Below are 49640 nucleotides of genomic sequence, written 5' to 3' on the forward strand. Positions count from 1 at the left end.
CAACAAATAAATCATCCTTGCTTTGATGCGATCGCACCTAACAAGGCTCTTTTAGCCCGCGCAGGCACCGCTTTGTCCGTGTAGCCCCAGGCTTGAGCCTGCGGGTTTTTTGAAGGTTTTATTTTTTGGAGTTCCCTAAATAGGTCATCTGAATTTCATTGCTAAAATACCTAAGTTTTCCTGAAAATGAGTCGCTTTTTGTCCGGCAATTTCTTCATCCGGTGGGTGGTTGTTTTTCTATCGGGAATTAGTTTGAGTGTGGCGATCGCCGCTTGCACAGGTAATCTGGGTAATGGCAATCCCCTGGAACTGACCCTCGTCTCCTACATGGTCACCCCTTCCGCTTATCAAGAAATCATTCCCCAATTCTTAGACACCTGGAATCAGCAGCACGATCGCAAGGCAGTGATTCGCCAAAGTTATGGCCCTTCCGGGACCCAAACCCGCACAGTTCTGCATGGACTGGATGCGGATGTCGTGGCCCTAGCTTTAGCCTTGGATATCCAACAACTGCAAAAAGAGGGACTGATTGAACCCGGTTGGGAACAAGAAGCTCCCAATAATTCCATTGTGACCCGTTCAGTCGCTACAATTGCTACTAGATCCAATAATCCCAAAGGCATTCAAACCTGGGCGGATTTAGCCAAGGATGATGTTCAGATTGTCCTAGCGAATCCGAAAACCTCTGGGGGTGCAAGGTGGAGTTTTCTCGCCCTTTGGGGTTCCGTCATCCAAACTGGAGGAACGCCAGAAGCGGCGCGGGCTTTTACCCAGAAAGTCTATGAGAATGCAGTGGTTTTGTCGAAAGACTCGCGGGAAGCAACCGATGCTTTTGTAGAGCAACGTCAGGGCGATGTGTTGGTGAACTATGAAAATGAAATGATTTTAGCGGGACTGAACGATCGCCCCTTGTCGTACTTTGTCCCAGAGGTGAATATTGCGATCGAAAATGCAGTGGCGGTGATTGATGAAAATGTGGATAAACATGGGAATCGGGAACTGGCTGAAGCATTTGTCCAATATTTATTTACCCCAGAAGCCCAAACTGTATTTGCGCGCTACGGGTTCCGCCCGGTAGATTCCACAGTGGAGAGTAATCTAGGCGATCGCTTTCCCATCGTTAACACCCCCTTTACCATCGAGGATTTAGGCGGATGGGATGCCGTACAACAACAATTTTTTGCCGAAGGGGCAGTTTTTGATGAGATTCAAGCGAGTCTCTACCGTCCCTAACATCGCCTCAATGGGAACTTATCCGTTGAATCCGATGAGGCTTTCCAAGAGAGCCTTTTATTGACTTCACCCCGCCAGTTGTAATCATGGGAATCTTAATTCAGGACGTTTGTAAAAATTTTGGTTCATTTTTAGCCCTTGATCGGGTCAACCTCGACATTAAGAGTGGCTCTCTAGTTGCCCTTTTAGGACCTTCCGGTTCGGGTAAATCGACCTTGCTGCGACTGATTGCTGGCCTAGAAGCACCGGATCAAGGTGAAATCTATTTAACTGGAGAAAATGCCACAAAAGTTCGGGTTCAGGAGCGAAATATTGGCTTTGTGTTTCAGCATTATGCGCTGTTTAAACACATGACCATTCGGAAAAATATTGCCTTTCCCTTAGAAATTAGGAAAGTTCCTAAGCCCCAAGTTCGTGAACGGGTGGAACAGTTGTTGGAGTTGGTTCAACTGCAAGGATTAGGCGATCGCTATCCGGCGCAACTCTCTGGGGGTCAACGCCAGCGGATTGCCTTAGCCAGAGCTTTAGCCGTCCAACCGAAAGTGTTGTTACTCGATGAACCCTTTGGTGCATTAGATGCCAAAGTCCGTAAAGAACTGCGGGCTTGGTTGCGACATTTGCATGATGAAGTTCATGTCACCACGGTTTTTGTCACCCACGATCAAGAAGAAGCAATGGAAGTTGCCGATGAAATTGTGGTGATGAACAATGGTCGAGTGGAACAAGTGGGGAGCGCCAGCGAAATCTATGATCAACCCGCCAGTTCGTTTGTCATGAGTTTTATTGGTCCGGTGAATGTTCTTCCTATTAATTCAGGACTTTGTACAACTCAGCCTCATGTTTCTACATCGGACCAAATATTTTTGCGTCCTCATGATTTATTAATTAGAACCAATCCAGAACCTGAATTTGTTTCTGCAAAAGTAACGAGATTAGTTCATTTAGGATGGGAAATTCAACTAGAGTTATTGTTGAATTCTGGGGCAATATTGACAGCTCAATTAAGTCGGGAGCGGTATGATGAACTGCAACTCAAAGCCAATCAAGAGGTTTACGTCAAGCCCAAAGAAACCAGAATATTTTCTGCTCTTTGTTAGCTAAATCGCAAGAGTTGGTTAATCTAATGGTTTGGTATTTTCAATTATTAAAACAGGCCAAAACAATTGATTATCCAAAGATTTAGTTTTTGTCTTGTTTAAGCTCGTCAATAAGTAGTAGCAATAATTCTAAGTTTTATGGCAACTTCCTTCAATTATCCTCGAAAAAGATTCCTAAATTCCCTCAGTGGCCTCCTTCATCTATCTTGGCCTTGGCGGATTACGATTGGCTATCTGAGCATCATGCTGTTACTGCCGATGGCCGCTTTGTTGTGGATGTCGGCGACCAAAGACCCTAGTGAATTTTGGCGAATTGCCACCAGTCCGGTGGCGATGTCTGCTTATGATGTCACCTTTGTTACTGCTTTTGTTACTGCACTGATTAATGGTGTATTTGGGACTTTAATTGCTTGGGTTTTAGTGCGCTATGACTTTCCTTTTAAGCGAATTGTTGATGCAGCAATTGATTTGCCCTTTGCCTTGCCAACAGCGGTGGCGGGGTTGACGATCGCCACAGTTTATAGTCGAACGGGTTGGATCGGTTCCCTGCTGGCACCGTTTGGGATTCAAATTGCTTTTACCCGGTTTGGAGTCGGCATTGCCATGCTCTTTATCTCCCTTCCCTTTGTGGTGCGAACGGTGCAACCTGTGTTAAGGGAAATAGAGCCAGAAGTGGAAGAGGTTGCCTGGAGTTTGGGCGCTTCTAATTCTCAAACCTTTTGGCGAATTATTATTCCCCAGTTGATTTCACCGATTTTAATTGGCGTGGCTTTGGGGTTTTCCCGGGCGGTGGGAGAGTATGGGTCAATTGTGATTGTGGCGTCCAATATTCCGTTTAAGGATTTAATCGCCCCGGTCTTAATTTTTCAACGTTTGGAACAATATGACTACTATGGCGCAACGGTGATTGGGGTTGTCCTATTAGCAGTTTCTTTGGGTATTTTATTCGCAATTAATCTCGTACAAGCGTGGGGAAGACGGTATGCTTAAACGAATCCGTGAACAATCGGGACAGAAGAGTAGCAATTCCAAGCAGCAAGACAAATGGGTGCAGCGGATTGCCATTGGGGTGGCGATCGCCTACTTAGCATTGGTCCTGTTCATTCCAGCATTGAATGTCTTTTATCAAGCCTTTAGAACCGGCTTCGGCCCCTTTTTCACCAACTTTCGGGACCCGCACTTTTTATCCGCGATTCAGCTAACCCTTATTGTTGCTGCAATTGTCCTGCCAATTAATACCCTATTTGGACTCTGCGCGGCATGGGCGATCGCCCGCCATAAAATTCCTGGTCGAGCATTTATTGTCAGCATCATTGACTTGCCATTTTCCATCTCCCCCGTTGTCGCTGGATTGATGATTGTTCTACTTTATGGCAGAAATGGCTGGTTTGGTCCCCTAATTCAATCGGCGAATATTCAGATTATTTTTGCCTTACCGGGAATCATCATTGCCAGTTTATTTGTAACCCTCCCCTTTGTCGCGCGTTCCGTGATTCCCGTCTTAGAGGAAACCGGACCGGAACAGGAAGAAGCAGCAAAAACCCTGGGAGCAAATGATTGGCAAATCTTCTGGCGGATTACTTTACCGAATATCCGCTGGGGACTGATGTATGGCGTTATTTTAACCAATGCCCGAGCAATGGGTGAGTTTGGTGCCGTTGCCGTCGTCTCTGGCAACTTGATTGGAAAAACCCAAACGTTACCCTTATTTGTGGAGGAAGCGTATAAGCAGTATCAAACCCAGTCGGCATTTTCCGCAGCGGCATTGTTAGCCTGTTTGGGATTGATTAGTTTAGTGGCGAAAGAAATTTTAGAGCGACAACAGGGAAGTACGAGGCGAATTGGGACTGGCAAAGGTTGAGTTTGTGAAAACCCGCACCCTGTTCGCGAAGCGTTCCGTTAGGAAAGGGTGGGGCGTTTGCGGACAAAGCCCGCCTGCGCGGGTTCAAACAAAAACCCGCACCCGTCAACGGTGGGGCTATACGGACTAGCCCTGTCAAGGTGGTAAATTTAATGACGAAAAATCGTTATTTCTTGTAGGGGCGCTTCGAGAAGCGCCTGTCCAAGAGGTAAATTTGATCACGAAAAATCATTGTTTCTTGTCGGAGTAAATGCTTGCGCCCCTACAAATCAATACACCTTGACAGGGCTAGGCTATACGGACAAAGCCCGTGGTTCGACCCCCCCTTCGACTGGCTCAGGACAGGCTTCGACTAGCTCAGGGCAGGCTTCGACTAGCTCAAGGCAGGCTTTGCTCACCAGAGCCCTGCACGGGCTCAAGAGTAAAAATGATTTTTTATTACCGGATTTGGTATCAATTTCAACGCTCAAATCTTTACCTTTGAAACTGGCTTACAGGAGTTTACTTTGGCTTGTCATCCGGGAGCATCTCAATTTGGCCTCAAAGGGGAATTTATACGTCTTGCTCCCCCTGACCTCTGAGGTCAGGGGGCACCGGCGGTTAGGTCTATGAGCCAAATTGAGATGCTCCCTTTCATCCCTTCTAAACTGTTAAAAAAACCAGGTTTGGGAATGGTTTTATTTGCGGTTAAATGCTCAAGTTTTATCAGTAACTCCCCAATATTTCGCCCCTATAAAGGGGCGTTAGAGGAGATTTATAGATTTTAGACTAGATTGATGGGAAACACACTGATTGACGCTGGAAGCAGAGGGCATTCCTTCCCCATTCAGTAAGGATTGAATGAGGGGATGCCCGATGCCATTCTAGGACTCTTCTTGAGGACCGAATACCATCTGGAGCAACATGGGTTCACCCCCCTCCTCGTGATAGCGATCGGCCCATTGGCGGATGACTTCATCCAACTCTTCCATCGCTTGGTCCATGCGATGAGAGGGGATATCCAATTCCTCCAACAGCCGCATCGTTTTCGGTTGCCGTTCCGCCCAATCCTTCATTAGTCGGAAGTATCGCGCGGTATCCTCCACCATGACGTAGGTGCGCTCTTGGTCATCTACGGGAGAATAAGAGGCCCGAGTCAGGGCGTAAAAGGGCATTCCCCAAGGCGAATTAATCCGGGTTACCGTTCCCGAGTAAACCAACCGCCGCTTGATATGTTCTGCTAAGGCTTCAGAAAGAGGCATCCGTCTGTCTGCGGAAAAATCCTCCTGCGATCGCGCGTGCAGAAACTCAATCAATTCCATAAACTGGAAGGAGTTGATTAGTTGAGCATCGGGAATATTATTCGGTAGCTGGCGTTCAAGTTGACGTTTTTCTTCACTCGTCAGATTGTTGCCTGGAATGCGGGGCCGTCCAGGTCTCCACGGATACTGTTCCAGCCACACATAAGGAAACTGGATCAGATAGCGAGGCTCCTGGGAACCCAGCATCTTTAAAAGCTTGCCTTTGGTTAAGGCTTCTTTAACTTCCTCAACAATGGCTTTAACGCGCTTCGGCTCAATATGGTGCAGATGACCTGTCATGCGCAGGTTCTCATCCTGCTCCAAATAGGTCATGTAAATGGCACATTTGGCTGCTGTTGCCGCTGCATCCAGAAATGCTCCGTGCCGGTGCCCACTGGTTCTCATGGCACTGAAGGCCAGATATATCATGATCTGATCCATTGCGCTGGGGCTAAGGCTTTTGATCAGATCTAAGTCGTTGCTCATCACATTCCTCAATTACGGATAGGTCAAGGTAGTTGCACCCTTCTCCGTTTATTGTTGTCCATGATGGTTGCAACTCACCGGACAATTGTTTTTGCCGGTTAGGGCTGACTGGACTGCAGCCAGACTCGCAACCTCCGACTCCTTCTGCTGAAGGATTGGGCTGTCGATGAATAACAGTAGCTTACCCCAATCACAGGGGTAAAAGCATCACCGGACTTTTAACTGGCGATCGCCCCCAGAAACTAGCGCTCTTGAGCAATGGAGTCACGGATCAATCCAATGGCTGACAAAGGGTGCGACAGAAACCGCGATAATCTCCCACACCACGGGCATTGTTGTCAAGACCAGGGGATCTTTCCACTCCTGCCACTTCTGTGCTTTAGGATAAAGACCTCTTTTCTAGCCATCAAACTCCACGGTCTAAATTGGTCGGCGATCGCTTCTGGATTGATTAACTTGCTAAAATTATATCTTGCCCTCAATCCTCATGACAACAGAGACTTGTTGCTCATTACCCTTCTGCGCTCAGGTTTGAGCGATCGCCTACTAACAGTCGCGCTTCTGTGTCTCTTCCTCCTCCTCCCAAAACATTCGCTTCAATCTTGTCCCCCATGCTGGAGCAAGAGCCTAAAAATTTAAGGCGTTAGTTCTTCCACGATGATCCAATTTCCCGAGGAATTCTGACGCCCCCAAATTGTTAAGACTTGCTCATCTGGGCAGGTTTTGAGTTGACCGTCTATTTCTGCACGCCAGGTGACCAGACTCCAACTTTGACCCGCCATTTCTACCGGATGGGTCAGGGCGATCGCATAGTCCTGGAATCCCTTCTTCTGAAACACCCCGATAAATTGTTGGCAATGATTAATGGCGTGATTGGGAATGGAGGATGGGATAGCGGTTGAAGATGTCTGGTGAATTTTAGAAAATTCTCCCGGGTTTGGCCGATCGCCACTGAGGGGATACTCCTCTGGATTTTCTAAATAAAATATCTGACAATCCAACCAGTCGCCATGTTCAGGAGTCCGATTAAACAGAGGGACCAAAGCTGCTGGGGCGATCGCATCCTGGAGTAACGCTTCTTGCAACATCCGCACCGGCAAATCCCTCGGTTGACAATGTTGTTCCACACAAAGGGCCGCTGCCATTCCTGCCGCTTGTCCAATTCCCATCACCACAGGTTGTAGACGAGTCGCCCCATTGGCAATATGGGATACAGAAATATTTTTTTCACACACTAACAGTCCATCGGTTTCCCCAGGCACCAAACAACCATAAGGAATCGTAAAAGGCGTCCCCGTCCAACGCCCACCCCAGGGAATAGATTTCGGGGCCAGCTTAAAAGCGGGGTCGAGATGTTCTAAATCGGGGTAATGATGATCGTTGGCATAATTCCCCAAGGCGATCGCGTCGCAAACTCCTGACTCATCCACAGATAATTTAGCGACTCGCCCCCCAAGTGCAGGCAAAATATCCGTTTCTGTCACAGTTTTCACCCCCACCAACCGCCTGCTTTCTCGATAGTACGGATGCAAAGCGTAGGCCCCACCCCCTAAAACCGAGGTTTTAGAAAAATTGCTGTTCCCTTCGACTCCTTTTATAGAGGAGGGAAAAATATCCTCGGCTAAACCATAGCGAGGCCCCAATTCAGATTGGATAAAACGGGCAAAACTTTGGGAATGCGATCGCGCCTCTTGGAGAAACCCTAAACGTGATGCGTCCGTTTCCACCAGTCGCCCTACCCCTTCCCCATAATCATTGCCCTGAATTGGCCAATTAATCATGAAGCGATTTCCAGGCAATCTACCGTAATTGAGAAAAGACTCAGGGCCATAGTTGTCCCAAGCGCCCAAAAAGCGACTGCAATCCTCAATAGGAGGTGCAGGAATTTCCGGAGCCCTCGCCCCTTCCCCATAATCCTGCATCACCACCACCCAGGTAGGCGCTTGTACTGGATATCGTTCCGTTAACAGATTAGAGGCAACAGGGGCGCTGGGTTCCTGCCACTCCCCTTGAAATTCCCACCCCCAACGATAGGGAATTTCTGCCAATGCCAGTAAATCGCCCAATTCCGTCCCATCCAGGGTAATTTGCGCTTTGACAATAAAATCTTGAAAACAAACCCCTGCGATCGCATTGCCATCGCGCAGCACTTCCACAGGAACTTGCCCAGAAATCCAGTGCAGATTCGGCAGTTCTTTCACCCAATCTGCAAAAATTTGAGCCGCAGTGCGTGGATCAAAGGTAAAAAAACTGACCCACCCTTGATCTAATCCTGCCCCTTCACGACATTGCAGAGATTGCAGAAACTCACCCCATAAGCCTGTTTGAAAAGCAGCCAACTCATTCCCATCGGGGGCCGAAACCCCTGCCGTGGTCAGCATTCCTCCCAACCAGGGAAATTCACTCACCAGAAGGGTTTTAGCACCGCGACGTGCGGATTGAATTGCTGCGGCAGTCCCTCCTGTACTGCCACCGACTACTAAAACATCAGCTTGGAGTTCGTTCATAGAGATAAAGATCAAGATAGAAAGAGATTTTAGAGGGCGATCGCGTCCCAGTTATAGCATTCTGATAGGGATGCGATCGGCCAGAGAAGATCCAAATATTGCTGTCGGGGACCTTCAGGGCGATCATCGTACCTGCGGGAGTCTGAAGCCTCGTGTTAGGCTAAATTCATCTCAACTGCCCACCCCACAACCTTTCCGGAGGTCAAAATGTCCACTTCAACCACCCAGAATTTAATTGAATCTGCGATCGCCCAACTGCAACAGCTACCCCCTCAACAGCAGCAACAAGTCCTAGACTACATTGAATTTCTGGCTCAAAAATACATCGAACCTCAAACTCCGCAACCTCGCATCCCTGGGTTACATCGAGGTAAAGTTTGGATGAGTGAAGATTTCAACGATCCGATTCCCCCCGAATATTGGAGTGAGTAATCATGAAATTGCTGCTGGATACCCACACCTTCCTGTGGTGGACAGGTGACAGTGAAAGGCTTTCAGAACGGGTTGACAGTTTATTGGCCGACCCTAGCAACGAATTGATTCTCAGTGTCGCCAGCGTTTGGGAGATGCAAATCAAATTGCAATTGGGGAAATTAAACGTAGAGTTGCCCTTACGGGAGTTAATCGAAACCCAACAACAAACAAATAATCTGCAACTTCTCCCTATCCAAGTCACCCACGTTTGGGCACTGGAGAATTTGCCGATCGCCCACAAAGACCCTTTTGATAGGATTTTAATCGCTCAAGCCACGGTAGAACAGCACCCACTTCTCAGTATTGATGCTATCTTTGATGCTTATCCTGTCAATCGAGTCTGGTAGGGCGGCAGTAGTCCCTCACAACCTTTCCAGAGGTCAACATGTCTACTTCAACCACCCAAAATTTAATTGAATCGGCTATCGCCCAACTTGAAAAGCTACCCCCTCAACAGCAGCAACAAGTCTTAGATTACATTGAATTTCTGGCTCACAAATACGTCCAACCTCAACCCCCTCAACCTCGCATCCCTGGGTTACATCGAGGGATGGGGTGGATTAGCGATGATTTTAACGACCCCATTCCCCCTGAATATTGGAGTGATACCAAATCCAGGTAAAAGTTTTTATAGAGTAGCCTGCGTAGGCAGGCTTTGTCCGCAAGTGCCCCACCCTTTAGGGTGCGGGTTTTTATTGCAAGTAGGCGTGAATCGAGTCTGGTAGGGTAAGTTAGAGTTTTTTAACAATCACCAACGATGAAAGCACAGGTTTTTAGAGGCGTCAATCAACTCAGTTATGAAGACATCCCCCTGCCAGAACTCGCTTCTGATGAGGTTTTGGTACAAGTACGGGTGGTGGGGCTATGTCAATCGGATATTAAAAAAATTCGGTATCCACTCTATGAACCCCCGCGAATTTTTGGACATGAAACGGCGGGGGTCATTTCTGCGGTGGGAGAGGCGGTAACAGGATGGCAAGTTGGACAGCGGGTGGTGGTGATGCATCATATCCCCTGTATGCACTGCACTTATTGCTTGAATGAAAACTTTTCTATGTGTGAGGTTTATAAAAATATCACCACTACGGCGGGATTTGCCCCTAGTGGCGGTGGATTTGCCGAATATGTGAAGGTCCCTGGACACATTGTCCGGAATGGGGGGCTGATTCCCATTCCTGATTCTGTTACCTTTGAGCAAGCGAGTTTTGTGGAACCGACAAACTGCTGCTTAAAAGCGGTGAAAAAGGCCCGAGTGGAGCCAGGACAGACCGTGTTAATTACGGGTGCGGGTCCCATCGGACTGATGTTTGTGATGCTGGTAAAATATTTTGGTGCGAGGGCGATCGCCACGGATTTGCTCCCCTCTCGCTTAGAAAAAGCCTTGGAATTAGGGGCAGAAGCAGCGTTTGATGCTCGTAACCCAGACTTAGCCAGTCAGGTGAAAGAACAAACGGGGGGAATGGGAGTGGATACGAGTATCTTGGCAGTTCCAAGCGAAAAAGCCTTTTTCCAAGCCCTAGACTGTACCCGCAAAGGGGGGAAAATTCTATTTTTTGCCGAATTTCCCGATGAGGTGGAAATTCCAATTAATCCCAATATTTTATATCGCCGTGAAATTGACTTGATGGGAAGCTACAGTTCCAGCTATCGAGTTCAAGGGTTAGCGACAGATATTGTCTTTAATAAAAGGATTGATGTGGATAAATTGGTGAGTGATAAATATCCACTCAAGGAATTAGCCTCTGCGGTGGAAAGAGCAGTTCAGCCGACATCGGAGACTTACAAAATTTTGCTCTATCCGTAAGGGTTATCTGAAGGAAATCAGTCTCTCAATGTAGGGGCGATTCGCGAATCGCCCCTACATTTTTATGGCGATATTTCCCGGGGGATATGAAGCGGCCAATTATCATAGGAATTAAAACTGTAGTCGCGATCGGTGAGGTATCATGTCTGCTTCTCAAATTGCATTGACAGAACCGACGGAGATTCCCCTTCCACCCACCCAAGATGAACTGCCCTGTGATGACGGTGTACCAATGGAAACCCTGCGGCATAAACTGCAAATGGATTTATTGGTTGACCCCCTGTGGACTTGGTTGAAAGACCGGGATGCCTTTGTGGGGGGCAATATGTTTGTTTACTATAGTCTCGCCCAAGTGCGCGATCGCGATTTCAAAGGTCCTGATGTTTTCGCAGTCCTAGACGTACCTCGCGGCGAACGTAAAAGCTGGGTCCTTTGGGAAGAAGGAAAAGGGCCCGATGTGGTCATTGAGCTATTGTCCACCAGTACCGCCAAACAGGACAAAACCCAGAAAAAGCAGATTTACCAAAATCAGATGCGGGTCACCGAGTATTTTTGGTACGACCCCTACAATCCCGAAGATTGGGCCGGGTTTGTCTTAACAAAAGGAGTCTATGAACCCTTGGCAGCAGACGAACAAGGACGGTTACTCAGCCAAAAACTTGGATTGGCCCTTGTCCGGTGGTCCGGACAGTACCGGGATGTAGAGACTGTTTGGCTACGCTGGGCCACTTTAGACGGAGAATTACTGCCTTCTAAAGATGAACTGGCTGAAACCGAACACCAACGGGCCGAAACCGAGCGCCAACGGGCTGAAACTGAGCGTGAACGGGCTGAAACTGAGCGTGAACGGGCTGAAACTGAGCGTGAACGGGCTGAACGAGCCGAACAACGAGCGCAGGAGTTAGCAGAACAGTTACGGGCGATCGGTATAGAACCGAATCCATAACCCCGTCATCCAAAGAAGCCCGCTTAGGCGGGCTTTAGCATTCAAAAGTTCTGGGATTTTTTTGTGGCCCATTACCGCCGACAATTGCTCAGATTTGTGTAGAATTACCAGAGCATTACCGCGATCCACAAGTTCGACTGATAATTGCCACGGCGATCGCATATCATGCCTCTTTGATGTGCTCAGACAGCAAGTTCAAACAATCTGCAGAACTCGACGGTAAGTTATTTTGACGGGACATTTGTTTGGACGTCGATTCTTAATCTTTTTTATGATAGGCTTTGAAAAATTGCCCCTGAGTGCCAAAAAAATCTGAGCGATCGCCTAGAGTGAACAAAGGCGATCGCCTGCGAAGCCCTCTGTGTCCTTCTAGCAACTAGCGGAGGGGGTTTTAACCCCCGTCAGGTGTTGCATTCACCCCAGGCGATCGCCCCAGGATCGAGACAATCTCGGCCCGATCGCCTGCTCCAGAAGAGGAACCTTTCCAAGTAACCTCTGTCTGGAACAACGCAACGTAAATTTACTCCTTTAAGAAAATCATTATCACTGCAAATCCCATGAGTCAAACGCCTCCAGTCTTACTGACCCTGCAAGAAAAAATTAAGGATCGCACTGCTATGGTGGGGGTGGTGGGTCTGGGATATGTGGGCTTGCCTTTTGCCGTGGAAAAAGCCAAAGTGGGCTTTCGAGTGCTGGGCATTGAGCAGAACCCCAGGCGCGCTCAACAAGTCAATCAAGGGGATAATTATATTGGCGATGTCCAAGATGAAGAATTAAAACAGGTGGTCTCTAGCGGTCATTTGCAAGCCGTCTCAAGTTTTGACCGCGTGGCAGAAATGGATGTGATTGTCATCTGCGTCCCCACCCCCCTGACTAAGAATCTCACCCCGAATTTAAGTTATATCGAAAGCGTTACGGAACAAATTTCTGAGCGGCTCAGACCAGGGCAGCTTGTGACGTTGGAATCAACCACTTATCCAGGAACCACTGATGAGGTGATGCGACCTCTGCTGGAGAAAACCAGCGGTTTGCAACAGGGACAAGATTTCTTTTTGGCCCATTCTCCGGAACGGGTGGACCCTGGGAATCAGCGCTATACCACGAAGAATACGAATAAAGTGGTTGGGGCTTCTGACCCCCATTCTTTGGCGGTGGCAACCCTGTTTTATGAACAGACCATAGAAACCGTCGTGCCCGTGAGTAGTGCTAAGGCAGCAGAACTGGTGAAGGTGTTTGAGAATACCTTTCGGGCGGTGAATATTGCCTTGGTGAATGAGTTGGCGCTGTTGTGCGATCGCCTGGAGTTAAATGTTTGGGAAGTCTTAGATGCGGCGAATACTAAACCTTTTGGGATTATGCCGTTTTATCCGGGGCCTGGGGTAGGGGGACACTGTCTCGTGGGAACAGAACAGGTCCGCTATCGCTGGTATCAAGATAATGGGGTGATTGCACTAGAAGCCCTCTATCAACGAGTACAAGAACGCAGCGAGCGCGTATTTTATCATCTCGGAGGCGCTTTTCTGCGACCCGAAGGACTCGAAGTGCTCTCCATTGATTTAGAAACGGGGGAACAAGGATGGAAACCCGTTAGCTATTTATTTGCTAGAGAATATGAGGGGACATTGGTTAAAGTCGAAACGAGCGATCGCCGTCAACTGACGGTAACCGATCGCCACCCAATGCTTGTTCATGAAGCGGATCGCTTGCAAGTTCGAGAGGCGATCGCGTTAACCCCGGGAGACATGGTTCCCCTGGTGCATCAAGCGACAGCAGATGATTTAGAGGAACCAGAGTCCATTGAAGTCATTCCCCTCTTACCCGAACAATTGGCTCAAAAAGTACGAGTCAAACATCCCCAAGGGTGGGAGGAACTCAAGGATTATCTCAAACCACTGCTTCATGAAAAAACCCGTGATGTTCTGCGCGACAACAGTCTCCCTTCAAGTACATGGAAAAAACTGCCTGACCATCTGCGCGGAAACCCTGAGCAATTCAGTCTTGTCACTGGCCGGGGTCCTTCTTTTTCTAGTTTTCCTGCGGTGATTCCAGTCAACGAAAGTCTGGCTCGATTGCTGGGGTATTATTTGAGTGAAGGCTGTATTACTGAAGAGAAAACCGGGAATTTACGGATGCGCTTTACCTTCAATCGGGATGAGCGAGAATACTTGCAAGATGTCCGCGATTTGCTGTCCGAACTGGGTTTAAGTTGTAGCGAGTACAACGACCCTCAGTGGCATTCTACAACCCTGAAAGTTAAAGGTTGGCTTCTGGCTTGGTTTTTCCGGGATATTCTCCGAACAGGAACTGATGCTTACACCATGAGAATTCCCGATCCAATTATGGCGGGGGGTGAAGCGATTCGCACGGAAGTCTTAAAAGGATTATTTCGCGGAGATGGTGATGTTCATGTCCGGTGTGGCCAGCAGACTTATCGGACAAATGGCGTAGTTCAGACCTATGAAAACAATAGCGGCACAGTAGGTTTCTTTAGTAGCAGTCCCGAATTATTTGAACAAGTTATTTTGCTCCTGCAAGAATTAGGACTCACGCCCTATCGAAAAAAAGATAAACCTCAATTACGGTTTAAATCCCACAGGGATTTAGACCGTTTAGAAAGCTGGTTTTTAGGAGAGAAGGCGCAGAAATTGGCTCGTTTACGATTAAGTCGAAAACGTCACCTTGCGAGTAAACGGCCACAGGTGAATCAACTGTATGCTGTCGCTCAAATTCACTCCGTGACGCCTTTTGCTGCCAAAACTCCTGTTTATAGTGTGGAAGTCGCAGAAACACATACTTTTGCCGCGACTACTGGGGTGTATGTCCATAACTGCATCCCCTTGGACCCTCATTACCTGGAATGGAAGGCCAAAGAGCATAATTTTGAGACCCATTTTATTGCTCTGGCAGGGGAAGTGAACCGGAAAATGCCGGAGTTTGTGCGCGAGAAGGTGGGGCGGGTGTTGAATCGGATTGGAAAAGCACCCTCGCGATCGCAGGTTTTGGTGATTGGGGCTGCCTATAAAAAGGATATCAGCGATTGGCGTGAGTCTCCCGCCATTGCCATTATGGAGTTGCTGTTAAAAGATGGCGTCAATCTGACTTATCATGACCCCTACGTTCCTGAGATTCAAGTCAGTGGGCATCATTTAGAATCGGTGGAACTGACTCAAGGGGCGATCGGTGATGTGGATTTAGTGATTATTGCCACCGACCATAGCAAAATAGATTATCTTGATGTGGTGGAAAAGGCTCAGGCGGTACTCGATACCAGAGGAGTGACGCGCCATTTACGTTGCAATCAAGAAAAGGTGACATTACTGTGAGTGCAGGGAAAACAACTATTCAATTGGCGGTGGTGGGTTGCGGTTATTGGGGCAAAAATTTGGTTCGCAATTTTGCTCAGTTAAAAGCGTTACGTTGGCTTTGCGATAAGAATGAGATGGCACTTCAGGCTCAGGCTCAGTTATATCCAGAAATTAGCGTAACTCAGGATTTTGACGAAATCTTGAAAAATCCGGAGATTCAAGCGGTAGTTCTGGCGACTCCCGCCGCGATGCATTATGCCCAAGTGAAGCAGGCGATTTTGTCAGGGAAGGATGTATTTGTGGAAAAGCCCTTGGCCCTCCGCTACAAAGAGGGACAGGAGTTGGTAGAACTGGCTCAGAGTCGCGGTTCTATTCTGATGGTGGGGCATATTCTGGAATATCACCCTGCTGTGACTTTGTTGAAGGATTTGGTGCAGCGGCAGGAGTTGGGCAAGCTGTTGTACATTTATTCCAATCGTCTCAATTTGGGAAAAGTTCGCCAGGAAGAAAATATTCTCTGGAGTTTTGCTCCCCATGATATTGCGGTTATTTCTAGTTTAATTGGAGCCGAACCCACGGTGGTGACGGCATCGGGGGGGACGTATCTGCAATCGGGTATTGCTGATGTGACGGTGACGAATTTGGTGTTTGAGCAGGAAGTGAGGGCCCATATTTTTGTGAGTTGGCTGCATCCTTATAAGGAGCAAAAACTGGTGGTGATTGGCGATCGCAAAATGGCGGTTTTTGATGATACGGCCAAGGAAGGTAAGCTAAAAATTTATGATAAGGGTATTGAGTGGGAAGGGGGGTTGCCTATTCCGCGTCAAACCGCAGAAACTACTTTATTTTTGGCAGAGAAAGAACCCTTGCGTCTGGAATGTCAGCATTTTCTGGATTGTGTTGCTACTCGTCAACAACCCCTGACTGATGGTCATAGTGCTTTGAAAGTGCTGAAAATTCTGGAGGCCAGCGAGCGATCGTTGCAGAACGGGGGTGTGCCAGTGTCTTTAGATGAAGTAGAGAAGAGTGTGCTGGTATGAGCAATTATTTTGTTCATCAATCTGCTTATGTGGATGAAGGGGCTGAGATTGGTGAAGGCAGCAAAATTTGGCATTTTTCCCATGTCATGGGCAAGTCTAAGATTGGAGAACATTGCATTTTGGGGCAGAATGTCTTTGTCGCCAATCAGGTAACCGTTGGGAATTATTGCAAAATTCAGAATAATGTTTCCCTTTATGAGGGGGTGATTCTGGAGGATTATGTGTTTTGTGGTCCCAGCATGGTCTTTACCAATGTTAAAACCCCCCGTTGCGAGTTCCCTCGGAATACCAGCAGCGATTATGCTACGACTTGGGTGAAGCGGGGGGCCAGTATTGGTGCAAATGCCACGATTGTTTGTGGGGTGACCCTCCATGAATGTGCTTTTGTGGCGGCGGGTGCAGTGGTGACTAAGGATGTCCCTGCTTATGCGATGGTGGCTGGGGTTCCCGCGAAAATTATGGGCTGGATGAGTGCCTATGGGGATGTGTTGGAATTTGATGCAGAGGGTTTGGCTGTTGATTCCCAAGGGGTGAAGTATCAGAGAATTTCTGGACTCGAAGTGAAAAGGATAGATTAGAAACATTTAGCCAGAGAGCAATGATTTAGTCGGAGATTTGCTGGACATCTTAGGACAATAAAGCATAATACTCAAGAAGATTTGCCACTCAATAATGGATATATAGAGGTTCGGTGGACTCATGAGGTACGTTGCAAAGCCCTCGGATGTTCTGGGCCGCCGACGGTTTGGGGCTGCCATCGCGGTACCATAGAAAGATGAGAAACGCTATACAATTAAACCCCAAACCATGCCAAATTTCGTACTCCCACAAACTCAAGAAAGTCGGATTTATGGTATGATGAAATCATGCCTTACAAAGCCTTCCGTACCAAACTAAAACTCAATGACCGTCAAGCTACCTTGATGGCCAAACACGCGGGATATGCTCGGTTCGTGTTTAATTGGGGATTACACTTATGGAGGTCAGCCTATGAAGAGGGACTCAAGCCTAACGTTAACTCTATCAAAAAGGTTTTTACGAATTATGTAAAACCTCAATATCCTTGGATGTCTGAATTGTCTTCTAGAGTTTATCAATATGCCTTTATTAATCTAGGCGATGCCTTTAAGCGCTTCTTTAAGGGAATAAGCAGTTATCCTAAATTTAAGAAAAAAGGCCACCATGATAGCTTTACGCTGGACAATTGCGGCAAACCATTTAAGCTGTCAGGAACTCGCCATAAGCTGCCTTTTGTGGGCTGGGTTTCTACATTTGAGGCTCTACCCGAAAGTTGGGTTAAGAAAGTTACTATAACGCGCCACGCTGGGGACTGGTATATTAGCTTTTTCGTAGAAATTCCCCAAGAAATTACACCTAAATGTCGAGAAAGAATCGGAGTTGACCTAGGAATTAATACTTTAGCGACGGCTAGCGATGGGACAAAATTCTCTAATCCCAAGGCATATAAAGCAGCCCGCAAAAAACTAGCTCGATTACAACGTCATTTAAGTCGCAAGGTCAAAGGGTCGAAAAATCGGGCAAAATGCCTCTTAAAAGTCCAAAAGCTACATCAAAGGGTAGCAAATATTCGGCGGGACACCATTCATAAAATCACTACTTTTTTGGCTAAGAACCACAGCCAAGTAGTCATTGAAGATTTGAATGTGTCAGGGATGTTGAAAAATCATTGTTTGGCCGGTTCTATCGCTGATGCCTCATTTTATGAGTTCCGTCGGCAACTAGCTTACAAGGTAGAACGCTATGGTTCAAATTTGATTATTGCCGATAGATTTTATCCATCAAGTCAACTCTGTTCTAATTGCCACCATCGACAAAAAATGCCCGTAGTCCGTCGGACTTTTGAATGTCAGAACTGTGGTCTGAAGATTGATAGAGATTTGAATGCGAGCATAACGTTAGAAAAATCGCCGGGTTCCGACGATTACACTTGTGGACGGGGTGCTGCCGACAGTCCCGGACGAAGCAAGAAATCAACATCAATATCCGGCTATGTCCGGGTTTGTGTAAGTTTTATAGAGCAGACATAAGATGAGCAATAGCTGACTAGATGATTAATATAGCCACCCTAAATTATTTTTCAGTGGGCCCTCACCCGTCATCCCTCTCCCAGAAGGGAAAAGGGGAGCCGAGCTTTATGTAAAATTGATTTAGACTGGCTATATATGGGAGGAATACAAATGAATCAGCGAACTTTACAATTAAGTTTTCCCAACACAATTGAACAAAGTGATGAAGAGTTACGATTATTGATTGCCGCAAAATTATATGAAAATGGGACATTAACATCAGGTCAAGCAGCGGAGTTAGCAGGGTTAAGTAAAAGAGCATTTATTGAAGCGATCGGCAATTACAATGTCTCAATTTTTAGTGGATTAGTTGCCGATTTAGAAGCGGACATTCAAAATGCCTAAAGTTGTTATTGCTGATTCAAGTTGTTTGATTATTTTAAGTAAAATTGGAGAGCTAGAACTATTACATTTGCTTTATAGTCGCATTTATATTACTTCTGAAATTGAAATAGAATTTGGAGAAAGTTTGCCTGAATGGATTATTGTTGAGACAGTTCAAAATAAACAATACCAAAAATTCCTGGAAACCAAAGTGGATATTGGTGAAGCATCGGCAATGGCGTTAGCTAAGGAAAACACTGATTCGTTACTCATTGTGGATGATTTGAAAGGGCGTAAAATCGCTCAGGAGTTAAACCTGGTTTTTACAGGAACTCTGGGAATTATTAGTAAAGCAAAAGAGGCTGGTCATTGCAATCGTATTAAGCCAATTATTGAAAAAATATTGCAGACAAATTTTAGAATTTCTCAGGCAGTGGTAAATGCTTTGCTATTACGTTATGGAGAAAATAAAGGAGGTCCGAGGGATGAGTCAAAGGATATCTCAAGTATTTACCCCTTGGCGGAGCGCCAACGAGATCGCTTTGATTACACCCAATGGCGGCAAGAGGGTTTGCCGAAAAGTAGTCTGAAGGAATTAGCGAAAGCAGCAAATACTCTGACTAATTACTTGGGTAATCCCCATGTTTAGCAGGCGATCGCATGGGGAACACCCATTTTCTCTTTAATATCAGATAATTGACATCAAAACTAAGTCCAGCAATATGAGCCCAATTAAAATTCCCGTTTTAGACCTCAAGCCCCAGTACGAGCAAATCAAAGACGAAGTTCAAGCGGCGATTAACCGCGTTTTAGAATCAGGCCAGTTTATTATGGGGCCTGATGTTAAGCTGTTTGAGCAGGAAGTGGCTGAGTATTTAGGGGTGAAGCACGCGATCGCAGTAAATTCCGGTACAGATGCCCTGGTGATTGGCTTGCGGGCTTTAGGAATTGGCGAAGGGGATGAGGTGATTACCACGCCTTTTTCTTTTTTTGCGACAGCAGAATCCATTAGCAATGTAGGGGCAAAGCCTGTTTTTGCGGATATTGACCCCAGAAGTTTCAATGTTGACCCCAAAGAGATTAAAGGGAAAATTACCCCTCGGACTAAGGCGATTATGCCTGTTCACCTCTATGGGCAACCCGCAGCGATGGGGCAGATTATGGAGATTGCCCAAGAGCATGGTTTAAAAGTGATTGAAGACTGCGCTCAATCTTTTGGGGCCAGATATTGGGGAACTTGTTCCTCTTGTGATGGTCATTGCCAGGAACCCACGCGGGAATCACTTCGCGGGAAATTCACGGGGGCGATCGGCGATGTGGGCGCTTATTCCTTTTTCCCTTCCAAAAATTTGGGAGCTTATGGGGATGGGGGTATGATTGTCACTAATGATGACCAGGTGGCGGAAGTAGCGCGGATGTTGCGGGTGCATGGGGCGAAAAAGAAGTATCATAATGAAGTTTTGGGATATAATTCCCGTCTGGATACGTTGCAAGCGGCGATTTTGCGGGTGAAGTTGCCTTATCTGGAGCAGTGGAATGAGGGCAGACGCAGAGTGGCTAAAACTTACAATGAGTTATTGGCGGATGTTGCGGGTATTATTACTCCGGAGTTTGCTGATGGTCATGTGTTTCACCAGTACACGGTTCGGGTTTTGGATGGGGAACGGGATAAGGTAAAGGAGTATTTGGGTGAACAGGGAATTGGGTCGATGATTTATTATCCTGTGCCACAAGACCAGTTACCTGTTTATCAGGGGCAGTATCCGAAAATGCCAGTGAGCGATTTGTTGGGGACTGAGGTGTTGAGTTTATCAATTTGGCCGGAGTTAGAGAAATATATCATTGATTCAATTGTCAAAGTTATTAAACAATTATTGGTTGTAGATAAATAATTCAACTAATTAAGAAATTGATGAAAAGATAATATTAAAGACTTTATGAAAGCAGTTATTTTAGCAGGAGGATATGGGACTCGACTGAGTGAAGAAACTCATCTTAAGCCTAAACCGATGGTAGAGATTGGAGAACGTCCAATTCTTTGGCATATTATGAAGTCTTACTCAGCTCATGGAGTGAATGATTTTATTATTTGCTGTGGCTATAAAGGCTATGTAATCAAAGAATATTTTGCTAACTATTTTTTACATATGTCTGATGTCACCTTTGATATGCAATCTAATCAAATGGAAGTACATCATAAACACACTGAACCCTGGCGAGTAACCTTGGTAGATACAGGGGAAAATACCCTGACGGGTGGGCGGCTGAGACGAGTCAAGGACTATGTTGGCAATGAAACTTTTTGCTTTACTTATGGGGATGGAGTCAGTGACGTTGATATTAGTAAATTAATTAACTATCATCAGAAAAATGGCTTATGGGCAACGATTACAGCCGTACAACCACCGGGTCGGTATGGGGCATTAAATATTGATTCAGAAGGGCGAGTATTGAATTTCCAGGAAAAACCGCAAGGGGACGGGGGATGGATCAATGGTGGCTATTTTGTGTTGGAACCCCATGTATTGGACTTGATTGAAGGGGATAGGACCAGTTGGGAAAGTGGTCCATTGCAAGAAATAGCCAGTAAAAATCAATTAGCTGCGTTTAATCACTATGGATTTTGGCAGCCGATGGACACCCTCAGAGACAGGAATCTGTTAGAAGAATTGTGGCGTTCTGGACAAGCTCCCTGGAAGGTATGGTAATGGCGCCTAGTTTTTGGCAGGGAAAACGAGTTTTTCTCACGGGTCATACGGGTTTCAAGGGCAGTTGGTTGGCTTTGTGGCTTCAATCCTTGGGGGCTACCGTTGTGGGTTATGCCTTTGAACCTGCTACCCAACCGAATTTGTTTCAACTGGCTAGAGTGGCAGAGGGCATGACTTCTGTTATGGGAGATATCCGAGAACTCCCTAGATTAAAGCAAGTCATGGCTGAGTTTAGCCCAGAGATTGTTTTTCATTTGGCAGCACAGGCATTAGTCCGAGAGTCCTACCAAAACCCTGTAGACACCTATGCCACAAATGTCATGGGTACGGTTAATCTCCTAGAAGCAGTGCGCCAAACCAAGGGAGTGCGGGCCGTTGTCAATGTTACTTCTGATAAATGTTATGAAAATCGCGAGTGGGTTTGGGGTTATCGAGAAACTGAACCCCTCGGCGGGTACGACCCCTACAGTAGTAGTAAGGCTTGTGCTGAACTGGTAACAGGGGCTTACCGTAATTCCTTTTTTAATTCTGATAATTATTTAAAGCATAGGGTTGCAGTTGCTACAGCTAGAGCAGGTAATGTGATTGGGGGTGGTGATTGGGCTATTGATCGCCTAGTGCCTGATTGCTTACGAGCTTTTGAAAAGGGACAATTTGTGAAATTACGGTCTCCCCATGCGATTCGTCCTTGGCAATATGTCATTGAACCTATCTCCGGTTATTTGCTTCTGGCTGAAAAGCTGATGAGTTCAGATGCCTGTCGTTATGCTAGTGCTTGGAATTTTGGACCCGATGCCAAAGGAGATGCCACTGTGGGTAAAGTAGCAACGACTCTAGCTCATCTTTGGGGTAAAAATGCAGGGGTTGAAATAGACGCTTCTGAAAATCATCCCCATGAAGCTGGGCTATTGAGGTTGGATATTACTCGTGTGAGAACTGAGCTAGGATGGCAACCCTGCTGGTCTGTAAAACAGGCACTCCAAGCTACTGTTGATTGGCATCAGGCTTGGTTGCGAGGGCAAGATATGCGCGAATATTCTTTATCCCAAATTGCTGCCTATCAAGAAACTCAATCGACTTTGGTCAATGCCCTATGAAAATTGTTTCTACGCCAATTCAAGGGGTTTATCTTGTTGAAACGGCATCCTTTCAGGATGAACGGGGAATTTTCTATCGCGCATTTTGCGATCGCGAACTTGATGCCCTATTGCAAGGGGCAACAATTCGTCAAGTCAATGTGTCTCGCACGGAAGCAATTGGTGCAATTCGAGGGCTGCACTTTCAATATCCACCTCATGCTGAAATGAAACTGCTCCGTTGCCTCAAGGGTCGAGTTTGGGATGTGGCAGTGGATTTACGAGAAGGTTCAGCGACGTTTTTGCAGTGGTATCAAGCGGAATTATCGGCGGACAATGCCTATATGATGGTGATTCCTCAAGGCTGCGCTCATGGTTTTCAAGTGTTGGAAGCAGGGAGTGAGTTGCTTTATTTACACACAGAATATTATCAGCCGAAATCTGAGGGAGGAATTCGCTATAGTGACCCTAAGATTAATATTCCCTGGCCCTTGAAAGCAACGGATGTTTCCCCCCGCGATGCGTCTCATCCATTATTGTCTGAAGATTTCCGGGGGATTGTGATATGAAATGTCGTCATTGTGGTTCAGAACTGAAATTACCTTTGGTAGATTTAGGTAGTGCGCCTCCTTCCAATGCTTATCTGACTGAGCAGACTCTCCATGCTCCCGAACGATGGTTTCCTTTGCGGGTGTTAGTCTGTGAATCCTGCTGGTTAGTACAAACTGAAGATTTTGCCCAAGCGGATGAATTGTTTGATGCTGACTATGCCTATTTCAGTGGGTTTTCTAGCAGTTGGCTGGCTCATTGCGATCGCTATGTAGCTGAGATGGTTGAGCGTTTTGGACTCAATCCAGCCAGTTATGTAGTTGAGGTGGCAGCGAATGATGGTTATCTATTGCAATATGTTCAGGGTCGTGGTATTCCCTGTTTAGGGATTGAACCCACAGCCAGTACAGCGGAGGCGGCTCGTGGTAAGGGTCTCTCAATTGTAGAAGAGTTTTTTGGGACTGAGTTAGCGAAAAAGTTAGCGAGTCAAGGAAAGCAGGCTGATTTAACGGTTGCCAATAATGTCTTAGCTCATGTACCCCATATCAATGATTTTGTTGCAGGCTTTGCCCTATTATTGAAACCCCAAGGAGTCGCAACCTTTGAGTTTCCCCATCTGTTGAGATTGATTGAAGCAACCCAGTTTGACACGATTTATCATGAGCATTTTTCCTATCTATCCCTAACAGCAGTCAAACAAATCTTTGCGGCTAATGGTCTGAGTGTTTTCGATGTGGAGGAACACCCGACTCATGGGGGGAGTCTCCGAGTCTTTGCTCAACGGCAGGATTTTGGGGTGCATCCGGTGAGCGATCGCGTGGAAATCTTACTGAATAAAGAGTTAAAAATTGGCATTTCAAATGCTGACTACTATGCTGATTTTCAGACAAAAGTTAATCGCGTTAAAAATGATTTTTTGACCTTTTTGCTTGAGGCAAAACGCCAAGGTAAAGTAGTCGCAGGGTATGGCGCAGCGGCCAAAGGCAATACCCTCATGAATTATGCGGGTATTCGTCCTGATTTAATTTCTTTTGTCGTGGATCGTAATCCGGCGAAGCAAGGAAAATTTATGCCGGGTAGTCGTATTCCAATTGTGGAGGAAAGCTATCTTAAGAAGACTAAACCTCATTATGTAATTATTTTACCTTGGAATCTCAAACCAGAAATCATGGTTCAGCTTGAATATATTCAGGATTGGGGGGGGGATTTTTTAACGCTCGTTCCTCAATTGGAGTTAATATGAAACCTCGGATTTATTACACAAAGCCTTCTATTACTGAATTAGAAGTTGAGTATGCTACAGATGCTGCTCGCAATGGCTGGGGCGAGCGTTGTTATGAATATATTACTCGATTTGAGGAAGCATTCAAAGCTTATCTTGGCGTCCAGTATGCGATCGCAACATCAAGTTGTACGGGTGCGTTGCACATGGGTATGGCCGCGTTAGGAATTGGGCCAGGTGATGAAGTAATTCTCGCAGATACTAATTGGATTGCTACTGCTGCTCCCATTGTACATCTAGGTGCAAAACCTGTCTTTGTGGATATTTTGCCGGATAGCTGGTGTATTGACCCTGAGTTAGCAGAAGCAGCCATTACACCCAGAACAAAAGCAATCATTGCCGTTCATTTGTATGGAAATCTATGCGAAATGGAGCGCTTGCTGGCGATTGGGGAAAAATATGGAATTCCAGTTATTGAAGATGCGGCGGAGGCGATCGGCTCCATCTATCATGGTAAACGGGCTGGCAGTATGGGTGCTTTTGGCAGTTTTTCGTTTCACGGGACCAAGACACTAACCACGGGTGAGGGTGGGATATTTGTCACCAATGATGCGGAACTTTATGAAACTGTACTCACGCTTTCTAATCATGGACGTGCCCGAGGACAAACCAAGCAATTTTGGCCGGATATGGTGGGGTTTAAATATAAAATGTCCAATATCCAGGCAGCGATCGGTTGTGCTCAAATGGAACGAATTGATGAGTTAGTTAATCGCAAGCGGGATATCTTGCAATATTATCGAGAAAACGTGGAAGGGCTGCTTGGTGTATCGATGAATCCTGAGCCAGAAGGAACCATTAATGGCTCTTGGATGCCTACAGTTGTGTTAGAGCAGGAGTTAGGTGTTACTCGTGAGAGATTACAAGCTGCTTTTACAGAAGCCAATATTGATGCAAGAGTATTCTTTTGTCCTCTCTCTAGCCTACCTATGTTTGAAGATCGAAAAAATAACATTAATTCTTGGAGTATTCCCTTAAGATCTATAAATCTTCCTAGCTATCATGATTTAACGTTTGCAGATATTAAGCTAGTTACGAATATTTTAAGCGCTCAAATTCTTTCAGATGTTAACTCATGAAATCTATGGATCAAAAAATCAAGGTAATGATTGCGGGGGTAGGCGGTGCATCACTGGGAACTGAAATTTATAAAGCACTTCAGCTAACTAAATCCTATGAAATTTACGGTTGTGATATATCATCAACAGCTTATGGACTCTATGAAGTGGGATTTGCAAAAACTTACTTGGTAAATCGCCATGACTATGTAGCAAGTGTCATCAATGCCTGTATGGACACAGGGGTAAAATGGTTAATACCTGGAGGTGAGCAACCAATGCTCCTTCTAGGAGCAGCGAGTGATAGTTTGACCAATTCAGGAATTTACTTGCTTGCCAACTCGCCCGAAATAATTTCCTGCTTTTCAAACAAACAAGAAACATTTAGCAAACTAGCGCAACATGGGGTTGCAATACCTCAAACAGTAGCAATAAATCAAATATCTGACTTAAATATTGTCGGTTTGCCTTGTATTATTAAGCCTTCTACCGGAACTGGTGGAAGTCACTCAGTGTTTTTTGCTGTCACTGAGGATGAGGCCATGATCTATGCTGAATTTATCCGCCGTAACGGGAGCCAACCAATTGCTCAGGAGTATATTGATATTGAGGAGGGGGAATTCACTATAGGGGTGCTATCACTGCCCGATCAGCAAATTGCTGGATCGATTGCGTTACGTCGCGATCTTAATGCTAAATTATCGATTGGTTATCGCGGTAGAGGAGGAATTATATCAAGTGGATATTCTCAAGGATATATTGATGAATATCAAGAGATTTGCCAGCAAGCTGAGTTGATAGCTCAATCAATTGGTAGTTGTGGCCCCATTAATATACAAGCCAGGGTAAGAGATAATAAGATACTGCCTTTTGAGATTAATCCAAGGTTTTCTGCTTCTACCTACCTTCGTGCTATGGCTGGATTCAATGAAGTAGATATGATGCTAAAATATTTTGAATTGGGAATTAAGCCACAAAAGCCTGTAATTCAGGCTGGCTGGTATTTGCGTAGCTTGTCCGAACAATATATTATGAACTCTCGCCTAAAAAAATGACTATACGCTGGATTACACCGATGCTTGGTACTGCCGCTGCCAGTGCGGTTGGTGATCTATCAGGTATTAATATCGTTGACGTTCGTGATTTGGTTGACAAATCTGGAAACACAGTTGAGGTGATTAGCGAAAAAATACAGCAGGGAATTCAGGCGATCACTGAAGGTAAGCCTACTGTTATCTGCTGCGATTATGGGATGTCTCGGAGTAATGCGATCGCTACAGGGATCCTTACAAGGCTAGAGCAAATATCTTTTGATAATGCTTTACACAGAGTTCAGGAAGCCACAGGTGAAGCACAAATTAAACTAGATCCTCTCAATGCAGTACGTGAGGCTTTAGGGTTGTTGCGGCATAAAATAGATAATGACAATAGTGAGTATCAATCAATTCTCATAACTGGTGGTCATGGATTTATAGGGACTGCCTTACGAACATCTCTATCTAATAACAATGAATTTAGAGTTATTGCACCTAATCGTGAGCAGATTGATATCAGCACTGGGAGTACAAAGCTAGATTTAATTGTAAATGAAGAAAATATTGATTGCATAGTTCATCTAGCTAATCCCAGGATATACACATCAAATGTAGCGATGGGGCAATCAATAACAATGCTTCGGAATGTAATTGATGTTTGCCTGTCTAAAAATATCAACCTTATATATTTATCTAGCTGGGAGATTTACTCGGGTTATGCAGGTGTGATTTTGGCGAATGAATCTACACCTGCTCACCCTAAAGGTCCCTATGGAGAGACAAAGTATCTTGCAGAAGTCTTAATCGATCATTTTCGACTTAATGGAGGATTAAAATGTACAATTCTTCGATCTAGTCCAGTTTATGGTATTGGCAGTGATAAACCTAAATTTATCTATAATTTTTTGGACAAGGCAAGAAAAAATCAATTGATAAAAACTCACCGTTATAAAAATGGTAATCCAGCTTTAGACTTGCTTCATATTGATGATTTGGTTTCAGCCATAATTGCTACACTGAATAGTAACTTTATTGGTAATTTGAATTTGGGTACTGGCATCATCACTTCCACATTTCAAATTGCAGAAATGATCAGAGATTGGATTGATAGCTCTAGTCCTCTTGAACAGATTTTAATTAATTCTTATACAGCATCAATTTCAATGAATTTTAATTTGGCTCAATCACATCTCGATTGGCAGCCAGTCATATCCTTTGAAAAAGGTCTTAGTCAATTGTTATCCGATAGTGATGGGGGTGAAAATGAATATTGAGATTGAGAAGGAAAAAAAACTACAAGAAACTTTTACTTGGGCACGGTCTAAAATGTTTGCTGACTATAATGGTATCCTTGGATACTATCAAGCCAAATCTTGCTTAGAATATGCTCGTGGTCGTAGTCTTTTAGATATGCCTTGTGGTGATGGTACATTGACATCACTTTTGTCCAATGCTTTTGAAACTGTAGTTGGAATTGATGCCTCAAGTCAGCATCTTGCCTTGGCTAAAATAAACTTGCCTAATGCCCATTTTCACGAAGCTTTAATCGAAGATTTTGACACAACACAGAAATTTGACACCATAACCATGCTGAACATTCTTGAGCATGTAGTTGATCCAATTACAATTCTTCGTAAAGCAGTCAGTTTACTTAATGACGATGGAGTTTTGATTGTTCATGTTCCTAATGCCAACGCTATAAATCGTAGGCTTGCTGTCTTAATGGGGACCCTTACCCACTGTGAAGAATTATCTCCTTTTGATATTCAAGTTGCTGGACATCGACGCTCATACACTTTGAAAACACTGCTGGCTGATATTAAAGAAGCCGAGGTAACTGTTGTTGCAACTGGAGGAGTGTTTTATAAATCTTTATCTACCCCACAAATGAACTGGTTCTTAGAAAATGGACTATGGAAAGAAGGTGGATTTGGATGGGGAAGAGTTGGCTCTGAGGAGAAGGATTGGAAATCTGAGTTTTGTCGGGCATCATATGAGCTAGGCAAACAACATCCAGAAGATTGCAATATCATCTACGCTTGCATGACTAAGCAATAATTTAATTTAAAAGGCAAATTGAGTGAATCCCTTAGAAGATTTTAAGCGTCAAGTTGAAAATAATATCGCAGGACTGAGTGCAGACAGAGATATTCAAGCTCTTTCTCGTATATGGTCGCGTGAGACTAATCAGAATCGCTACACCTATAATTTTTCTTGGCTCGGTCGTCCTATAATTCAGTACCCCCAAGACATAGTAGCGATGCAAGAATTGATTTGGGGGGTGCAGCCAGATCTAATGATTGAAACTGGTATTGCTCATGGTGGTTCATTAATTTTTTTAGCTTCCATGCTAGAGCTAAATGCGATCTGTGGCGGTCCTCAAGATGCTGAGGTATTGGGGATAGATATTGACATTCGTCAACATAATCGTGAGGCAATACAGGATCACCCCATGTTTAAGCGCATCTCAATGATTCAAGGTTCTAGCATTGCTCCTGAAATTATTGAGCAAGTAAAAGCGAAAGCCGCAAGCAAGAAAAAAATTTTAGTCTCCCTGGATAGCAACCATACCCACGATCATGTTCTGGCTGAACTAGAAGCTTATGCACCATTAGTTTCAGTGGGAAGTTATTGTATTGTCTTCGACACACTAATCGAAGATTTGCCTGATGAGATGTTTGGCGATCGGCCTTGGGGCGTGGGCAATAATCCTAAAACTGCCGTCTGGGAATATCTCAAAACCCACCCCGAATTTGAAATTGATAAAAGCATTCAGCACAAACTGTTGATTACCGTAGCTCCAGATGGTTACTTAAAACGGGTCTAGTAATGTGAAATCCATTCCTCTCAAAAAGCTGAATCAATTATGCGGAATCTTCGGGGTGATAATTTTCAATATATTTCAGAGTTTATCTGAATTAAATGCTTAAACGTAATTTAATTGCCAATTACCTGGGTCAAGTTTGGAATGCCTTGATGGGACTGGCTTTCCTCCCCCTATATATTCATTACATTGGTATTGAGTCCTATGGGTTAATTGGTTTATTTGGAGTGATAACTGCTTCGTTGAGTCTCTTGGATATGGGTATGACCCCAACCCTCAGCCGAGAAATGGCCCGTTTTACTGGGGGTGAACATACTCCTGAGTCGATCAGAGACCTTCTTCGCAGTATTGAAATCATTACCTTTTCCATTGCTGCTGTAATTGCCGTTACCCTTACCCTGAGTTCCCATTGGTTGGCGAGTTCTTGGCTTCAGGCTAAGGACCTACCTGTAGCAATAGTGTCTCAATCTTTTAGTATTATGGGATTAGTTGCAGCCCTGCGCTTTGTGGAAACGATTTACCGCAGTAGTTTAGTGGGTCTACAACGGCAAGTTTTGTTCAATGCAATCAACAGTTTCCTGGCTACCCTGAGAGGTTTGGGGTCAGTGGCAATTTTAGCCTGGTTTTCTACCACTATTCAAGCCTTTTTTCTGTGGCAAGGCTTAGTTTCCATAGTGACTCTGGCTACTTTGTCCTGTACAATATACAGCATTTTACCCAAAGCCAAGCGCCCAGGACGGTTTTCTTGGCAAGTCTTACGCCAGATTTGGGGTTATGCGGGAGGCATCATGGGCATTACTTTTCTGTCTATGTTGCTCACTCAGGTGGATAAAGTTTTGCTATCTAAGCTCTTAACACTGACTGAATATGGCTATTATACTTTAGCAGCAACCGTGGCAGGGGCTTTGTATATGCTAATCAGTCCGATCTCGCAAGCTTGGTTCCCTCGTCTAACTCAACTCTTTGCCGCTGAAGACTTCCCTAAGTTGACTCGGACTTATCATCAAGGAGCCCAGTTAGTGACAGTGGTGTTGGGAACCTCCGCCCTAGTCTTGATATTTTTTTCGGAAACCTTTCTACAACTTTGGACTCAAAATTCTGAACTGGCCCAGCATACTGCTCCTTTGCTCAGACTTTTGGTACTAGGGAATATGCTCAACGGCCTAATGTGGATTCCCTATCAAACCCAACTTGCCTATGGTTGGACTAGACTAGGGTTACAAACTAATATTGTGGCAGTCTCCTTCATTGTTCCCGCTATTTTGTGGATGACTCCCCGTTATGGTGCAGTGGGAGCAGCCTGGGCATGGGTTAGTCTTAATGCAGGTTATGTTTTGATCGGGGTACATTTCATGTATCGTCGAATCCTCAAAACTGAGAAATGGCTATGGTATCGAGAAGATGTGGGTTATCCCCTTATCTCTGCTCTGAGCGTCGTTTGGATAATCCGTTGGTCATTACCTGTTCCAGATGTTTGGTTATTTCAACTGGGAATATTATTTTTAACTTTTTTCTGTACATTTTGTGCAACCTTTTTGTCCGCGAACAGGGTAAGGGAAAAAGCAAAGGCGATTTTTGTGAATTCGTTAAATGCTTTAACAGCTAGAATCTAAGATGATGATTATGAGTAAGACCAAAGATAAAATCAAAGCTAACACACAAAAAACTCTAGTTACTACTTGAATATCTACTTACAATCGGGTGAAATATATACATATCGCGCTAAAAAGCATTTTAAATTAATCATGTAAAAGCACATATGCGGTAGCCTTCAAATATTGACCCCAATTAAATGTGGTTTTAAAAAATTAAATGTTTTGTTGGCGATAAACATGATCAGCTTGAATTTCTTAAACTAATTAAAGGGGAAATAGATTCATTATGTCAAATCCACGTTTTAGTATAATAATCCCTACTAAAGAAAGGCATGAAACTCTGTTTTATACATTAAGAACTTGTCTTAATCAATATAGTTTTGACAACTACGAAATCATTGTATCTGATAATTTTAGCTCTCCATCTACTAGAGAAGTAGTTAATTCCTTAAACTCACCAAATATAAAATATATTCGTTCAGATGAACCTTTGGCAATGAGCAAAAATTGGGAATTAGGTGTTTCTCAGGCATCAGGTGAATATTTAATTGTAATTGGTGATGATGATGGATTATTGTTTCATGCTCTTTATCAATTAGATCGGCTATTAAAAGCTCTAAATCTTAAAGCTATTAGATGGAACCGAGTTTATTATAGATGGCCTAATTCCCCGGATAAGCCTAACAACTTGAGAATTCCAATTGAACAAATTAATCATATTTTGCCAGGGAAAAAAATCATCCAGAAAGTAGGTAATTATAAATTAAAGTATGATTTTTTACCTATGCTATATAATTCAGCGATCCATAGAGATTTAGTTCAATTGTTAATAGAAAAAAGTGGTCGAATCTTCAGTTCTCAAACCCCTGATATTTACTCTGGTTTTGCCTTTGCATATTTGAGTGATAAGTATGCTTCTCTAGGCATTCCCATGAGTATCAATGGAGGTTCCGCTAAAAGCAATGGATTATCTTTTAAGATTTTTGGGGAAGGTAATGCAATAACGGAAGATTTTAAAATGCTTAATGAAAAGTTTGGTTATAAGTGGCATCCTGAAATCCCTAATCTTAAATTGATTCCTGCTGCTATCGCAGAATCTTTTCAACAATGCAAAGAGTTTTTATTTAAATCATCAAGTAGTTTAAATGTGAATAAACAAATGCTATTAAAGAATTGCATAACATCTATGCCGGCATCCACTGAAGAAGAGTGGGTAAATAACCTAAACACCATTAAAAAATCATTAGATTATGATTTAAAGTTACAAAAATGGTTTGAATTCAATTTATTCAATTCCCCTTATCCTAATTTCAACAAAAACCAAGAAAATTTTAGCGTTAATCATTCAGAATATCCTCAAGGTTTTATTGATGGATGGCTGCATTTAGATGCATCTCATTTTGGAGTTTATAATGTATTTGAAGCGGCAAAGCTATGTGAAAATCTTATGGGATATCAAATGATGAATTATCAGTGGGATAATAAAACAAAAGTTTATAAATCTTTATTAAAAATGGGGGCACGCAATATAAAGCGAGAACTTTTTATTTAAAATAAAAATAGCAGTCTTAAATCCATTAACCATTGCTACATTTTTACAATGTTGAAATCTTGTCGTTGAAAACACCTTCCTCGGTTTCGTCGGTAAAGTCGTTCGATACTTATATATAACTTTTTATGTTATCAATTTAAACTATTTATACCTTTAATATAAAATATTCAATTACAGGAGATTAATTCAATGATAAAGAAAAAAATAAGAAATTTTTTAAGAAATAAAATCCGTGTTGAAATCAAAAAATTTAATCTGGTCAACTCTGAGTTTGCTAGGCTACAGTATTTTTTTCACCAGAATAACATCGATCTGGTACTTGATGTGGGGGCTAGTACAGGCGGATATGGTTGTTTGCTTAGAGAACTAGGTTTTACTGGACGAATAGTTTCTTTTGAACCTTTATCTGATTCCTATTCAAAACTAAAGAAATTGAGTGAGTTAGACTCTTTATGGGAAGTAGCACCACGAACTGCAATAGGTAATATGAATGGAGACATAAAAATTAATATTGCTTCTAATTCATCCAGCTCTTCAGTCTTAAATATGTTAGATTCTCATGTTAATGCCGCTCCAGGCTCGAAATATTATGAATCTGAAATCGTTCAAGTGACTAAACTCGATACAATTGCCCCTGATTATTTCCAAAGCAGTCAGTCAATTCTTTTGAAAATAGATGTGCAAGGGTATGAAAAGCCAGTTCTTGAAGGAGCTGAGAAAATCTTAGAAAAAATTAAAGCGATTCAAGTTGAGTTGTCATTGCTACCTCTATACCAAGATCAAATTTTATGGATAGAAATGATTCAATACTTAGAAAATTTGGGCTATCAGCTCTATAACTTTCGCCCTGTCTTGATCGATAGCTCAGGGAAGCTTTTACAAGTTGATGGCTTGTTTATAAAAGAATTTCAAGAGCTTAACGAATAGAAAAAATCATCAACATATCTTAAAAAAGATTTTGATAATTTAATCAGCAAAGATAGACACAAACTAATAAAATTTTTATGAGTAAAAATTCAAAAATTCAATTGGCAATAATTATACCCCTTTATAATAGATTTACTCATATTTATGACTTACTTCAATCCTTAAACTTTCAAAAATTTACCGATTTTCAAGTAGTTGTGGTAGATCATGGTACAGAAGATTTTAGGGTTGATTATAACAATTATAAATTTAATATCAGTATCATTAAAGCTAGTTCTAACCTTTGGTTTACAGGGGCAACTAATACTGGAATTAGATATGTACTAAATTCTGAACCACAAGTAAATTTTATTATGATTATGAATGATGATATTCATGTCAAAAATGAAAATTTTCTACAAACCTTTGTAAATGAATCAAAAGACGATGCCATAATTTCTTGTATGGCGATCAATTCTGAGACTAAAAAAATTGTTTATGCTGGTCTGAAACTCAGACGTTTCCAATGTTTTTATGACACCTCTTATAAAGGTTTAAATTTAGAACAAATAGAAGATAAAATTTACTGTGACGTTTTACCTACTCGGGCAACTTTAGTTCCTATTGCCGTTATAAAAAAAATTGGGTTTCTCAACGAGGAAAAATTGCCTCAGTATGGATCTGATTATGAATGGACAAGCCGAGCTAAAAAACAACAGATTGATTTAATAATGCTTACTTCTACTTATATAAAAACTCAAATATCTAGTAATAGAGTTAGTGGAAGAAACCTTTACTCAGCTAAAAATAAGTTTAAATGTTTTTTAAATGACTTGTTTGATCGGCATCAGTCAGGCAATGTTTATGATATAACTAATTATTCATTTTTGGTGTTTAATTGGCCCTATGCATTTTTTTTTGTTAGCTTTGGTTTGTTAAAAAAAATATTAGGTTTTGTAATTGTCAATTATTTCAATTACAATCCTAAACATTTTTCATCTTGAATAAGACTGTATTAATTTTATGCTTTTATTTACAATAATGAATAAATTTTCTGCACAAAATACCAATAAACTCTATGTAGTTTTAACCTCCTTAGTACCTCTTTTGTTAGTTTACCTCCCGAAAACTCCGATTTCTGGTTCTCAATTTATTATTTATCCTTTACTAGCTCTTCTTTTTTCATCTATTATTTTTTGGATTTCAATTAAAAAAAAACTGTTTATTGTTTTTAAGGTAAAATTTTTGATAGTTCTTTTTTTATTATATGACCTAATTTTGGTAATATCTTTTCTGATTAATACCAATGAATTGCGTAGTACAGCCCCACTAGAATTATTTCGTCCTTTACTTTTAGTTATTTTTTTATTGTATGGCTATTCCATAGCTCGTTTAGGGAATAAAAATTCTTTAGAAGAAGGTCTACTTATAGCTGCTTATACAATTATTCTGGGACAATTTATTCTGGGGGTTTTCCAGGCATTAGGACTTAATTATTTTAGTGTTTTATACTCGGCAGAAAAAAGTAGAGAGTTTGGCTTAATTTTTAGGGTTACAGGAAGTCTAGGAAATCCTAATAATATGGCATGGGTTGTTTCCAATTCAGCCATGATAGTAAGTTTTTTAGGGCATAAAAATAAAAAGCTATATTGGTTGTTTTTAATGATTGCATTCATAGTAGTAGTTATGTCTTCATCTCGGACTATAATTTTATTGTTTCCACTTATGATTATTTCTAGTATATTTTTAGCAAGTAAAAGTAATTATAAAAATTTACGTGCTTTAATTATTATTGGTTTATTTATATCAATATCTATATTTTTAATTTTTGTATTAGGTTCACAATATTTTCCCTATCTTTCTCAGTTAAAACTTGTTGTTAAATCAGGAAATCTTATGTCTATAAATTCGTTTTCACTTCGAGTAATCCACTGGGAAAATGTTTATCAAGAATTTTCTTCAGCCGGATTATTAAGGGAGTTTTTCGGATTGGGTTCTAGACAAATTGTCAGAACTGTAGATAATGATTTCTTATATATTTTATATAGAGTTGGGTGGGTTGGTTTATCGATTCATTTATTTATCAGTCTTTACTCTTTTATCATATTTCAAAAGTCCAAAGTTAAAAATATTGCAGCTATAGGTAGGCACTATTTATTTTTTGCATTAGTTTTTGGACTCGTTGCGGAGACCCTTGCTAGTTGGTATCAACCTCTCTTATTGTTTTTTATATTAGGTCTTAATATTGGTTGTTCAGAAAAATCAAAAAAAATTCTAAAATTTTCTAATTTACATTCACAAATACAACCCAGCCAAATTTATTTTAAAAATATTTCATAGCTAATAGACTTATTCCATAATTCTGTCAATCCACCGATCCTCGATGAGGGGGTTAATCCGGTATTTTGCCAAAAGATATAATATACTGGCTTCCATTAGCTCATATTTTAATTTATCAATCAATCTTGTAAATTCTATGGTTTCAAAAAAAGTTGTTCATTTAACTTCTGTACATCCTCCTTTTGACACAAGAATTTTTCATAAAGAATGTAAAACTCTTGTAAAAAAAGGTTATGAAGTAGTTCTAATTGTACCGCATACTCAAGATGAAATCGTAGAGGGTGTCAAGATAATAGCCATAAAAAAAAATGAAACCCGTATAAATCGCATAACCAATACAGCGTGGCAAGTATTTAAAACTGCTTTGAGAGAAAACGGGTGTATTTATCATATTCACGATCCTGAACTATTACCTTGGGCGCAAATTTTACGAATGACAGGTCGCTCTACAATTTATGATATGCATGAAAATGTTCCCAAATCTTTACTAACTAAGAGTTATATCTTTCCTTTTATCCGTCCGTTTGTTGCTAAAGCATATAGATTACTAGAAAAATTATTAATGTTTCATTTGCCTGTTGTATATGCTGAGACTTCATATCAAAAAGATTATTTATGGATAAACCAATATGAAACTGTATTAAATCTGCCGATTGTAGAACAGTTTTTAAATATTAATAACCCCAAAAATTTGCTTCCGACGGTTGCTTATTTAGGTGGAGTCACACCTGAACGTGGTAGTTTGATTACATTAGACGCTTTACATAATTTAAAAGAGAAAGGATATAAGGTAGCTTGGCAGTGCTTAGGTCCTGTGAGTTCATCTCATAAGTTAGAACTAATACAATTATCTCAAAACTATGGTTTGGATGCTATATACATCGCTGGATATGTTCCAGCAATGGAAGGTTGGAGAACCATAGCTCAATGCTCCATTGGCTTGGCGGTTTTACAACCTATTCCTAATTATATTGAGTCCTACCCAACCAAGATGTTTGAATATATGGCACTCGGCTTACCTGTTGTTGTTTCTAATTTTCCACTCTATGCCGAGGTTGTACAGTCAGCCAACTGTGGCTTATGTGTGGATCCTACGAAACCGCAAGAGGTTGCTGAAGCTATACAGTGGCTAATTGAACATCCTCAAGAAGCTGAAGCTATGGGTCAACGTGGAAAAAATGCTGTTTTGGAAAAATATAATTGGCAAACAGAAGCCCAAAAGCTGTTTGATTTTTATCAAAAACTCACTTAATCGGGATATCTTGCTGTGAAGATTGTAACTGTTGTGGGAGCTAGACCACAGTTTGTTAAAGCTGCCACTGTCTCCAGGGTTATTCGCTCTACCGAAGGATTAACAGAGATATTAGTTCACACGGGACAGCATTATGACGCCAATATGTCTCAAGTCTTCTTTACGCAGATGCAGATTCCTCAACCTAACTATCATTTAGGAATAGGTGGGAGTTCACATGGAGCCATGACTGGGCGAATGCTGGAAAAAATTGAAGAGGTGATTATCAAAGAAAAACCTGATGTTCTTCTGGTGTATGGAGACACTAACTCAACTCTGGCAGGTGCTTTAGCTGGAGTTAAGGTGCATATTCCTGTTGCTCATGTGGAAGCAGGGCTGCGATCTTTTAATATGAATATGCCAGAAGAAGTTAACCGAGTGTTAACTGACCAGATTTCTAAGTGGTTACTTTGCCCTACTGAAACGGCTGTTAAAAATTTACAAAATGAAGGTATAGTTGCAAGAACTCAAGCACTAATCTCTAATGTCGGAGATGTGATGTATGATGCCGCACTGTTTTATAGTGAAATTGCCAAACCAACAGATGCCATATCTTCACTTATTCAGCAACTGAGCGGCAACTTTTATTTGGCAACAGTGCATAGAGCAGAAAATACGGACGACTCAGTTCATTTTAGTAACATCATGGATGCTCTAAACACTATTTCTGAAACTACTGCTGTAGTTTTGCCATTACATCCTCGAACCCGTAAGCTACTGAGAATTGATTATTGCTCTCAAGTTAGGCTAATAGAGCCAGTGGGTTATTTTGATATGATTACCCTACTCTCGAATTGCAAAGGAGTGTTTACAGATAGTGGCGGGTTGCAAAAAGAATCTTTTTTCTTTAAAAAACCTTGTGTTACGTTACGCAATGAGACTGAATGGTATGAGTTGATAGCGGGTGGATACAATATTTTAGCTGGAAATCAAGTTGATAAAATCCTAGCGGCGGAAACATTCATTCAAAAAACTATTATAAATGAAGTACCACCATTATATGGAGAGGGAAATGCCGCTGAAAAAATTGTTGAAGTAATTAATAAAATGATGTAAATTTTATTTCCACTAAGTAAGAATGAATTGAATATGTGGAGATTTTATCTAGAGTTTGTCAGGGTTCGGATTTCATAGATGTGGACAGCATAATCACCAAAATTATCTTTAAAACTTCCGCCTAGTGCTATAAACGATCTGTTTTCTCCCCAAACTCTAACTAAAGCCATACTTGCAAGCTCTTTCATAGTAATGTTAACATCCACGTTCCCCAAAGCATGATGTATCCCGACTAGAACGTAGTTACCCGTCTGACGACTTTGATAAACACCAACTTCTACGTCGTCCCTGTCTGTTGGTGCTTTTTTTACTACTAAAGTTGAGTGAATAGCACCAATGTAATTGTTGAATTCTTGTATGATCGGAGTCAGTACAGAGTTAATCCAAGATTGATTAGAACGATAGTGAGAAAAAAATAAAAACCCTTGACTCCCCGCCAATCGAGCGGTATAAAGCATATATCTTTCTTCTGCTTTTGTGGGTAAACGCCAATTCTTAGAACTTTCTTCTCGTTGTGGTTGTTTGCCCATGCCTTGTAAAACGAACCAAAATTCTTTGCCGTTATTGATAGCCAAAGGAGCATACCTTTCTAAAATACTTTTGAAGTTAAGGTTGTTTAAATTGGTGAATTCTTCCGAATTGTAGAGGATAGGATATAAAGGATATAAAACAATATCCAATACCTCTTTGTAATCACCCGACACTCTTGCTGGCTGAGTAGTAGCTAAAACAACTGGATGAATTGGATCTTCGGTTTTGATTGTTTCGTAGATTGTTTTTAGTTTCTTAGCAGATACTCCATGAATTTCAGGTTCGTCATAGAGATACCAGCCAAATAGTGCTGGATGTTCCTTGAAAGTACGAATAAACTCTATTGCGGCATCAGTATCTTCATTCTGTACAATAGAACGATAAATATCTAAAACAACCTTTACACCTGCTTTTTCAGCGGCATCCAGATAATTGCTAATTCTTTCGTAATTAGTATTAATAATGTAAGGAAGCAGTATATTTACCCCCTCTCTTGAAACTTTTTCGGGTGTTCTAGTCGCCGTGATTGTGTCATACCAACCAACCGGAAACTCAGGGAGACGAGGACTTACTACATCTGGTGTGGCTACATCTGTTGTCATTCCTAAGACCCTCATTTTTTTGCTTGCGAAGCTAGAGACCAGAGAAAATACTATTAATATAATAAACATTAGAACAATTATTTTACTTTTTGACTTGTTCATATTCACCTTAATTATTAAAAATCCTAAAGATTCAATTTGCTGATAATTTCATCCATAAAAAGACATCTCCAAAAATTACAGGATATGCTATAATAAGAGCGACCTTTATTTTTTGTCCTGCCATGAGCGTAATTCTAAAACATATTGAAGACCACCCGGATTTAACCCCGAGGCTTGTAGGAATAACTTATGAGCAGTTACAAGACTTGTGGAGGGCAGCGGACATTGTACACCTCCAGAAAAAAGCGTACGCCGAGCGGTTAAAAACGACCAAGAATGTCAAAAGGGCAGGTCGGAAAATCACGTTACCAATTCAAGAACAAATTCTTATAACTTTGTTGTATCTTTACCAACATCCTTCCTTTCTGTATGTCGGAGCTCAATTTGGAGTTTGTGAATCTACAGCTAACACCATCTTTTGGTATTGCCTGCCAATTTTAAATGAATTATTACCTCCCAGCATTTTAGAACAGGTCAAAAAAAAAGTGGGAGACCTAGAAGTAGTTCAAGAAATACTCACGGTTCATGAGTTAACAGTAGATAGCACTGAACAACCCATAGAACGCCCCACTGACAACGAAGAGCAAAAAGAACATTTTTCAGGAAAAAAGAAAACTCATACTCTTAAAAACCAGGTAATTGTTCTCCCAAAAGGTGAAGATATTGTGGATATAAAAATTGGAAAAAAAGGACCAGTTAGTGACATCAAAATATTTAAAGAGCAGCAAAAAAAATTTGACCCTAATCAAAAGTTTAAAGGGGACAAGGCTTATGTTGGAGGATTCCAAATCTCCACTCCTCATAAAAAACCTAAAAATCAAGAACTAAGCCTCGAACACAAAGAAGAAAATAAAGTTTTTTCGTCTAACCGAATTTTTGTAGAACATCTAATTAGAAGACTAAAAAATTTCCGGATTGCTGCCGAAAGATTTAGACTAAGGCGCTCAAATTATGAATCTGTTATTTCCAGCGTATGCGGCTTGGTAAGATTACGAATAGGAGCCTTAATTTTACCTACTTAAACCTTAAAAGTTGTCAACTGCATATACCGACTAATGAGCGAGAATGATTTGCGTATTTTTAACTCAAATCGCCTTAAACCCTTATGTTTTCGTAAAAATTAAATGCAAATGAAAAGTAACTCGTAATCCTAGAATTCTTGCCAGGTGAGGTTTCGTAATTTTTGGAGATGTCTAAACAGCAAAATCCGCACAAACAGACCAAATATACCTTAGTATAAGGGTTCTCTTAACTAAGAAACTTGGATGAAACCCATCTGTAATTAATTATAAAATATAGTGACTCATCGTATTTGGATTATAAATCAATTTGCTAATACACCAGATGTACCAGGCCATACTCGCCAGTATGAATTTGGTATATTTTTACTCAAACAAGGCTGCAAGGTCAAGATTTTTGCCTCAGACTACAACTTAGGCAAGAGAGAGTATTTAAAACTAAAGTTTCCGCAACTATGGCAAAAAGATGATATTCAAGGTTTAGACTGGAATTGGTTATATGCAACTCCATATAAAAGCAATAACTGGCAACGGATAGTTAATATGTTGTCATTTTGTCTGAACTTGTTTTTCATAGGGTTGATCAAACCTAAACCCGATCTCATTATTGGTTCTTCTCCACAAATTCTAGCCGCTTTTACCGCTTGGATTTTAGCTAAACTGCGCGGAGCTAAATTTTATTTTGAAGTTCGTGATTTGTGGCCTCAAGCACTAATTGAACTAGGGGGAAAATCGCCTGGTAGTTTACAAGTTCGCTTGTTAGCTTGGATAGAAAGTTGGCTGTATCGAAAAAGCGATCGCGTTATCGTGATTGTAGCTGGCTGGGTTAACTATGTTCAAGAACGTGGGGCTTTACAAGTTTGTTGGCTACCCAATGGCCCCGATATCGATCAATTTAAAATTACTATCTCTCCAGAAGAAGCGAAAGCTCAATATCAAATAGAATCCGAACGATTTTGCTTAATGTATGCTGGCGCTCACGGGACTTGCAATGCCTTGGAAACTATTGTTGAAGCTGCACGTTTACTGGAACAAAGCCACCCTGATAAGTTTGTAATTGTATTAGTAGGAGATGGACCCGAAAAAATAAAGTTAATGGAACAAGGCACAAATATCAAAAGTTTGGAATTTAGATCACCAATTCCAAAAACCGAAATTTCTAGCTTACTTCAAGCAGCTGACGGTTTGATTCTCACACTTAAAGCCTTGCCGATGTTTGAATATGGAGTTAGCCCAAACAAACTTTATGATTACTATGCTGCTGGTAAACCTGTATTGGTTTCGGTTGGTGGAGCAGTAAATGAAGAAATACAAAAACATCAGATCGGCCTTACTTGTATTCCTGAAAATGCCAAAAGTTTGGCGAATGCAATCATAACATTGGCAGATATGCCCCTGAATGAACGTAACGCAATGGGTAAGCGAGCGGAAGCTTTGGTAGCGTCAGCCTACTCACGTAAAATAGTGGCACAAAAACTTTGGAATCTAATTCAGGAAGATTTATGAGTGTTAAAATTCTGTTGACTGGGGCAACTGGATTCACAGGTGGTTTTGTATGTGAGGAACTATTGAAGCGAGGCATACAATTTGATTGTCTCGTCAGATATTCTTCTAACACTGAAACATTAAAAAATCTTGTAATTGAGTTAGTAGAGGGCGATCTAAATGATATTGAGTCGTTACGCCGAACTTTTTCAGGATATCAAACCTTAATTAACGTGGCTTCTCTTGGATTAGGAACCGGCCCTAGTATTGTAAGAGCCTGTCAAGAATCTGGAATTAAACGAGCAGTGTTTGTTAGCACCACAGCCATTTTCACCAAGCTGAATGCTCAGAGCAAAGTTGTTCGTCAAGCGGCTGAGGATGCTATTCGGCAAAGTGATTTAAACTACACGATTCTCCGTCCAACAATGGTTTACGGGACACCAGGCGATCGCAATATGATTCGATTGCTGCGTTTTATACAACGTTTCCCAATTATTCCTATTTTCGGTTCTGGGCAATCTTTACAACAACCTGTTCATGTAGAAGATGTCGCTTGGGCAATTGGCGAAGTTCTTGATAAAGAAATAACTTTTCGACGAGATTACAATATTTCTGGAGGACAAGTTCTCAGCTACAATGAAGTGATTCAACTTGCAAGTCAATCTTTGGGAAAATCCATTAATACTATACATTTACCTGTAAATCTCTCACTATCTTTGATTAAACTTGCAAATAGTATCGGGATAAAAACTCCTGTCACTACTGAGCAAATTTTAAGGTTAAATGAAGATAAAGTATTTGACCATAATCCGGCTAAAATAGACTTTAACTATTCACCTCGGTCTTTTGTAGAAGGGATTGCTCAAGAAGTGGCTTTGATGTCAGCAGTCGAAGTATCGTAACTGCCAAAATATGATGTTATGGCTAATTTAATTAAAAACTCCTAGGCCGATCGCTCCCCCTCAACACCCCCACCATCGATCGCCTTCTGGGTTCCCTCGTAGTCGATAGCAGCAAAATCCGCAACACCCTAAACTGGCAACCACCATTTACGATAGATGAGGGTCTCCAGCAAACTTTGCGTCCATAATGCAACTCCCAATTCTATCTCTAATCACCTTCCTCCTCAGCCTCCTCACTACAGGCTGGCTCAAACAACGCTTCAGCCAAAACCTCCTAGACATCCCCAACGATCGCAGTTCCCACAGCCAACCCACCCCACGGGGCGGCGGCTTAGGCTTCATCATCGCCTTTGTCGCCATCACCCTCTCAACCCCTATCTTCTCAACCTACTTCCCCAAGCTTTTCCCAGAAAACCTCTTCCCCCTCACCCCTCCCCAAACCTTCTTACTGCAACTTTGGGCCATCCTCACTCCCCTGGCCCTCATCGGCATCCTGGACGATAAGCACAACCTCCCCGCCAGTATCCGCTACCTAGTCCAACTCACCTGCGCCAGTATCGCCATCTTCTGTTTCGGCCCTTTTTCCCAACCCTGGCTTACCCCCTGGGGAACAGCGGGCCACATCATCGCCATCCTCCTCACTCTGATTGCCATCACCGCCCTGATAAACTTCTACAATTTCATGGACGGCTTAGATGGCTTAGTCGCAGGAGTCACCACCGTGCAACTCGGCTTCCTCGCCCTCTACCTCAACCAACCCCTCTGGTGGCTCCTCGCCGCTGCCCTCCTCGGCTTCTTATGGTGGAACTGGTCCCCGGCCAAAATCTTCATGGGGGATGTGGGCAGTACGGTCTTAGGGGCCGCCGTCGCCAGAGTTAACCCGGTATCTTTTAATCGCGCTTACTCCATCACTCTCCACTGTTCCTTGGGCCGGGTAAAATAAAATCAACAGATTATTACCCTGATACGACACAGAAGAATCCCTATCCAACTTTGGTTAGAACAAGCGATCGCGCATCCGCGCCGCTTCGCGATCGCCTCCTAGGTTCCCTCGTCGTGGATAGCAGATACATTTAACCCGGAAAAATCTAGCAATAGCCGGAAGTTTCTGAGTATGGCACCATTTGGAATGAGGTAATCACGCCATTGGTGGAGGTATCTCTCAAAGCCTTCAACAAAATGTTAAAGGCGCCATTAATATCACGTCCTATCCTGTGACCACAATTAGGGCAAACAAATTGTTTGTTGCCTCCTAGCTTGGTGTGAATATGACCACATTTTGAACAGGTTTTGCTGGTGTACTCTTCCGTTACGTCTACTACAACACAGCCATACTTAGCTGCTTGATGCTTCAACAAAGTCTTAAAACGGTAATGAGCATAAGTCACCATTGCGCGTGCCGTTTTCGTCGCCAAGCGTCGTTTTCCTCGCTTGACCATATTTTTCACTTCAAACTTGGGCAAAAATACTACTTTATACTTAGTGCTAATGTAATTAGCTGCTTTTTTGTGGACTTCATCAACCAAGTTACGGATTTTGATTCTGATTTTTTGGGCAGCTTTACGCAACCGATACCGTAAGCGTTTAAATTGATGTCCTTTGGCTAGACCAATCCGAGACATTAACCTATCGAGGTGGTAAGCCAATCGGTAAATCCGCCCCATGTCCGACTTGCCAATTTCCCAAATTTCTTGCCCGTCAAACCCAGTTAGAAATGTCCTTACCCCTGGATCGAGGGCGATGGCTAGATCGCTGTTTAGTGGTTCTAGCGATAGCGCATCTATGGCATAACAGATAAACCAGCGTCCTCTATCTAGTACCAAGGTGGGTTCGTGGTGCATCTTGTCGATAATTGGCTCACTTGCTTTGAACCTTAATCCCTTGGTCTGCGTCGGATAAAATGTCCCATTTTTCCAATTATCTTTTTGAAATCGGATAGACTTAACAGGTTCGCGTACAGACCGAAACTTAGCATCTCCCCCTGATTTTCTTGCTGCTTTGTGCGCATCATAAGCTTGGAATACCGCCAATTGGCGTGGGTTATATGGGGTTTGGCTAACCCAAGATGGAGCCATATCCATGACCATTTTCCGTAAGTCATATTTGCCAATCCTCTTAGTTTTAAGTATGAATAGGGCTTGATTGAAGCACCATCGGGCAGCGGATATCCATTGAAACCACGTCTTAGCCAAGGCTGTCTCTGGGTAAATCCGAATCTTCTTTGATAACAGACTTGTATTTCCTGAGTCCGTACAATCGACAACTGAAGACGTGGACAATGGCAAGGATATCTTCAACCATTTCTCGTTCTGGAGATAAGTCACTTCGGTTGAGAACCACGAGTTGGCAATTTTGCTGTTGACAGAACCATTCGATGAGGTCAAAACCGAACCGAACGAGTCGATCTTTGTGGCAGACCACAACTTCTCTGACGTTTCCTGACAGAACTTGTCCCAAAAGGGAAAGTAATCCTTTGCGTTTGTAGTTGAGTCCGGAGCCGATGTCTTTGATAATGAGTCCGTCTGTGAACAGGGATTGCAGGTAATCCGCTTGTCGTTCAAGGTCTGATTTTTGTTTGTACGAGCTAACTCTGGCGTAAAGGATTCTGATTCTGGTATCGCCTTCTGGATTGACAACGGAATCGATATCGTACCGTCGATGACCTGTAGGAGTTCTAATTGTGCGTATTTTTCCGTCTCTATCCCAGTTTCGCAGTGTTCTTTCTGAGACTTGAAGGATTTGAGACGCTTCCCTCGGTGTTGCATATTTCATGGTTGTTGTTTGACAATAGTCAATATACTACCATAACTGGACAAATATTTCCAGTAATTTCCGGAAATTACCTGTTAATCCCCCTCTAATCAGCAACAGCAAAATCCGCAACAGCCTAGGCTACATTAAACTTAGGGAACTCCAAAAAATAAAATCTCCAAAACGTTCGTCCGTAGTGACGGCTCAACGGAATAGCCCCGTCAGTGTAGGGGCGCAAGCATTGCGCCCCAGGGGCGCAAGCATTGCGCCCCTACAGATACCTTCCTTTCAGTTGAACGGTTGGATGATACCAAATCCGGTTGTTAAAAGTCGGTTTACTCTTCAGCCCGCGCAGGCGGGCTTCGTCTGTGTAGCCCCACCCTTGAGGGTGTGGGTTTTTATAGACCTTTGACAACCGGATTCCGTATGATTTATATTTTGCAATCCCCTTATCGCGATATAATCATAGTAACCGTCATCCAAAACTTGCCTTTCTGCACCTTCCATGAATGAGGCTATAAATGAATATTTCCGAAGTTCAAGCTCTAGTTAAATATATTTCCAATGCCCAAGGGGAAAAAACTGAAGTAATTATTCCAATCGAAGTTTGGAACAGTTTGTTGCAAAAAATTACCTCAATCGAACGCTATTCAACCCTCAGTGGACTCAGCCCCGTTGATGAAAATGAGCCAAAAACTCAGATTCTAGCTGACTTACAAGAGTCTATTCGCGCAGCCAGAGCCGGAGAAACTTACCCGATTTCCCAATTATGGGAAGACTTGGATAGTTGATTATGGCAGAAGTTCGTTTTACCGCACCTTTTCAACGTCGTTTCAAGGCTCTCTCTAAACGTTATCGTAAAATTCAGGAAGATATTCGACCCATAATTGAGACTTGAGAAACCGGAGAAATTATCGGCCAACAAATTGCCGGTACTGATTTTACCCTGTTTAAAGTTAGGGCAAAAAATAGCGATATTCCCACGGGCAAAAGTGGTGGATACCGATTAATTTATCAATTATCTGCACCTGAATGTATTTTACTACTGTTAATATAGGCCAAATCCGACCAAGAAGATGTCACTCTAGCAGAAATTGAAGAGGCGATTTTGAATGCTTAATTTAGATACCGATTGATAATACTAATGATACCAAATCCGGTTGGTCTTTTAGCCCGCGCAGGCGGGCTTTGTCCTGTGAGCCTCCACCCTTGAGGGTGTGGGTTTTTATAGACCTTTAACAACTGAATTCCGTATGAATTGATTCTATCCCTTGGGCAACCTAAAATAAAATCAGAACCTTATCCCGTAAAGCTTTCAAAATAACTTGGGGGATAAAAATGAAACCAACATTACCCTTATACGACACAGACTACCAACTTTGGTTAGAGCAAACCATCGCCCAGTTGCAAACCCAGGATTTCAGTGATATCGACCTAGAGAATTTAATTGAGGAGATAAAAAGTTTAGGGAAAAGAGACAAACGGGCGATTTGTAGCGACCTGATGCGACTGTGGGAACACTTGCTCAAAGTCAAATATTGGCAACAAGAACGAGAATCTTGTATCCGAGGTTGGACATTAGAGATTAGAAATTTTCGCTTGCAGATTCAACTCATCCTCAAAGATAGTCCCAGTCTCAAAAACTATCTCCAGGAAAATTTTATTGAGGAATACCAGAATGGGCGAAAGCTATTTCTGGATGCCACAGGTCTCAATGCAGACCTCATTCCCGCAGACCCTTGTTTCAGCCTAGAGCAAGTTCTGGATGAAAATTGGCTACCATAGGGGGTTGTTTCAAGGGACAAGAAACCGGGTTTCTCATGGAAAATTTGGGGTGGGTGGCGACAATTCTGGCCAGAAACCCGGTTTCTCAAGATTAAGCGCTATTCAGTAGAGGTTGTTGAGCTAATGACAGTTGTGCGATTTCCTTGGGATGAATTTCCATCAGTATGGATTCACGCCCCAGAATTAGCGGTGAAAAAGCATTTTGCTTACAGTGCAGCCAAATCAGGAGACCCTAATGCTGCATATCAGTTGGTCAATGAAATGCTTTCAGAAAAGGTAGTGGAACAGTTAGCATCTACATTTGCAGGCATCCCGATGACATTAGTTTCAGCCCACGCAATTGAGAATGTCGGTGTGAACGCAATTCCTGAAGCATTAGCAAATTCCCTAGCTCAGAACTTACAGTGGCGGGCGGACAGCGGCATCGTTCAAACCAATATTGTCGCCCATACAGGAGCCGATGGGTTTTCTCGGCTTGCCCGACAAGCTAAGTTTGAGGGAGCAGTTATCCCAAACCAATGTTATCTTTTAGTTGACGACTTTGTAGGACAAGGTGGAACCCTCGCCAACCTCCGCTCTCATATTATTCAGGGCGCAGGAAAGGTCATAGGCGCAACGGTCTTAACGGGCAAACCCTATTCAGCCAATCTTGCTTTAACAGAATCCACTCTTGATGCACTGAGGTTAAAACATGGATGCGAACTTGAACAATGGTGGCAAAACCGATTCGGCTTCAACTTTGACTGCCTTACAGAGTCTGAAGCACGTTACTTGCTCAAAACCCCGATCGCTGACCGAATCCGAGATAAAATTACTCAGGCAGAGCAAAGTTGAAATCGCCATGCGGGTGAATGAGCTTTGGGAGTTAAATAAAGCGAAAAAAGATTAGTATCGGGTCAGAAACCGGGTTTCTCCTGGAAAATTTGGGGTTTTTGGCGACAATTCTGGCCAGAAACCCGGTTTTTAAAAATCTGTTGGATAGGAAGCCGAAGGTGTAATCGAGCGATTCACCGTTCGGTAGTTCACACAATCCCTCCGCGACAGACTAACTTACTGAAAAGGAATTAATTTTTGCAAAGTAGCGATTCCTGTGAGGGCTCCGCTGCTCGGAATCGCACGATTTGTCACTGTAGAGGGTAGGAACATCATCTTCCCCTGTCCTCTCCCTAGAGGGCTTCTCAAACCAGCTAAAGTCCATAATGCAACTGCCAATTCTATCTCTAATCACCACCCTCCTCAGCCTCCTCACCACAGGCTGGCTCAAACAACGCTTCAGCCAAAACCTCCTAGACATCCCCAACGATCGCAGTTCCCACAGCCAACCCACCCCAAGAGGCGGCGGCTTAGGCTTCATCATCGCCTTTGCCGCCATCACCCTATCAACCCCTCTCTTCTCAACCTATTTCCCCAAACTTTTCCCAGAAAACCTCTTCCCCCTCTCCCCTCCCCAACCCTTCTTACTGCAACTGTGGGCCATCCTCACTCCCCTCGCCCTCATCGGCTTCCTGGATGACAAACACAACCTCCCCGCCAGTATCCGCTACCTAGTCCAACTCACCTGCGCCAGTATCGCCATCTTCTGTTTCGGCCCTTTTCCCCAACCCGGGCTCACCCCCTGGGGAACAGGGGGCGGCATCATCGCCATCCTCCTCACCCTGATCGCCATCACCGCTCTGATTAACTTCTACAACTTCATGGACGGCTTAGATGGCTTAGTTGCCGGAGTCACCACGGTGCAACTCGGCTTCCTCGCCCTCTACCTCAACCAACCCCTCTGGTGGCTGCTCGCCGCTGCCCTCCTCGGCTTCCTATGGTGGAACTGGTCCCCGGCCAAAATCTTCATGGGGGATGTGGGCAGTACGGTCTTAGGGGCCGCCGTCGCCATTGCCCTGCTCAACGCAGACCAGCCCCTCCCCGCCTGGACCGCCCTCGCCATCACCCTCCCCCTCACCGCAGACGCTATCACCACCCTAGTTCGCCGCCTCATCCGCCGGGAAAACATCTTCAAAGCCCACCGGAGTCACCTCTATCAACGATTGCAGCAAGCTGGGTGGAGTCATAGTCAGGTTGCCAGTACCTATATCGGCTGTACTCTGCTGATTGCCTTGAGTATTCTGCTTTGGGGTGGCGTGGGGGCCGGGATGGGGTTAGCCCTGGTGGGGGTGGGGATGGTAGGGGGAGAAGTGTATTTGGGGAAGGGGTAATTTCTTGACCTGCGATCGCTCCGGCAGAAGAACCCCACCCTAACCCGGACCGATGCCTTGGGGAGGGGACCGGAGGCGGAAAATAAGGGTCAGAAACAGGCGATCGCTACGGCAGAAGAACCCCACCCTAACCCGGACCTTGCTAAGGGGAGGGGACCGGAGGCGGAAAATAAGGGTCAGAAACAGGCGATCGCTACGGCAGAAGAACCCCACCCTAACCCGGACCTTGCTAAGGGGAGGGGACCGGAGGAGGTGCTCTTAAGGGTAACAAACCTACTGTTGTCAGAGGGATAATTTCGGTGCCAGAAACCGGGTTTCTCATGGAAATTTGGGTGGGTGACGAGAATTTGGGTCAGAAACCCGGTTTCTCCACTTGAACTCTCTTCATTCTAGGATGGGGACCTTAGAAGAATTCAAGAAGGGGCGATCGCCTGTTCCCGGATGAGAATCCCTGACTGAAAGGAGCCTTAAGGGAACTCCAAAAAATAAAATCTCCAAAACGTTCGTTCGTAGTGAATGCTCAACGAAGTCAATGTAGGGGCGC

46 protein-coding genes are annotated in these 49640 nt (G+C 43.1%); 41 read left to right on the forward strand and 5 right to left on the reverse strand.

The window, feature by feature from the left end:
- Window positions 1-186 precede the first annotated feature (186 nt).
- The 4 genes from NG833_RS10040 (at window position 187) to cysW (ending at window position 4191) form a co-directional block, all read left to right on the forward strand.
- The gene (locus tag NG833_RS10040) at window positions 187-1233 is read left to right on the forward strand and encodes a sulfate ABC transporter substrate-binding protein (protein WP_254565155.1); all 1047 of its coding nucleotides are present in this window, start codon (window positions 187-189) and stop codon (window positions 1231-1233) included.
- 86 nt (window positions 1234-1319) lie between these two features.
- The gene (locus NG833_RS10045; protein ID WP_254565156.1) at window positions 1320-2330 is read left to right on the forward strand and encodes a sulfate/molybdate ABC transporter ATP-binding protein; all 1011 of its coding nucleotides are present in this window, start codon (window positions 1320-1322) and stop codon (window positions 2328-2330) included.
- A gap of 138 nt (window positions 2331-2468) precedes the next feature.
- Window positions 2469-3320: a sulfate ABC transporter permease subunit CysT gene (cysT, locus tag NG833_RS10050; RefSeq protein WP_254565157.1), complete on the forward strand. Its 852-nt coding sequence runs from the start codon at window positions 2469-2471 to the stop codon at window positions 3318-3320.
- Window positions 3313-4191: a sulfate ABC transporter permease subunit CysW gene (gene cysW, locus NG833_RS10055; RefSeq protein ID WP_254565158.1), complete on the forward strand. Its 879-nt coding sequence runs from the start codon at window positions 3313-3315 to the stop codon at window positions 4189-4191. The genes cysT and cysW overlap by 8 nt, the downstream gene beginning before the upstream one ends.
- A gap of 863 nt (window positions 4192-5054) precedes the next feature.
- On the opposite strand, the gene hetR is transcribed toward cysW, so the two are convergent.
- Both hetR and NG833_RS10065 read right to left on the reverse strand, forming a co-directional pair.
- On the reverse strand, window positions 5055-5957 hold the full coding sequence (hetR, locus tag NG833_RS10060; RefSeq protein WP_254565159.1) for a heterocyst differentiation master regulator HetR: 903 nt from the start codon (window positions 5955-5957) through the stop codon (window positions 5055-5057).
- A gap of 635 nt (window positions 5958-6592) precedes the next feature.
- Window positions 6593-8464: an FAD-dependent oxidoreductase gene (locus NG833_RS10065; protein ID WP_254565160.1), complete on the reverse strand. Its 1872-nt coding sequence runs from the start codon at window positions 8462-8464 to the stop codon at window positions 6593-6595.
- Between the two features lie 207 nt (window positions 8465-8671).
- Here NG833_RS10065 and NG833_RS10070 point away from each other — a divergent pair, with 207 nt between their 5' ends.
- The 28 genes from NG833_RS10070 (at window position 8672) to wecB (ending at window position 37715) form a co-directional block, all read left to right on the forward strand.
- Complete coding sequence (locus NG833_RS10070) at window positions 8672-8896, forward strand: DUF2281 domain-containing protein (protein ID WP_254565161.1); 225 nt, start codon at window positions 8672-8674, stop codon at window positions 8894-8896.
- Between the two features lie 2 nt (window positions 8897-8898).
- Window positions 8899-9285, forward strand: a complete 387-nt coding sequence (locus tag NG833_RS10075; RefSeq protein ID WP_254565162.1) for a type II toxin-antitoxin system VapC family toxin — start codon at window positions 8899-8901, stop codon at window positions 9283-9285.
- A gap of 38 nt (window positions 9286-9323) precedes the next feature.
- Window positions 9324-9560, forward strand: a complete 237-nt coding sequence (locus tag NG833_RS10080; RefSeq protein ID WP_254565163.1) for a DUF2281 domain-containing protein — start codon at window positions 9324-9326, stop codon at window positions 9558-9560.
- A gap of 135 nt (window positions 9561-9695) precedes the next feature.
- The gene (locus tag NG833_RS10085; RefSeq protein WP_254565164.1) at window positions 9696-10742 is read left to right on the forward strand and encodes a zinc-dependent dehydrogenase; all 1047 of its coding nucleotides are present in this window, start codon (window positions 9696-9698) and stop codon (window positions 10740-10742) included.
- Between the two features lie 142 nt (window positions 10743-10884).
- Window positions 10885-11688 carry a Uma2 family endonuclease gene (locus NG833_RS10090; RefSeq protein ID WP_254565165.1) on the forward strand — a complete coding sequence of 268 codons (804 nt, stop codon included), beginning with the start codon at window positions 10885-10887 and terminating at the stop codon, window positions 11686-11688.
- A gap of 557 nt (window positions 11689-12245) precedes the next feature.
- Window positions 12246-15011 carry a nucleotide sugar dehydrogenase gene (locus tag NG833_RS10095; RefSeq protein ID WP_254565166.1) on the forward strand — a complete coding sequence of 922 codons (2766 nt, stop codon included), beginning with the start codon at window positions 12246-12248 and terminating at the stop codon, window positions 15009-15011.
- Window positions 15008-16033, forward strand: a complete 1026-nt coding sequence (locus tag NG833_RS10100) for a Gfo/Idh/MocA family oxidoreductase (RefSeq protein WP_254565167.1) — start codon at window positions 15008-15010, stop codon at window positions 16031-16033. The genes NG833_RS10095 and NG833_RS10100 overlap by 4 nt, the downstream gene beginning before the upstream one ends.
- A complete protein-coding gene (locus NG833_RS10105; protein ID WP_254565168.1) occupies window positions 16030-16611 on the forward strand; it encodes an acyltransferase in 582 nt (193 codons plus the stop codon). Before NG833_RS10100 ends, NG833_RS10105 begins: the two co-directional genes overlap by 4 nt.
- A gap of 288 nt (window positions 16612-16899) precedes the next feature.
- Window positions 16900-18081 (forward strand): transposase, encoded by a 1182-nt coding sequence (locus NG833_RS10110; RefSeq protein WP_254565169.1) that lies wholly within the window; start codon window positions 16900-16902, stop codon window positions 18079-18081.
- A 150-nt stretch (window positions 18082-18231) separates the two neighbouring features.
- A complete protein-coding gene (locus tag NG833_RS10115) occupies window positions 18232-18465 on the forward strand; it encodes a UPF0175 family protein (RefSeq protein ID WP_254565170.1) in 234 nt (77 codons plus the stop codon).
- On the forward strand, window positions 18458-19093 hold the full coding sequence (locus NG833_RS10120) for a DUF3368 domain-containing protein (RefSeq protein ID WP_254565171.1): 636 nt from the start codon (window positions 18458-18460) through the stop codon (window positions 19091-19093). Before NG833_RS10115 ends, NG833_RS10120 begins: the two co-directional genes overlap by 8 nt.
- 73 nt (window positions 19094-19166) lie before the next feature.
- Window positions 19167-20336: a DegT/DnrJ/EryC1/StrS aminotransferase family protein gene (locus NG833_RS10125; RefSeq protein WP_254565172.1), complete on the forward strand. Its 1170-nt coding sequence runs from the start codon at window positions 19167-19169 to the stop codon at window positions 20334-20336.
- A gap of 45 nt (window positions 20337-20381) precedes the next feature.
- On the forward strand, window positions 20382-21152 hold the full coding sequence (rfbF, locus tag NG833_RS10130; RefSeq protein ID WP_254565173.1) for a glucose-1-phosphate cytidylyltransferase: 771 nt from the start codon (window positions 20382-20384) through the stop codon (window positions 21150-21152).
- A complete protein-coding gene (gene rfbG / locus NG833_RS10135) occupies window positions 21152-22249 on the forward strand; it encodes a CDP-glucose 4,6-dehydratase (RefSeq protein WP_254565174.1) in 1098 nt (365 codons plus the stop codon). Before rfbF ends, rfbG begins: the two co-directional genes overlap by 1 nt.
- A complete protein-coding gene (rfbC, locus tag NG833_RS10140; RefSeq protein WP_254565175.1) occupies window positions 22246-22797 on the forward strand; it encodes a dTDP-4-dehydrorhamnose 3,5-epimerase in 552 nt (183 codons plus the stop codon). The genes rfbG and rfbC overlap by 4 nt, the downstream gene beginning before the upstream one ends.
- A complete protein-coding gene (locus tag NG833_RS10145) occupies window positions 22794-24020 on the forward strand; it encodes a class I SAM-dependent methyltransferase (protein WP_254565176.1) in 1227 nt (408 codons plus the stop codon). Before rfbC ends, NG833_RS10145 begins: the two co-directional genes overlap by 4 nt.
- Window positions 24017-25138 (forward strand): DegT/DnrJ/EryC1/StrS family aminotransferase, encoded by a 1122-nt coding sequence (locus NG833_RS10150; RefSeq protein WP_254565177.1) that lies wholly within the window; start codon window positions 24017-24019, stop codon window positions 25136-25138. The genes NG833_RS10145 and NG833_RS10150 overlap by 4 nt, the downstream gene beginning before the upstream one ends.
- Window positions 25135-26172 (forward strand): ATP-grasp domain-containing protein, encoded by a 1038-nt coding sequence (locus tag NG833_RS10155; RefSeq protein WP_254565178.1) that lies wholly within the window; start codon window positions 25135-25137, stop codon window positions 26170-26172. The genes NG833_RS10150 and NG833_RS10155 overlap by 4 nt, the downstream gene beginning before the upstream one ends.
- Window positions 26173-26192: 20 nt before the next feature.
- Window positions 26193-27425, forward strand: a complete 1233-nt coding sequence (locus tag NG833_RS10160; protein ID WP_254565179.1) for an NAD-dependent epimerase/dehydratase family protein — start codon at window positions 26193-26195, stop codon at window positions 27423-27425.
- Window positions 27415-28209, forward strand: a complete 795-nt coding sequence (locus NG833_RS10165) for a bifunctional 2-polyprenyl-6-hydroxyphenol methylase/3-demethylubiquinol 3-O-methyltransferase UbiG (protein WP_254565180.1) — start codon at window positions 27415-27417, stop codon at window positions 28207-28209. The genes NG833_RS10160 and NG833_RS10165 overlap by 11 nt, the downstream gene beginning before the upstream one ends.
- Before the next feature lie 22 nt (window positions 28210-28231).
- On the forward strand, window positions 28232-28978 hold the full coding sequence (locus tag NG833_RS10170) for a cephalosporin hydroxylase family protein (protein ID WP_254565181.1): 747 nt from the start codon (window positions 28232-28234) through the stop codon (window positions 28976-28978).
- Between the two features lie 95 nt (window positions 28979-29073).
- Window positions 29074-30588, forward strand: coding sequence for a lipopolysaccharide biosynthesis protein (locus NG833_RS10175; protein ID WP_254565182.1), 1515 nt, complete (start codon window positions 29074-29076; stop codon window positions 30586-30588).
- A 268-nt stretch (window positions 30589-30856) separates the two neighbouring features.
- The gene (locus tag NG833_RS10180; protein ID WP_254565183.1) at window positions 30857-32122 is read left to right on the forward strand and encodes a glycosyltransferase family 2 protein; all 1266 of its coding nucleotides are present in this window, start codon (window positions 30857-30859) and stop codon (window positions 32120-32122) included.
- Between the two features lie 189 nt (window positions 32123-32311).
- Window positions 32312-33049, forward strand: a complete 738-nt coding sequence (locus NG833_RS10185; protein ID WP_254565184.1) for an FkbM family methyltransferase — start codon at window positions 32312-32314, stop codon at window positions 33047-33049.
- A 77-nt stretch (window positions 33050-33126) separates the two neighbouring features.
- Window positions 33127-34032 carry a glycosyltransferase family 2 protein gene (locus NG833_RS10190; protein WP_254565185.1) on the forward strand — a complete coding sequence of 302 codons (906 nt, stop codon included), beginning with the start codon at window positions 33127-33129 and terminating at the stop codon, window positions 34030-34032.
- Window positions 34033-34069: 37 nt separating this feature from the next.
- Window positions 34070-35368, forward strand: a complete 1299-nt coding sequence (locus NG833_RS10195; protein ID WP_254565186.1) for a hypothetical protein — start codon at window positions 34070-34072, stop codon at window positions 35366-35368.
- A 136-nt stretch (window positions 35369-35504) separates the two neighbouring features.
- Window positions 35505-36620: a glycosyltransferase family 4 protein gene (locus NG833_RS10200; protein ID WP_254565187.1), complete on the forward strand. Its 1116-nt coding sequence runs from the start codon at window positions 35505-35507 to the stop codon at window positions 36618-36620.
- 15 nt (window positions 36621-36635) lie between these two features.
- Window positions 36636-37715, forward strand: a complete 1080-nt coding sequence (gene wecB, locus NG833_RS10205; RefSeq protein WP_254565188.1) for a non-hydrolyzing UDP-N-acetylglucosamine 2-epimerase — start codon at window positions 36636-36638, stop codon at window positions 37713-37715.
- Between the two features lie 44 nt (window positions 37716-37759).
- On the opposite strand, the gene NG833_RS10210 is transcribed toward wecB, so the two are convergent.
- Window positions 37760-38848, reverse strand: coding sequence for a hypothetical protein (locus tag NG833_RS10210; RefSeq protein WP_254565189.1), 1089 nt, complete (start codon window positions 38846-38848; stop codon window positions 37760-37762).
- A 224-nt stretch (window positions 38849-39072) separates the two neighbouring features.
- Between NG833_RS10210 and NG833_RS10215 the strand changes: the two genes are divergently transcribed.
- The 4 genes from NG833_RS10215 (at window position 39073) to NG833_RS10230 (ending at window position 43299) form a co-directional block, all read left to right on the forward strand.
- Window positions 39073-39972 (forward strand): transposase, encoded by a 900-nt coding sequence (locus NG833_RS10215; RefSeq protein WP_254565190.1) that lies wholly within the window; start codon window positions 39073-39075, stop codon window positions 39970-39972.
- 276 nt (window positions 39973-40248) lie between these two features.
- Entirely contained in the window at window positions 40249-41475 is a 1227-nt protein-coding gene (locus NG833_RS10220) for a glycosyltransferase family 4 protein (RefSeq protein WP_254565191.1), read from the forward strand.
- On the forward strand, window positions 41472-42356 hold the full coding sequence (locus NG833_RS10225; protein ID WP_254565192.1) for an SDR family oxidoreductase: 885 nt from the start codon (window positions 41472-41474) through the stop codon (window positions 42354-42356). Before NG833_RS10220 ends, NG833_RS10225 begins: the two co-directional genes overlap by 4 nt.
- Before the next feature lie 187 nt (window positions 42357-42543).
- Complete coding sequence (locus tag NG833_RS10230; protein WP_309143845.1) at window positions 42544-43299, forward strand: glycosyl transferase family 4; 756 nt, start codon at window positions 42544-42546, stop codon at window positions 43297-43299.
- Window positions 43300-43444: 145 nt separating this feature from the next.
- Here the strand turns inward: NG833_RS10230 and NG833_RS10235 are convergent, their stop codons facing one another.
- Window positions 43445-44653, reverse strand: coding sequence for a transposase (locus NG833_RS10235; RefSeq protein ID WP_254565193.1), 1209 nt, complete (start codon window positions 44651-44653; stop codon window positions 43445-43447).
- Window positions 44541-45128, reverse strand: coding sequence for an IS607 family transposase (locus tag NG833_RS10240; RefSeq protein ID WP_254565194.1), 588 nt, complete (start codon window positions 45126-45128; stop codon window positions 44541-44543). The genes NG833_RS10235 and NG833_RS10240 overlap by 113 nt, the downstream gene beginning before the upstream one ends.
- A gap of 500 nt (window positions 45129-45628) precedes the next feature.
- Between NG833_RS10240 and NG833_RS10245 the strand changes: the two genes are divergently transcribed.
- From NG833_RS10245 to NG833_RS10265, 5 genes are all read left to right on the forward strand, one after another.
- The gene (locus tag NG833_RS10245) at window positions 45629-45898 is read left to right on the forward strand and encodes a hypothetical protein (RefSeq protein WP_254565195.1); all 270 of its coding nucleotides are present in this window, start codon (window positions 45629-45631) and stop codon (window positions 45896-45898) included.
- 547 nt (window positions 45899-46445) lie between these two features.
- On the forward strand, window positions 46446-46892 hold the full coding sequence (locus NG833_RS10250) for a DUF29 domain-containing protein (protein ID WP_254565196.1): 447 nt from the start codon (window positions 46446-46448) through the stop codon (window positions 46890-46892).
- A 189-nt stretch (window positions 46893-47081) separates the two neighbouring features.
- Window positions 47082-47726, forward strand: coding sequence for a phosphoribosyltransferase (locus NG833_RS10255; RefSeq protein WP_254565197.1), 645 nt, complete (start codon window positions 47082-47084; stop codon window positions 47724-47726).
- Between the two features lie 365 nt (window positions 47727-48091).
- Window positions 48092-49096, forward strand: a complete 1005-nt coding sequence (locus NG833_RS10260) for a glycosyltransferase family 4 protein (protein ID WP_254565198.1) — start codon at window positions 48092-48094, stop codon at window positions 49094-49096.
- Between the two features lie 57 nt (window positions 49097-49153).
- A complete protein-coding gene (locus NG833_RS10265) occupies window positions 49154-49390 on the forward strand; it encodes a hypothetical protein (protein ID WP_254565199.1) in 237 nt (78 codons plus the stop codon).
- The last annotated feature ends 250 nt before the right edge of the window (window positions 49391-49640 follow it).

This window comes from Oscillatoria sp. HE19RPO (assembly GCF_024220515.1).
In the GTDB taxonomy this organism is placed as follows: Bacteria; Cyanobacteriota; Cyanobacteriia; order Cyanobacteriales; family Laspinemataceae; genus Laspinema.

Coding starts and splice junctions, on each gene's coding strand:
- NG833_RS10040 (WP_254565155.1), top strand. CDS start 187: ATGAGTCGCTTTTTGTCCGGCAATTTCTTCATCCGGTGGGTGGTTGTT.
- NG833_RS10045 (WP_254565156.1), top strand. CDS start 1,320: ATGGGAATCTTAATTCAGGACGTTTGTAAAAATTTTGGTTCATTTTTA.
- cysT (WP_254565157.1), top strand. CDS start 2,469: ATGGCAACTTCCTTCAATTATCCTCGAAAAAGATTCCTAAATTCCCTC.
- cysW (WP_254565158.1), top strand. CDS start 3,313: ATGCTTAAACGAATCCGTGAACAATCGGGACAGAAGAGTAGCAATTCC.
- hetR (WP_254565159.1), bottom strand. CDS start 5,957: ATGAGCAACGACTTAGATCTGATCAAAAGCCTTAGCCCCAGCGCAATG.
- NG833_RS10065 (WP_254565160.1), bottom strand. CDS start 8,464: ATGAACGAACTCCAAGCTGATGTTTTAGTAGTCGGTGGCAGTACAGGA.
- NG833_RS10070 (WP_254565161.1), top strand. CDS start 8,672: ATGTCCACTTCAACCACCCAGAATTTAATTGAATCTGCGATCGCCCAA.
- NG833_RS10075 (WP_254565162.1), top strand. CDS start 8,899: ATGAAATTGCTGCTGGATACCCACACCTTCCTGTGGTGGACAGGTGAC.
- NG833_RS10080 (WP_254565163.1), top strand. CDS start 9,324: ATGTCTACTTCAACCACCCAAAATTTAATTGAATCGGCTATCGCCCAA.
- NG833_RS10085 (WP_254565164.1), top strand. CDS start 9,696: ATGAAAGCACAGGTTTTTAGAGGCGTCAATCAACTCAGTTATGAAGAC.
- NG833_RS10090 (WP_254565165.1), top strand. CDS start 10,885: ATGTCTGCTTCTCAAATTGCATTGACAGAACCGACGGAGATTCCCCTT.
- NG833_RS10095 (WP_254565166.1), top strand. CDS start 12,246: ATGAGTCAAACGCCTCCAGTCTTACTGACCCTGCAAGAAAAAATTAAG.
- NG833_RS10105 (WP_254565168.1), top strand. CDS start 16,030: ATGAGCAATTATTTTGTTCATCAATCTGCTTATGTGGATGAAGGGGCT.
- NG833_RS10110 (WP_254565169.1), top strand. CDS start 16,900: ATGCCTTACAAAGCCTTCCGTACCAAACTAAAACTCAATGACCGTCAA.
- NG833_RS10115 (WP_254565170.1), top strand. CDS start 18,232: ATGAATCAGCGAACTTTACAATTAAGTTTTCCCAACACAATTGAACAA.
- NG833_RS10120 (WP_254565171.1), top strand. CDS start 18,458: ATGCCTAAAGTTGTTATTGCTGATTCAAGTTGTTTGATTATTTTAAGT.
- NG833_RS10125 (WP_254565172.1), top strand. CDS start 19,167: ATGAGCCCAATTAAAATTCCCGTTTTAGACCTCAAGCCCCAGTACGAG.
- rfbF (WP_254565173.1), top strand. CDS start 20,382: ATGAAAGCAGTTATTTTAGCAGGAGGATATGGGACTCGACTGAGTGAA.
- rfbG (WP_254565174.1), top strand. CDS start 21,152: ATGGCGCCTAGTTTTTGGCAGGGAAAACGAGTTTTTCTCACGGGTCAT.
- rfbC (WP_254565175.1), top strand. CDS start 22,246: ATGAAAATTGTTTCTACGCCAATTCAAGGGGTTTATCTTGTTGAAACG.
- NG833_RS10145 (WP_254565176.1), top strand. CDS start 22,794: ATGAAATGTCGTCATTGTGGTTCAGAACTGAAATTACCTTTGGTAGAT.
- NG833_RS10150 (WP_254565177.1), top strand. CDS start 24,017: ATGAAACCTCGGATTTATTACACAAAGCCTTCTATTACTGAATTAGAA.
- NG833_RS10155 (WP_254565178.1), top strand. CDS start 25,135: ATGAAATCTATGGATCAAAAAATCAAGGTAATGATTGCGGGGGTAGGC.
- NG833_RS10160 (WP_254565179.1), top strand. CDS start 26,193: ATGCTTGGTACTGCCGCTGCCAGTGCGGTTGGTGATCTATCAGGTATT.
- NG833_RS10165 (WP_254565180.1), top strand. CDS start 27,415: ATGAATATTGAGATTGAGAAGGAAAAAAAACTACAAGAAACTTTTACT.
- NG833_RS10175 (WP_254565182.1), top strand. CDS start 29,074: ATGCTTAAACGTAATTTAATTGCCAATTACCTGGGTCAAGTTTGGAAT.
- NG833_RS10180 (WP_254565183.1), top strand. CDS start 30,857: ATGTCAAATCCACGTTTTAGTATAATAATCCCTACTAAAGAAAGGCAT.
- NG833_RS10185 (WP_254565184.1), top strand. CDS start 32,312: ATGATAAAGAAAAAAATAAGAAATTTTTTAAGAAATAAAATCCGTGTT.
- NG833_RS10190 (WP_254565185.1), top strand. CDS start 33,127: ATGAGTAAAAATTCAAAAATTCAATTGGCAATAATTATACCCCTTTAT.
- NG833_RS10195 (WP_254565186.1), top strand. CDS start 34,070: ATGAATAAATTTTCTGCACAAAATACCAATAAACTCTATGTAGTTTTA.
- NG833_RS10200 (WP_254565187.1), top strand. CDS start 35,505: ATGGTTTCAAAAAAAGTTGTTCATTTAACTTCTGTACATCCTCCTTTT.
- NG833_RS10210 (WP_254565189.1), bottom strand. CDS start 38,848: ATGACAACAGATGTAGCCACACCAGATGTAGTAAGTCCTCGTCTCCCT.
- NG833_RS10215 (WP_254565190.1), top strand. CDS start 39,073: ATGAGCGTAATTCTAAAACATATTGAAGACCACCCGGATTTAACCCCG.
- NG833_RS10225 (WP_254565192.1), top strand. CDS start 41,472: ATGAGTGTTAAAATTCTGTTGACTGGGGCAACTGGATTCACAGGTGGT.
- NG833_RS10230 (WP_309143845.1), top strand. CDS start 42,544: ATGCAACTCCCAATTCTATCTCTAATCACCTTCCTCCTCAGCCTCCTC.
- NG833_RS10240 (WP_254565194.1), bottom strand. CDS start 45,128: ATGAAATATGCAACACCGAGGGAAGCGTCTCAAATCCTTCAAGTCTCA.
- NG833_RS10245 (WP_254565195.1), top strand. CDS start 45,629: ATGAATATTTCCGAAGTTCAAGCTCTAGTTAAATATATTTCCAATGCC.
- NG833_RS10250 (WP_254565196.1), top strand. CDS start 46,446: ATGAAACCAACATTACCCTTATACGACACAGACTACCAACTTTGGTTA.
- NG833_RS10260 (WP_254565198.1), top strand. CDS start 48,092: ATGCAACTGCCAATTCTATCTCTAATCACCACCCTCCTCAGCCTCCTC.